Genomic DNA, 54,068 nt, shown 5'->3' on the forward strand with positions numbered 1-54,068 from the left:
AGGGGCTGGTGGTGGCCTGCCCTGAGGAGATCGGGTTCAACCAGGGCTGGCTGAACGCCGAGCAACTCGCCCAGCAGGGAAGGGCTCTCGGAAAGACAGCCTATGGGCAGTATATGATCGAAGTGGCTAAGTCCGCCTGATACCGGTGAAGGTGGAGATCCCGGTCGGGATGTCCACCAGTCCGCGCCGGTGGGCCATCAGCCGGTAGTATTCGCCGAGCGGCAGATAGGGCAGGTCCTGCCAGAACTGCGTCTGGATGCGCTGCGCCACCTGGCGCTGGGCCGCTTCATCGGGCGCATCCATCCATTCGCGGCGCATGGCTTCCAGCGCGGGGCTGTTCGGCCAGCCGAACCATGCCCTCTCCCCATGCGCGCGCAGGCCCAGATGGGCCACGGGGTCCAGCGTGCCGGCGCCGCCCAGGCCCGAGACGAACACGCTCCAGCCGCCGCGCTCCACCGGGTTCTTGCTGTTGCGGCGCTGGACGATGGTGCCCCAGTCGCCGGCCACCACCTCCACATTCATGCCCGCGCGTTGCAGCATGTCGGCCGAGACCTCGCTCAATGCCTTCAGCAGCGGGAAGTCATTGGCCTGCAGCACCACCACCTTCTCGCCGCGATAGCCGGCGGCGGCCAGGTCGCGCTTCACCTTGTCGTAGTCGCGCGGGCCGGTCAGCGCCTCGAAGCCGATCTCGCTGGCCATGGGCGTGCCCGACAGGAAAGGGCCGACCGGCGCCTTCCAGGCCGCGCGGTCGTCGCCGAAGGCCGCCGTCATGAAATCCTCCTGCTTCAGCGCGCCCAGCAGCGCGCGCCGGATCGCCGGATTGTCGAAGGGCGGCTGCAGGTGGTTGAAGCGGAAGATGCTGCAGGAGCGGTCGTCGACCAGCTTCACCTCGATCTGGCGGTTCCGGCGCAGCATGGGGGCCAGGTCGTTGCCGGCATATTCCAGCCAGTCGACCTCGCCGTTCTGCAAGGCGGCCGCCGCCGTCGAGGGATCGGGCAGGATATGCCATTCGACGCGGTCGAAATGCGCGATCTTGGGGCCGGCGCTGCGGCTGGCCACGCCGTCCGGGCGGGGCACGTAGTCGGCATTGCGGGCATAGGCCACGCGCGCGCCGGACAGGCGCTCCGCCGGCAGGAAGCGGAAGGGGCCGCTGCCCACCATCTCCGTCACCTGGCGGTGCGGGTCGGTGGCGGCGATGCGTTCCGGCATCATCGCGGGCATGGCGGACGTCACCTTGCCCAGCGCGCGCGCCAGCAGCGGGAAGGGGCGCTTCAGCCGGAACACGATGCGCTTGTCGTCGGGGGCCGAGATCTCGTCGGTCACGGCCAGGATCTCGGCGCCGAACATGTCGCGCGCGGCCCAGCGGCGGATGCTGGCCACGCAATCCCGCGCCCGCACCGGCTCGCCGTCATGGAACTTCAGCCCGTCGCGGAGCGTGATGGTCCAGCGCCTGCCGTCATCCTCGATGACATGGCCGGCCGCCATCTGCGGGTGCACGTTGTAGTCGGCGTCGGTGCCGTACAGCGTGTCGAACACCATGAAGCCGTGCACCAGGCTGACGGTGGCCGTGGTCCAGACCGGGTCCAGCGAGGCGAGGTCCGCCTGGGGCACGAAGCGGAGCACCCGAGTGTTCTGTGCGGCGGCGGGTGCCGCCAGCAGCGCGCCCCCACCCAGCATGGCGCCACGGCGTGTGAAGGACATGCGATGTTCTCCGGCTGCACGGCGCCATCATCAGAGGCCTGAAAAACCTGTCAATGACAGCTTTGCGGCACAGGCAACTCGCGCAAGGATGACGCCGGACAAGGAGACGCCCCATGGCCCTGCGCTGCGACCTGATCATCCGCGATGCCACCATCATCGACGGCAGCGGGGCGCCCCGCTACGCGGGCGATGTGGGCGTGACGGGGGACCGCATCGTGGCGGTGGGCGACCTCGGCGCCTTCAGCGCCGACCGCGAGGTGCTGGCCAATGGCCGCGTCCTGGCCCCCGGCTTCATCGACGCCCACACCCATGACGACCAGATCGTGCTGCAGGGTGCCGAGTGCATGCTGTGCAAGCTCTCGCAGGGCGTCACCACCTCCGTCATCGGCAATTGCGGCATCAGCCTGGCGCCGGGGCGGCTGAAGAACGCGCCGGCGCCGCTGGGCCAGGTCTGCGCGCCGGAATGGTGGCAGTTCGAGACCTTCGGTGAGTTCCGCGAGCGGCTGGAAACCAATGTCCCGGCGGTGAACGCCTTCGCCCTGATCGGCCACATGACCCTGCGCTGGGACGTGATGGGCGGGGACATCGACCGGGTCGCGACCGACGCCGAGATCGCCCGCATGCGCGACCGGCTGGAGGCGAGCCTGGCCGAGGGTGCCTCGGGCTTCTCCACCGGCCTGTTCTACGCCCCCAGCAAGGCCGCGAGCACCGAGGAGGTGATCGCCATCGCCGAGCCGCTGCGCGCGCACCGGGGCCTGTACGTGACCCACATGCGCAATGAGGCCGAGGGCGTGCTGGACAGCATCGACGAGACGCTGCGCATCGCGGCGGCCGTGGGCGCGCCCGCCGTCATCAGCCACCACAAATGCGCGATGCCGGAAAACCACGGCCGGTCCCGCGAGACCCTGCCGCGCATCGAGGCCGGCGCCGCGCAGCAGAGTGTCGCCTTCGACGTCTACCCCTACACCGCCGCCTCCACCTCGCTCGGCGCGCGCAAGCCGCGCCATGACGTGCCGGTGCAGATCACCAACTCCGCACCCTTCCCGGAGATGGCCGGGCGCATGCTGGCCGATGTCGCCGCCGAATGGGGCGTGAGCCTGGATGAGGCGGTGGCCCGGCTGCTGCCCGCCAGCGCCATCTTCCACAACATGGCCGAGGAGGACGTGCAGCGCATCATGTCCCATCCGCTGGCCATGATCGGCAGCGATGGCGGGCCGCTGGCCAAGAAGCCGCACCCGCGGCTGTGGGGCACCTTCCCGCGCGTGCTGGGGCATTACAGCCGCGACCTCGGCCTGTTCGGGCTGGAGGCCGCCGTGCACAAGATGACCGGCCGGCCGGCCGCGGTGTTCGGCATCCCCGATCGCGGCGCCATCCGCGTCGGCGCCTATGCCGACCTGGTGCTGTTCGACGCCGCGACGGTCAGGGACTCGGCCAGTTTCGAGAACCCGACCCAGCCCGCCGAAGGCATCGTCGAGACCTGGGTGAACGGCATGTCCAGCTATGTCCATGGCCAGGGCGTGACCGGGGTGCGGGCAGGCAGGCTGGTGCAGCGCGCGGTGGGGTGACAGGATCGCCCGACAATCCGAAAGGGGTATGCGATGAGCGGTTTCGATTTCACCGGCAAGCGCGTGGTGGTGGCAGGCGGCAGCCGGGGCATCGGGCGCTCCACCGCCATCGCCTTCGCCCGCGCGGGGGCGCGCGTCTCCATCTGCGCCCGCAGCCAGGGCCCGCTGGACGCCACGCTGGCCGAGCTTGGCGCCGGCGCCCACGCCAAGGCCTGCGACCTGGGCGACAAGGCGCAGGTCACGGCCTATGTCGAGGAAGCGGCCCAGGTGCTGGGCGGCATCGACATCCTGGTGAACAACGCCTCCGGCTTCGGCTCCACCGATACCGAGGAAGGCTGGGAAGCCAGCCTGAACGTGGATGTCCTGGCCACCACGCGGGCCAGCCGCACCGCGGTGCCGCACATGAAGGCGGGCGGGGCGATCGTGAACATCAGCTCCATCAGCGGCTATCGCTCCAGCCTGCGCACCCCTGCCTATGCCGCCGTGAAGGCGCTGCTGATCAACTTCACCCAGAGCCAGGCGGCGGCGCTGGCGAAGCAGGGCATCCGCGTGAACGGCGTGGCCCCGGGCTCCATCGAGTTCCCGGGCGGCAGCTGGGAACAGCGCAAGACCAGCCAGCCTGAGCTGTATAACCGCGTCCTCGGCTCCATCCCCTTCGGCCGCCTCGGCACGCCTGAGGAAGTGGCCAATGTGGTGCTGTTCCTGTCCAGCGACCTGGCCGGCTGGGTGACTGGCCACACCGTGGTGGTGGATGGCGGCCAGCTTCTGGGCTGATTCACGCGACTGACGCATTCAGGTGATGCGATACGATCGCGTGATGACATAGCCTGCCCGGGGAACGATCACGTTCCCCGGGGAGAGCAAGATGGATCTCAAGGATTTCACCAGCTTCGAGAAGCTGATCGCGCCGTCCGTCGTGAAGGTCATGTACTGGATCGGCATCGTCGGCATCTGCCTGGCCGGGCTGGGCGCCATGGCCACCGCCTTCACCATGTTCGGCGGCGGGTTCCTGCAATTCATCATGGCCATCATCGGCACGGCCGTGGGCCTGCTGTTCTGGCGCGTGGTGTGCGAGCTCTACATCGTGGCCTTCGGCATGTTCGAACGGCTGGGCGCCATTCGGGATAGCCTGGCACGGGGGATTCCGCCGCGGTGATAGGGCGGGGGGGGCCTTGCCCCCGGACCCCCAAGCAGGGGCGCTGCCCCTGCACCCCGCCAGGACCGTAGCGGCCCTGGACCCCGGGGAGTCGGCACCTGCGCTTGAGAGCGTATATCTATTTGATTTTAATAATAAAAATGGCGCCAAACCTGATCCGGTGAGGCGCCAAACTGATATCAGGTCCAGGAGATATTATCTCCTGGCGGGTGTCCAGAGGGTAGGGCCCTCTGGTGGGGTCCGGGGCAAAGCCCCGGCCTGCCCCTTCAGGTCTCCAGCATCCGCCTGAGCAGCGTCACGTCTTCCGCCAGCACCCTGTCTTCCGCCATCAGCTGCTGGATGCGCGACACGGCGTGCATCACCGTCGTGTGGTCGCGGTTGCCGAAGCGCCGGCCGATCTCGGGCAGGGACCGGCTGGTCAGCTGCTTGGCCAGGTACATCGCCACCTGGCGGGGGCGCGCCACGGCGCGGGCGCGGCGGGCGCTGAACATGTCCGTCATCCGGATGGCGTAGTGCTCGGCCACCTTGCGCTGGATGTCGTCGATGGTGATGCGCTTCTCATGCGTGCGCAGCAGGTCCGACAGCACCTCGGGCACGTTTTCCAGCGTCAGCGGGCGGCTGAACAGCTTGGCATGGGCCACGAGGCGGTTCAGCGCCCCCTCCAGGTCGCGCACGTTGGAGGCGATCTTGTGGGCCAGCAGCTCCAGCACCTTCACCGGCACGTCCACGCCCGCCTGGGCCACCTTGGCCTGCAGGATGGACAGGCGCAGCTCATAGGTGGTGGCGTGCAGGTCGGCCACGATGCCGCCGCCCAGGCGCGTGCGCAGCCGGTCCTCGATGCCGGACAGGTCGTTGGGCGACTTGTCGGCCGACACCACGATCTGCTTGCCCGCATCCACCAGCGCATTGAAGGTGTGGAAGAACTCTTCCTGCGTGTTGTCCTTGCCGATCAGGAACTGCAGGTCGTCGATCATCAGGATGTCGACGGAGCGCAGCTGGGTCTTGAACTCCATCGTGTTGCCGCCGCGCAGCGCGCCGATGAAGCGGTACATGAACTTCTCGGCCGACATGTAGGCGACGGGCTTCTGCGGATGCGCCTCACGGATCGCCCAGGCGATGGAGTGCATCAGGTGCGTCTTGCCCAGCCCCACGCCGCCGTACAGGAACAGCGGGTTGAAGCCGGCCGAGGCCGGGCGTTCCGCCACGCGGCGGGCGCAGGCATGGGCGAATTCGTTGGGCTTGCCCACCACGAAGCTGTCGAAGGTCAGGCGCGGGTCGAGCGGGGCCATCCACTCGTTCTCGCGCGCGGCCTCGGTCACGCGGGCAGCGGAGGCGGCCACGGCGGGCGAACGCGGAGAGGGCGTGAGGGACTCGGCCAGGCCGCTCTCGGCCTGGGTGGAGGCATCGGTCCCGGCATCGGCCATCACGCGGAAATCCACGCGGCGCGTGCCCGGCCATTCGGGCAGGCACAGCGCCTTCAGCCGGTCGCCGTAATGGTCACGTACCCAGTCGCGCAGGAAGCGGGAGGGCAGGGAGATGGCGACCAACTCGCCCTCCACCCCGCGCAGCACCATCTGACGCAGCCAGTTCCGGTATTCGACCTCACCCACCTCTGCACGCAGCTTGGCCCTGACACGGGCCCAGGGCGCTGCGAGCTGACCGGCATCGAGGGGAACATTGCCGGGTTCCGTCTTCATCCAGGACACCTGCCTCGTTCAAGCCCCGACCTGCATACGGGGTAAGCTTTAACTCATTGATTATATTGGGGCATCGCCCATGGGTCACCCTTCGGCGCCCATAAGGGGGGAAGGCGCCTCAGCTTCCTTCCTGCATGCTAGGGTGCTGCGCCCAATGTCCGCAAACGGTAATTGCCACGTCGCATTCCCTCCTCATTCGGGTGTGGCAAATAGATCAATGCCACCGAAAGAAAAGACAAACTATAGACGCAAGTAATCGCTCGATGGCGCTACTGCGCCATCGAGTTCACAAAAACCGTCATCGGGCAGGCCTTCAGGCCTGGGCGGGAGCGCCCAGCGCCTTGATCCGCGAGGACAGGCGGGAAATCTTGCGGGAGATCGTGTTCAGGTGCAGCACGCCCTTGCCCACGGCGCGCTGCAGCTCGGGCTGCGCCGCCTGCAGGGCCACCTTGGCCTCGTCCTGCTGCCCGGCCGCGATCGCCAGCTCAACCTTGCGCAGGAAGGTGCGCACGCGGGAGTTACGGGCGCGGTTGCGCTCGGTCCGCTTGGCGGTCTGACGGATGCGCTTACGAGCGGAGGGATTATTGGCCATGTGATTGCGTACCGATGAAGGAGGTGAGCGACCCCGGGAAAAGGATCAGCCGACCCTTCGGGGGTAAACCCTGGGGACCGGCGGGGTGTGGGTATCTATCGCCAGGGCCCGGCAGCGTCAAGGCGCGGCGTGCGGCCCGGCGGCGTGAATCCGCACTAGCCATGGGTGAACTGCGCGGGGCGCTTTTCGGCGAAGGCGGACATGCCTTCCTTCTGGTCGGCGGTGGCGAACAGGCCCTGGAACAGGCGCCGTTCGAAGCGGATGCCCTCGGCCAGCGTGCTCTCGAAGGCGCGGTTCACCGCCTCCTTCGCCATGGCGGTGGCCGGGCGGGACAGGCTCGCGAGCTTCTCCCCCACCTTCAGCGCCTCCTCCAGCAGGGTTTCCGTCGGCACGATGCGGGAAACAAGGCCCGCGCGCTCGGCCTCCGCCGCATCCATGAAGCGGCCGGTCAGCACCAGCTCCATGGCCTTGGCCTTGCCCACCGCCCGGGTCAGGCGCTGGGTGCCGCCGGCCCCCGGGATCACGCCCAGATTGATCTCGGGCTGGCCGAACTTGGCGTTCTCCGCGGCCAGGATGAAATCGCACATCATCGCGAGTTCGCACCCGCCCCCCAGCGCGAAGCCCGCGACCGCCGCGATCACGGGCTTGCGGATGGTCGTCACGACCTCCCACTTCGCGATGAAGTCGTTCAGGTACACATCCGGAAAGACACGGTCCTTCATCTCCTTGATGTCGGCGCCGGCCGCGAAGGCCTTCTCGCTGCCGGTCAGGATGATGGAGAAGATCGCGTCGTCGGCATCATAGCCGCGCAGGGCCTCGCCCAGCTCGGCCATCAGCTGGTCGCACAGCGCATTCAGCGCCTTGGGGCGGTTGAGGCGGATGACGGCGGTCGGGCCATGCGTCTCCGCCAGGATCATCTCATACGCCATGCGCTGGTCCTCCGTGCTTGCGGGCATAGTGGGGCGCGCCGCCGCCCCCGGGCAAGAGGCCCCCTATTTCTGATGCGTCGGGCAATAGAAGGTGGAGCGGCCGGACTGCACCATGCGCAGCACGCCCGGGCAGGCGGGCGGGCCGGGGCAGCGGGCGCAGGGCGTGCCCTCCCGGTCATAGACGTCGAAGCGTTCCTGAAAGACGCCGATCTCGCCATCCGCGCGCACATAGTCGCGCAGGGAGGAACCGCCGGCCGCGATGCTGTCCGCCAGCACGGCCTTGATGACGGGCACGAGCTTCCGCGCCCGCGCGCCCGCCACCGTGGCCGCCAGGCGGGTGGGGGAGATGCCGGCCCGGTACAGCGCCTCGCACACATATATATTGCCGAGCCCCGCCACCACGGACTGGTCCAGCAGCGCCGCCTTGATGGGCGTGCGCCGCCCTTCCAGCGCCGCGGACAGGATGGCGGGGGTGAAGGCGTCCTCCAGCGGTTCCGGCCCCAGCCCGGCCAGCAGCTTGTGGGTGTCCTCGGCGGCACTCGGCACCAGGTCCATGGCGCCGAAGCGGCGGGGGTCCACGAAGCCCACGCGCCAGGCGTCGGTCTCGATCACCACATGCTCATGCGCCTCGGGCGGGGCGTTGTGCCCGCGCGAGTCGGAGAAGATGCCCTGCGGGCCGAGGCTGGGCACCGGGGCCGCGCCGTGCGGCCGGGCCACCATGCGCCCCGACATGCCCAGATGGATCAGCAGGCTCTCCCCGGTGTCGAGGCGCATCAGCATGTATTTGCCGCGCCTGCGGAATCCCAGCACCGTGGCCCCGGTCAGCCGCGCGCCCAGCCCCGGCGGCAGCGGCCAGCGGATGTCGGGGCGGCGGGCCTCCGCATGGCGGATCCGCTGCCCGGTCAGGACTGACGACAGCCCGCGCATCACGGTTTCGACCTCGGGCAGTTCGGGCATGGAAAGACCTGTGCTAGAAAGCGGCCATGATGTCCGACGCTCCCTTTTCCGAGAAGCCGCCCGCCGGGGGCACGGTGGATTTCGGCTACACCCAGGTGGCCACGACGGAGAAGGCGGGCATGGTCCGCGCCGTCTTCGACAGTGTCGCGCCCAAATACGACGTGATGAACGACCTCATGTCGCTGGGCCTGCACCGGGTGTGGAAGAAGGCCTTCCTGAACGCCATCGCGCCCCGCCCGAGCGAGACGCTGCTCGACCTCGCGGCCGGCACGGGCGACATCTCGATGGCGGCGAAGAAGATGGGTGCGAAGCGCGTCATCAGCACCGACATCAACGAGGCGATGCTGACCGTCGGCCGCGACCGCGCGCTGAACGCGGGCATGGTGCTGGACTACATGGTGGTGGATGCCGAGCGCATTCCGCTGCCGGACCGCAGCGTGGAGAAGGTCTCCATCGCCTTCGGCCTGCGCAACTGCACCGACAAGGATGCGGTGCTGGCCGAGGCGCGGCGCGTGCTGCGCCCGGGCGGGCGGTTCTTCTGCCTGGAATTCTCCAAGCTGGCCGTGACCGCGCTGGAGAAGCCCTATGAGCTCTGGAGCTTCGAGGTGCTGCCGCGCCTGGGCCAGCGCGTGGCGGGCGATGCCGACAGCTACCAGTATCTGGCCGAGAGCATCCGCATGATGCCCGACCAGGAAACGCTGGCCGGCATGATGCGCGGCGCGGGGCTGGAGCAGGTGAGCTACCGCAACCTGTCGGGCGGGATCGTGGCGATCCATTCGGGCTGGCGGCTGTAATTCATCGCGCTGGCGGAACTTGCCGCCCGCGCGCGGTGCCGTGTAGTCGATTGCACCTATTGCCTGTCGCGCGGATGAATGATGCCGCGCTGCACAGAATGACTGAAATGGACTATTTCGCTATTACTTCTGTGTGAGAGTGGGCGATTCCGGTTTTTCTTCGGGCGGGGCGGCGCGATCCTGCGGCGGCACGCCCCACCGGAGAACCCGCCATGACGCCGCCGGAAAAGAGTTTCGTCTTCGCTCCCATGTACAACCAGACGCCGCAGCCCGGGGAGCCGCAGACCAATGACGCCACCGGCGCCTTCCACCCCGGCATGGCGATCTACAAGAAGATGTATGAGGGGATGGGCAAGCAGGTCGTCACGCTCAAGTTCGACAACCACGCCCCCGCCGCCAACCGCCGCCGCCAGATCCTGGACGCGATGCAGAACAATTGCGGCGGGCAGTGGTATGACGCGATCGTCTATTTCGGCCATGGCTGGAAGGGCGGGCTCGCCTCGGCCGGGTTCAACGATGCCAGCCGCGAATCCCTGACGGATGCGATTTGGGACTACGGCACGCCGGGGGTGAAGGTCATCCTCTATGCGTGCTCCTGCGCGACGCCGGGCGGCTATGCCTACAAGATGGCGCAGGACCTCAGCTGCTGGGCCAATTACGGGCTGGAGGTGTTCGGCCACCCCTCGGTCGGGCACAGCTTCACCAACCCGCAGGTCCGACGCTACCCGTCCAACCTGGGTGAGACGGGGGAGACGGTCTGCCCCGACGGCAAGCTGCAGGGCTGGCTGAAGAACATGCGCAATGAGCGGGCCGGCTTCTGGGCGCAGATGCCCTTCATGACCAGGGATGAGATCGCGGCGGCCTGCTGAGTGCGGCCGCGGCGGGTTCCCCCTCGCGGCGCATGGTGGCATACGCCGGGGGATGCGGATCCTGTATCATCTCCCTCTCTCGGCCGAATGCCGGAAGGTCCGGCTGGCGCTCATGGAAAAGCGCATTCCCTTCGAGCCCAAGCTCGAACGGGTGTGGGACCGGCGCGAGGAGTTCCTGGAGCTGAACCCCGCCGGCACCGTGCCGGTGTTCCAGGACGAGAACGGCCTGTCGATCGCCGAAAGCAGCGCGATCTGCGAATACCTCGATGAGGCCTACCCCGACCCGTCCCTGTTCGGCCGCACCCTGGCCGAGCGCGCGGAGGTGCGCCGCCTGGTCGCGTGGTTCGACCTGAAATTCGGCGCCGAGGTCACGAAGAACCTGATCTATGAGCGCCACTTCAAGCGGCAGCTGGGCCACGGCAACCCGGATGCGGCCAATATCCGCGCGGGCTATGCCAATCTGAAGCCGCATCTGGATTACATCGGCTGGCTGGCCGAGACGCGCGCCTGGCTGGGCGGCACCCATATCAGCCTGGCTGATTTCGCGGCGGCCGCGCATCTGTCCGTGCTGGACTACGCCAATGACGTGGACTGGAAATACAACCCGGCCGCGACCGAATGGTACCAGCGCATCAAGTCGCGCCCGGCCTTCCGGCCGCTGCTGGCCGAGCGTGTCTCCGGCCTGAACCCACCCGCCCATTACGACGACCTGGATTTCTGATGCAGCAGGATATTTTCGCGGCCCTTCGGGCGCGCACCGTGGACGCGCTGCAGGGGCTGCTGCCCGAGCTGCCCGCCGAGGCTTTTTCCCGGGTGGTGGTCGAGCCGCCGCGCGACGCAAGCCATGGCGACATGGCGACCAATGCCGCGATGGTGGTGGCCAAGCTGGCGAAGCTGCCTCCGCCGAAGCTGGCGGCCGACCTCTCGGCGAAGCTGGCGGAACTGCCGGAAGTGGCCGAGGTGGCCCCCGCCGGCCCCGGCTTCATCAACATCCGCCTGCAGCCCGAATACCTGCGCGCCCAGCTGCCGGTGGTGCTGGCGGCGGGTGAGGCCTATGGCCAGGGGGCGGCCACCGGCCACAAGGTGAATGTGGAATATGTCTCGGCCAACCCGACGGGGCCGATGCATGTGGGCCATTGCCGGGGTGCCGTGGTGGGCGACGCGCTGGCCAACCTGCTGGCCAAGGCGGGCGATGCCGTCACCAAGGAATACTACATCAACGATGCAGGTGCGCAGGTGCAGGCTTTGGCCTGGGCTGCGTTCTGGCGCTACCTCGAAGTCGCGGCCCGCGCCGGCGCCCCGGGCGCCGTGCTGGACAAGCTGCGGGCCGAGCCCGAGAACGGCCGTGCCATCGTGGAGGCCGAGTTCGGCACCACCCTGCAATATGGCGGTGAATACCTGATCCCGGTGGGAGAGGCGCTGTGGGCCGAGCACGGTCCGGCCCTGATGGACCCCACCCCCGACACCCTGCTGGCCATCCGCCACGCCACCGTCGCCGCCATGATGGTCGAGATCCGCGCCGATCTCGCGGCCCTCGGCGTCACGCATGACGTGTTCATCTCCGAGGCCGAGGTCGTCGCCGCCGGCAAGCTGGAACAGGCCGAGCAGGTGCTGGACGCCAAGGGCCTGATGTATCGCGGCATCCTGGAGCCGCCCAAGGGCAAGACCCCCGACGACTGGGAGCCCCGCGAGCAGACCCTGTTCCGCGCCACCCAGTTCGGCGACGACACCGACCGCCCGCTGCGCAAGTCTGACGGCTCGGGCACCTATTTCGCCAATGACATCGCCAACCACCTGCACAAGATCGAGCGCGGCTTCGATGAGCTGGTGCATGTGTGGGGTGCCGACCACGGCGGCTATGTGAAGCGGATGAAGGCGGCGGTCTCCGCGCTGTCGGACAGCCGCGTCAGCCTGGATGTGGTGCTGACCCAGATCGTGCATGTGCTGAAGGACGGCCAGCCCGTGCGCATGTCCAAGCGCGCCGGCAGCTACATCACGCTGGCGGACCTGATCGACGAGGTCGGGCGCGACGCGGTGCGCTTCACGATGCTGACGCGCAAGGCCGATGCGCAGATGGAGTTCGACCTGAACAAGGTGGTCGAGCAGTCGCGCGACAACCCGGTCTTCTACGTGCAATACGCCCATGCGCGCATCCGCTCCGTGCTGCGCGCGGCGGGTGACCCGGCGGATTTCGCGGGGGCTGACCTGTCGCCCCTGACCGACGCCGCCGAGATGGCGCTGATTCGCCGCATCACCACCTGGCCCCGCGTGGTCGAGGGTGCGGCGGCGGCGCGCGAGCCGCATCGTATTGCCTTCTATCTCAACGACTTGGCCGGCGACTTTCATATGCTGTGGAATCGCGGGCGAGAAGATGCCACATTGCGCTTCATCAGGCCGGAGGAACCGGTGGCCACCAAGGCGCGTCTCGCGCTGCTGGCGGCCACGGGGGCGGTACTCCGTTCCGGCCTTCAGGTGATGGGGGTGACCCCTGTCGAGGAGTTGCGCGATGAGCGGAAGGGGGATTCCGCGGAGCCCGGCTGAGGGGAGCCGGCGCACCGCAGGAACGGTGAATGCGATGGGGGGCCACCATGAGTGACGCCCCCCGCAACTGGGCCGACGACATGGCCCGCAGGCAGCCCATGAGGGCGAGCAGCAACATGGCGCCCAAGCCGATGCAACTGCCGAACCTGCCCCGGCGCCTGATCCTGATCGGCGCGGGCCTGACGGGTTCCATCCTGCTCGCCTCCGGCATCATCTGGGGCATTTCCCGCATGGGGCCCAGCGCGCCGCCGGTGATCGAATCCGATGGCAGGCCCTTCCGCGTGCGCCCCGACGGCGCGCCCGTGGCCCCGCCCGCCGTGACCACGGCAGCCCCCGTCCGCCCTGGTGAGGCCCGCGTGGCCCAGGGGCCCGAGGCGCCGCGCCTGGACAGCCTGCGCCAGCAGATGGCGGCCCCGCACACCCCGGCCCCCGCGCCGGAGGCACCCGCCGCGGCCCCGCGCGCGGCAGCCCCGGAGCAGCCGGCGGCACCCGCCGGCCGCCATGCCCAGCACCCGGCGCCGGCGCAGCATGCCCGCCAGGCGCCCGCTGCCGCGCCCGCCCGGCCGCCGCCCGTGCCGAGTGGGACCGTATCAAGCGCCGCGTGCCTGAGCTCGCGGGCCATTCGCCCAGCATCGTGAAGTTCGAGCGCCAGGGCCATCCGACCCTGTGGCGGCTGCGCGTGCAGGGAGTGGATGCCCGCGCCCTGTGCGGCCGCCTGCGTGAGAAGGGCGTGGCCTGCAACGCGGTCTGACAGCCCGCTGCGGGGCGGGCCGGCGCGGTCTTTTCCACGCCGGCCGCCTCAGCCGTCGCCTTCCGAGGCAGGCTCTGTTAGGCCGGACGCACCACTGAACAGGGCGATTCGCATGCGCGCCGCCATCATCGGGCTCTCGGGCCCCATCCTGACGGCGGAGGAAGCCGGGCTGCTGCGGGAACACCCGCCGCTCGGCATCATCCTTTTCGCGCGGAACATCGAAAACCCCGCACAGCTCTCGGCGCTGAACGCCGCCATCCGCGACATCCTCGGCGCCGGCACGCCCATCCTGGTGGACCAGGAGGGCGGGCGCGTGGCCCGGCTGAAGCCGCCGCACTGGCCGGCATTCCCGCCCGCCGCCAACTTCGAGAACGGCCCCGATCAGGCCTGCTTCGACCATTTCGCCGCCATCGGCGCGGTCTGCGCCGGCGCGGGCTTCGATGTCGATTGCGCGCCCGTGCTGGACCTGCGCCTGCCCGAGCAGCACGGCATCATCGGCGACCGTGCCTATTCGGCCGACCCTGCCGAGGTCGCGCGGCTGGGGGCGGCCACCATCCGGGGCCTGCAATCGGCGGGCGTGATCCCGGTCATCAAGCATATTCCCGGCCATGGCCGGGCCCTTGCGGACAGCCATCTGGAACTGCCGCGCGTGACCGCCCCGGCCGCAACGCTCGCCGCCGACATCGCGCCCTTCCGCGCGCTGGCGGGGCTCGGCGCCTGGGCCATGACCGCGCATATCCTCTATCAGGCCTGGGATGCGGAACTGCCCGCCACGCTGTCGCCCACCATCATCCGCGACGTGATCCGGGGCGAGATCGGCTTCGACGGCTTTCTGATCTCGGACGATCTGGCCATGAAGGCGCTGTCCGGCACGCCGTCCGAGCTGGCGCTGCGCGCCATCGCCGCCGGCTGCGACGCGGTGCTGCATTGCACGGGCGATTTCGAGGAGAACGCGGCCCTGCTGCCGGTCTGCCCGCCGCTGGCGCCTGCGGCACTGGCCCGCCTCGCGGCTTCGCGCGCCGCTGCCGGGTTGAGCTGATGCCCGATTGGTTGCCCGAGGTCCTGGCGGCGGTCTTCGCCACCATCATCGCCATCACCTTCCATGAGGCCGCGCACGGCTATGCCGCCGAGGCGCTGGGCGACCCGACGGCGCGTGAGCGCGGCCGCGTCACGCTCAACCCCATCAAGCATGTGGACCCGATCGGGACCGTGGTGCTGCCCGGCATCCTGCTGATCGGGCAGTTGCTGACCATCGGCCGGGTGGAGGCGATGATCGGCTGGGCCAAGCCCGTGCCGGTGGATTTCATGCGCCTGCGCAACCCGCGCTGGGGCATGCTGTGGGTGGCGGCCGCAGGGCCTGCCATGAATGTGCTGCTGGCCTATGTGGCGGCGCTCTCCGCGCATCTGGCGGGCTTCGCGGACCCGCCGACGGCCACCATCATCTACCGCGCCGTGGCCCTGTTCATGATCGTGAACCTGGTGCTGGCCGCCTTCAACATGCTGCCCATTCCGCCGCTGGATGGCGGGCGCATCGTGACCGCGCTGCTGCCCTGGCGGCTGGCGCTGCCCTTCGCGCGGACGGAACGCTACGGGCTGCTGATCGTCATCGGCCTGATCGTGGTGGCGCCGCGCGTGTTCCCGGGCTTCGACCCGATGGACTGGCTGCTGGCCAACATGGTCTCGCCCATCTTCAACCTGGTGCTGCGCGCGGCGGGGCAGGGATGAGCGACAGCGCCCCGGCCATCACGGCGCTGACCATCAGGCTGGACGGGTTCGAGGGTCCGCTCGACCTGCTGCTGGACCTGGCGCGCAGCCAGAAGGTCGATATCCGGCAGATCTCCATCATCAAGCTGGTGGACCAGTATGTGGCGGTGCTGGAAGGCGCGCGCAAAATCCGGCTGGAGCTGGCCGCCGAATGGCTGGTGATGGCCGCCTGGCTGACCTGGCTGAAATCCCGCCTGCTGCTGCCCGAGGAGCTGGAGCCCGAGGAGGACCCGGAGCTGCTGGCGGAGCGCCTGACGGAGCGCCTGGCCGAGCTGGACCGCATGCGCAACGCGGCCTTCTGGCTGTCGGGCCAGTTGCAGCTGGGCCGCGACACCTTCGCGCGCGGTGAGCCCGAGAACCTGCGCCAGGAGGACCGCTCCGGCCTGGTGGCCGACCTGCCGGCGCTGCTGCGCGCCTATGCCGCCGCCCGCCGCCGTGCCATCGCCGCCAAGCCCTATCGGCCCAAGACGCGCCGCCTGTTCTCGGTGGCCGAGGCGCTGGAGCGGCTGCGCGCGCTGCTGGGCGCCACCCCCGGCTGGACCGTGCTGCAATCCTATCTGCCCGAGAGCCTGGCCACGCCCCTGGAACGCAAGGCGGCGCTCGCCTCCGGCCTGATCGCGGCGCTGGAGGAAGCCAAGGGCGGGCGCGTCGAGCTGCGCCAGGATGCGCTGTTCGGCCCCCTGATGATCCGCCTGGCGGAGACCCCGGCATGAGCGACACCGATGCCACTTTCGCCCTCGCCCTGCGCATCGCGGAGGCACTGATCTTCGCCTCCGACCGCCCGGTGAAGCCTGACCGGCTGGCCGCCGCCATACCCGCCGGCGTGGACCCGCTGGCGGTGCTGACGGCGCTGCAGGCGCAATGCACCGGCCGCCCGGTGGAACTGGTGGAAGTCGGCGGCGGCTTCGCCTTCCGCACCGCGCTGGATCTGGCACCGGCCATCACCCGCGTGGTGGAGGTGCCGCGCCGCCTGCCGCGCGTGGCGATGGAGACGCTGGCCATCATCGCCTATCACCAGCCGGTCACCCGGCCGGAGATCGAGGAGATCCGCGGCGCCACCCTCAGCCAGTCCACCCTGGACGCGCTGCTGGAAATGGGCCTCGTCACGTCGCGCGGGAAAAAGGAAGTGCCGGGCCGCCCCACGCTGTGGGGTACCACGCCGCGCTTCCTGGAGCAGTTCGGCCTGAAGTCGCTGAACGAATTGCCGCGCCGGGAGGAACTGGTCTCGGCCGATGCGGCGGCGCTGCCGTTGGAGCAGAAGCCGGCGCCGGAAGGGGAGTTGCCGCTGCACTGAGGCGGCGTAAATACTTCTTCTTTTTCTGAAGAAAAAGAAGCAAAAAGACTTTTCGATTTTAAGCAATAAAAAGTTTTTTGGTTCTTTTTTACAAAAAAGAACGTTTATTTTTATTGTCTGCGCTCACTTCTCCATAAGACGCGGCATCAGCTCCACCAGATTGCACGGCTTGTGCCGGCTATCGAGCTGGAACTTCAGAATGTCGTCCCAGCCATCCTTGCAGGCGCCCGTGCTGCCGGGCAGGGCGAAGATGTAGGTGCCGCCCGCGACGCCCCCCATGGCGCGGCTCTGCATCGTGCTGGTGCCGATCTTCTGGTAGCTCAGCATGCGGAACAGCTCACCGAAGCCCTCGATCTTCTTGTCCACCACGCGCTCGAAGGCCTCGGGCGTCACGTCGCGGCCGGTGATGCCGGTGCCGCCGGTGGTGATCACGCAATCGACCTCCGGGTTCGCGATCCAGCCGCGCAGGATCGCCTCGATGGCATCCGCGTCGTCCTTCACGATGCGGCGGTGCGAGAGGTGGTGACCGGCCTCCGTGATACGCGCGGCCAGCGTGGCGCCGGAGGTGTCGGTGGACAGGTCGCGCGTGTCACTGACCGTCAGCACGGCGATGTTCACGGGCAGGAAGGGCAGGGTGTCGACGATGGGCATGGGCGGAATGTAGGGGCGCGCCCCTTGTCCGCCAATCGCCGGCGGCGGCTAACCTTTCCGCGGGCGGCGGCGAAACCGGCCTGAAGGCGGTGCCCATCCCGGCCCGCCCGGAGGGACATCGATGCACCGTCGCCACATCCTCGCCGCCCCCGCGCTGCTGCTGCCCGCCCTGGCCCGGGCCGAGGCCGCCGCCCAGCCCCTGGTGCTGGAGCTGTTCACCTCGCAGGCCTGTTCCTCCTGCCCACCGGCCGATGCGCTGCTGGATGAGCTGACGCAGGGGCATCCGGGCATCCTGTCGCTGTCCTTTCACGTCACTTATTGGGACAGCCGCAGCTGGCGGGACCCGTTCTCCCTGCCGGCCGCGACCCAGCGCCAGCGCCGCTACGCCGCCACCCTGCCGCAGGGCGCGCTCGGGCATGGGCAGATCTACACGCCGCAGCTGGTCATCCAGGGGCGGCGCGATGCGGTGGGGTCGGACCGCCGCGCCTCGCTGGCCGCGATCGCGGCCGAGACGTCGCGGCGCGCCCCCGCCGTGCCCATGGTGCTGCGCACCGCCGCCACCGAGGCCGGGCTGGAAGTGGCTGCCGGCCCCGGCCGGGGCGAGGCCTGGCTGGTGGGTTTCGACGAGCGCCATGTCACCCCGGTGCGCGGGGGTGAGAATGGCGGCCGCACCCTGGTGCATCGCCATGTGGTGCGCGGCATGGCCATGCTGGGCGCCTGGCAGGGCCAGCCCATGAGGCTGGAGGGCGCCCGCCCGCCAGGCGAACGCCTCGCCGCGCTGCTGCAGGGCGCGGATGGCAGCATCCTGGCGGCGGGGCTGGCGTGAACGCGCCGCGCATCGCCCGCCGGCTGCTGCCGGGGCTGGCCGCCGTGCCGCTGCTGCCCGGGCCCGCGCGGGCGGAGGCGCTTTCCCTGCGCGCAGCCGATGGCGTGGCGCTGACGGCGGAATACCGCCCGCCCGAGACCAGCCACCCGCGCGGCTGCATCCTGCTGTTCCACATGGCGGGCTCCAATCTCGGCGAATACGCCCCCATCGCGCCGGAGCTGAACCGGATGGGCTTCGCGACGCTGGCGGTGGACCAGCGATCGGGCGGCGATGGCTGGGGGCGGAGGAACGAGACGGCGGCGCGGTTGGGCCGCGATCCCGGCTATCGCGCCGCCATGCCGGATCTGCAGGCCGCGCTGGCCTGGGCGCGGGCGCGCGATCCGGGGGGCCGTGTCCTGGCCTGGGGCAGCAGCTATTCGGCGGCGCTGGCGTTTCCGCTGGCGGCCATGGGCGGGGTCAGCGCGCTGCTGGCCTTCTCGCCGGGGGAATATCTGCAGGGATTCTCGGTGCGCGGGGCGGCGGCCCGGGTGGAATGCCCGGCCTTCGTCACCTCCGACCGGGGCGAGGAAGCCGAGGCGGCGCGCCTGCTGGAGGCGGTGCGCGGCGCGCCCAGGCGGCAGTTCCGCCCGGTGGCGGGCGCCCATGGCAGTTCCATCCTGCGCAGCGACCGCAACCCGCGCGGCGCCGCCCAGGCCTGGGCCGCCGTCCGGTCCTTTCTGGACGAGGTGGCGGGCTGACTACTCGCCCACGCTCATGGCCAGGATACGGCTGAGCGCGGTCAGGTCATGCCCCGATTCCGCCGACCACCGATTGAAGGCCGCCTGCACGGCCGCGAAGTCCTTGCGGTTCGAGGGCGCCTTCCCGACCACGCCTTCGCGGATCAGGGCGGCGATGACGTCCTTCGAGGTGATGTAGGCGGGCTTGCCGATGGCCCGCAGGAACCGCATGCCGCTGTCCCCGCCCAGATGGCTGCCGCGCTTCTTCAGCAGTTCCAGCAGCCCGGCATAATCCTCGTCCGGCCATTCGGCCAGGAAGCGGGCGGCGGAGCCGTGTTCGGCCGCGAGCTCCAGCAACAGCCGCGCATTGGCCAGCACCGCCTGGATCTTGGCGCCGTTGCGCACGATGCCGGGGTCGCTCATCAGCGCGTCGGAGGCCGCCTCGGACAGATGCGCGCAGGCGTTGGGGTCGAAGCCGTGGAAGGCGGCCTCGAAGCCCGGCCATTTCGCGGCGATGACCTTGGAGGAGAAGCCGGCATTGAAGATGCGGCGCGCCATCTCGGCCAGGATGCGGTGGTCGGGCAGGGCCGCGATCCCGGCCGGGCTGCGGCTGGGCGTTTCGGCCAGCAGGGCGCGCAGCGCCTCGGGCCCACCCTTGCGGGCGGCGGCGATGGCCTCGATCTCGGCGAAGGGTTTCATCGGCGGGACTTCCTTGGTCGGAAGGTCATGCGGGCGGTCGGACTCGAACCGACAAGGGGTTGCCCCCGGCAAATTTTGAGTCTGCTGCGGTTACCATTTCGCCACGCCCGCGCGCCGCGTTGGAATGCCACAACCGGGGCCGTGGCGTCCAGACTAGGGCCGGCGCTTCAATGTCAGCCGCCGCGCCGGCAGGCCCAGCGAATATTGCCGGAACTGCGCCAGCACTTCCTCGGGCCAGGTCGTGACCCGGCGCGCCGCGACATCGGCGCAGACATAGAGAACCTCGTTGGTGCTGGTCACCTGGCCGGTCTTTTCCTCGAACATCCGGTGTTCCAGCAGCAGGCGCTTCTCGTCGAAATCCAGCACCCGGCTTTCGCCGCCCATCGTCTCGCCCTCCAGCATCTCGCGCTGGTAGTCGAGCCAGGTCTCCACCGCGAAGGTGGTCTTGCCCTGGGCACGCAGGGCGCGCCCAAGGCCGAGGAAAGGCCACAGCCGGTCGGTCTGGTGATCGAAGATCACCAGGTAATACCCCATGTTCAGGTGCTTGTTGCTGTCCATCCACTCGGGCTTCACGGTCGCGAGCGTCATGTCCCAGCGCAGCCACCCGTCCACGGTGCGCGGTGGCGGCAGCCCTTCCAGCACCGCCATCAGTGGATCTCGTCAGAGGCGGAGAGGGCGGCCTTCAGCTTCTCGATGTTGAAGCCCGGGGCGCGCGCCATGTCGAGGATGACGGCTTCCTTGCGGGTCAGCAGGTCCACCGCGGCCGGGATCTTGGTCACGACATCGGCCGGGATGACCACCGCGCCATGCAGGTCGGCATGGATCACGTCGTCATGGTTCACCGCCATGCCGTGCACCGTCACGGGGCGGTTCCAGTCCACGATATGCACATAGGCATGGGACGGGTTGACCACGCCCAGGATCTGGAAGCCCGGGGCCAGCGCGTCGATGTCGCGGAAGCTGCCATTGGTCACGCAGCCCTCGGCGCCCAGGCCCAGATGCACGGCGCTGTTCACCTCGCCCCAGAAGGCGCCGGTGCCCGGCACGTCGTCCAGGTCCTGCAGCACCACGATGGAGGGCAGGGCGGCGTCCGCCACATAGGAATACCAGCCGATGCGGGCGGCGCGGTCCGCCTCCTTGCTGCGGCCGGAGGGGAAGGCGGCGCGGATGGTGCCCACGCGGGCCAGCCCCACGATGGGCTTGGCGCTGGGGCGGGCGACCTGGAACGGGCGCACCGAGAAACCATGGCCGCGCTTGTGCGGCGCCACCACTTCCAGCGCGTTGCAGATGGTGGGGGTATCCCAGGCCTTGAGCGCCTCCAGATCGGCGGCGGTGAACGGGTATTGGGGCATGCTTTTCCTCCTCTGGACGCGCGGAGTGTGTTGCGGCGCAGCCCCGCGGTCAAACCCGTGACGTGACAATTTGGCGAAGTCGTCACCCGATGGTGGACGCGCCCCCGGGCCTCGCGTAACCGGCCGGGCATGCGTCGCCTCCTGCTGGCCCTGATCTGCCTGATTTCCCTGCCTGCGCATGCGCAGACCGGCCGCTACGGCAATGCCGGCATGCCCAATGCCGGCCCGGCCGAGGAAGCGATCATCCCCTCTCTGGCCGAGCTGCAGGACCGGCTGGAGCAGCAGGGCTGGCTGCTGCGCGGCCAGGCCACCTTCGTGCTGCAGGGGCATACCGGCTTCCATTCGCCCTATCGCGCCGAATCCAGCATGACGCCGCGCGCCGGCGCCCGGAACACGCTCTCGACCGACCTCATCATCGGGCGGCGCCTGTGGGAGGGCGCGGAAGTGGTCTTCAACCCCTCGGTCGCGCGGGGGTTCGGCCTGTCGAACTCGGTGGGGCTCGCTGCCTTTCCGAACAACGAGGCATTCCGCCTGGGCAGCACGGAGCCCACCTTCTATGTGCCGCGCCTGTTCTTCCGCCAGACCATCGGCCTGTCGGCCGATACGGTGGAATCCGACAACGACCCGCTGCGCTTCACCGAGCCCATGGCGCGGGAACGCATCACCATCACGGTGGGCAAGTTCAGCGTGTGGGACATCTTCGACGACAACCGCTACTCGCATGATGCGCGCACGCAGTTCCTGAACTGGGCGCTGGTGGGGGCGGCGGGCTTCGACTACGCGGCCGATGCGCGCGGCTATACCATCGGCGCCGCGCTGGAGTGGGAGAACGGGAGCTGGGCCGTGCGCGGTGGCGCCTTCCAGGTGGCGCGCCGCGCCAACGGGCTGTTCCTGGACCCCGGCGTGACGCGCGCCTGGCAGCTGATCGGCAGCGTGGAGCGCTTCTGGCGCATCGGTGAGCGCGAGGGCGCGATCCGGCTGATCTACGGTGCCTCCCGCACGCGGCAATCCTACTGGTCGGACCTGATCGCGGGCGACCCCTTCGACCGCAGCCCCACCGGCTATCGGCTGAAGCACAATGTGGCGATCAGCTTCGACCAGCAGATCGGCCCCGACTGGGGCGTGTTCGCGCGGCTGTCCTGGAACGATGGCCGCACCCAGAACTGGATGTTCACCGAGCAGGACCGCGCCATCTCCTTCGGTGCCTCTCTGCAGGGGCGGCGCTGGAACCGGCCCAACGACACGGTGGGGCTGGCGACCAATATCGGCTTCGCCTCGGCCGGGCGGCGGCGCTTCCTGGAGAATGGCGGCATCGGCTTCATCGTGGGCGACGGCGCGCTGAACTACCGGCCGGAATGGGTGACGGAGGCCTATTACGACCTGCGCGTAACCCAGGGTGTCAATGTCGCGCTGAACTATCAGCTGGCGGTGAACCCGGGCTACAATGCCGATCGTGGGCCCATCCATTTCCTCGCTCTCCGCCTTCGCACCGCTTTCTGAACCCGGCTGGACCGCCGAGGGCAGGCTGGGGCTCGCCGCGCTTGAACCCCGCTTCAGCGGGATCGAGGCACGGGCGGGGGCGCTGGTCTGGCGCCGGCGCCCGCGCGGCTTCGCCGGGCTGCTGCGCTGCATCTGCGGCCAGATGATCAGCAATGCCGCCGCCGAGGCGATCTGGGCCAGGCTTCGGGCGCTGCCGGGCGCGCTGGAACCCGAGAGCTTCCTCGCGCTCGACGACGCCGCGCTGTGCGGCGTGGCCGGGCTGTCCCGGCCGAAGGCCGCGCATGCGCGCTCCCTCGCGCGGGCCTGCCTGGACGGCACGCTGGATTTCGCGGCCATCGCTGCATTGCCGGATGCCGAGGCCGTGGCGCGCATCGCCTCGGTGAAGGGGCTGGGCCCCTGGACCGCCGGCATCTACCTGCTGTTCGCCGAGGACCGGACTGATGTGTTCCCGCCCGGCGACGTGGCGCTGGCCGCCGGTGCGCATCACCTGCTGGGGCTGGAGGCACGCCCCGCCAGCCCCGCCCTGGTCGAGATCGCGCGCGCCTGGAGCCCCTGGCGCGGCCTGGCCGCGCGGCTGCTGTGGCATCACTGGCGCTGGGCGACGGGAAGGGCGGCCGGAGAGGCTTGACCGCCGGCCGCGTAACGGCTCAGCCTCCGGCCCCATGCCCCCGCTTTCCGCCACCATCCAGGCCACCCCGGTGCCGCCCATCCCCGCCGTGCGCGGCTGGGCGGCCCGTTACCAGGGCAATGCGCCTGTCCTCGACCTGACGCAGGCGGTGCCGGGCTATGCCGCGCATCCCGATCTGCTGGCGCGACTCGGTGAAGCCGCGGCTGATCCCGCAACCACAGGTTATGGCCCCATCGACGGCGACCTGCCGCTGCGCGAGGCCTTGGCCGCCGATACGGCCAGCTTCTACCGCGCGCCCATCGAGGCACGGCACATCGCCATCACCGCCGGCTGCAATCTGGCCTTCGCCATGGTGATGGCCACCATCGCGGGGCCGGGCGCCAGGATCGGCCTGCCCACCCCTTGGTACTTCAACCACCAGATGACGCTGCTGATGCAGGGGGCGGTGCCCGTGCCCATTCCCTGCCGCGCGGATGACGGGTTCATCCCCTTCCCGAAGCGGCTGGAGAAGCTGCTGGACGGGCTGACGGCGCTGGTCCTCGTCTCGCCCAACAATCCCACCGGGGCGATCTACCCGCCGCACGTCCTGCATGAGATCGCGGCGATGTGCCGGCGCAAGAATGTGTGGCTGGTGCTGGACGAGACCTATCGCGACTTCCTGCCCGACAGCGCCAGCCCGCCGCATTCCCTGTTCAGCGAGCCTGGCTGGGAGGAGTACCTGATCGGCCTCTACAGCTTCTCCAAGGCCTATTGCGTGCCGGGGCACCGGGTGGGTGCCGTGGTGGGCGGCGGGGCGCTCCGGCAGGCGCTGATGACCGCGCTGGACAGCTATCAGATCTGCCCCGCCCGCCCGGCGCAGCGGGCGCTGGCCTGGGCGGTGCCTGCGCTGGGCGCCTGGCGCGCCGGCAACCGCGCCATCATGGCCGAGCGCGCGGATGCCTGCCGGGCCGCCCTCGCGCAGTTGCCCGGCTGGCGGCTGGACGCGATCGGCACCTATTTCGCCTATGTGCGGCTGCCGGAACGCTATCCGGTGGCGATGGAAGCGGCCGAGCAACTGGCGACGGAGCACGGCTTCCTGTGCCTGCCGGGACCGTTCTTCGGGCCGGGGCAGGAGAGGCACCTGCGTCTGGCCTTCGCGAATATGGAGCCGGCGAGGATCGCGGAGATACCGGGGCGGGTCGGGTAAGGCTGGGGCGTTGCCCCAATCCTGGCCCCTTTGGCCCCACCAAGGGCTCTGCCCTTGGAACCCGCCAGGACCGTAGCGGCCCTGGACCCCGGGGACTTGGCACCACATCCTGGCAGCGTTGATTATTATAATGAAAACGGCGCCCCACCTGAGGAGGTAGGGCGCCAAGCTCTTATCAGGTCCAGGAGATATTATCTCCTGGCGGGGTTCCAGGGGGCAGCGCCCCTTGGTGGGGTTCGGGGCAAAGCCCCGTCGCCCTAACCGGCCAGACGCGGATAGTCGTTGTACCCCGTCTCACCGGCCGCATAGATCGTCTCGGCCACCAGCGGGTTCAGCGGCGCGCCGGTCCTGAAGCGCTCCACCAGATCGGGGTTCGCGATGAACAGCCGCCCGAAGGACACCGCATCGGCCTCGCCGTCCGCGATCAGCTTCTCGGCCACTTCCCGCGTCAGGCCCTCATTGGCGATATAGGCGCCCTTGAATACGCGGCGCACGTCGGTGCCGATGCGGCCCTTGCCTGCCGACACATCCTCACGCGCGAAGATGAAGCCGATGCCGCGGGCGTTCAGCTGCTCCGCCACATAGATGAACAGCGCGCGCGGGTCGCTGTCCGCCACGTCGTGGGAGCTGGACATCAGGTTCAGGTGCACGCCGATGCGGTCGGCGGGCCACACGGCGGTCAGCGCGTCCACGGTTTCCAGCAGGAAGCGCGCGCGGTTCTCGATGCTGCCGCCATACTGGTCGGTGCGGTGGTTGCTGCCCTCATGCAGGAACTGGTCGAACAGATAGCCGTTGGCGGCGTGCAGTTCGACGCAGTCGAAGCCGGCCTTCTTCGCGTTCTCCGCGCCCTTCACGAAATCCTGCACGATCAGCGGGATCTCATCGGTCTCCAGCGCGCGGGGCACCTCATAGTCGGTCTTGGGGCGCAGCACCGACACCTGGCCGCGGATGGCGATGGCGCTGGGGGCCACCGGCGGCTTGCCGTCCAGATAGGTGGAGTGCGACACGCGGCCCACATGCCACAGCTGGGCGCAGATCAGCCCGCCCGCGTCATGCACGGCCTTGTTGACGACCTTCCAGCCCTCGACCTGCGCGTCGGACCACAGGCCCGGCGTGTTCGGATAGCCCACGCCCATGGGCGTGACGGAGGTCGCCTCGGTCAGGATCAGGCCGGCGGTGGCGCGGGCCGAGTAATGCTCGGCCTGCAGCGCGCCGGGCACCCGGCCCTCATAGGCGCGCATGCGGGTCAGGGGCGCCATGACGAAGCGGTTGGCGAGCGTCAGCGCGCCGATCTTCACGGGGTCGAACAGGGTGGCCATACGAACTCTCTCCGGAACGATGATGCGGTGCACATGGGGAGGGCAGGGCGGTTGAAAAGACACCCGGTGCACGCGCGTTGGGCAGATCATGGCGCGGCACCCGCGATCGGGCCACCCCGCCCGGCTTGTCCGCACAGGCGCCCGCGCCCACCCTGCCGCGCCTTGAGTGAGGGAATTCCATGATGGCCAGGCAGATGCATCTCGGCGTGTTCGTGCTGGGCACGGGCAACCACATCGCCGGTTGGCGCATGCCCGGCGCCTATGACAGTTTCCAGTCATTGTCCGTGGTGCAGCACATCGCCCGCATCGCGGAGCGCGGCTGCTTCGACCTGCTGTTCCTGGGCGACGGGCTCTCGGCCGGGGTCAACGACCACCCCTCCTTCACCGCGCGGCTGGAGCCGATCACGATGCTGGCGGCGCTGGCCGCCACCACCACGCATCTGGGCCTCGGCGCCACGTCGTCCACCACCTACAACGAGCCCTTCAACGTGGCGCGCCAGTTCGCCTCGCTGGACCATCTGTGCGGGGGGCGCGCGGCGTGGAATGCCGTCACTTCCTCCTCCCCCAAGGCCGCGCCGAATTTCGGCCGCAACCATCCGCCGCATGAGGCGCGGTACCGTGTCGCCGAGGAATTCGTCGATGTGGTGCTGGGCCTGTGGGATTGCTGGGAGGACGGGGCCATCGTCGCCGAGCGCGACACCGGCCGCTATATCGACGGCAGCAAGGTCCATACGCTGGACCATGAGGGCGAGTTCTTCCGCGTGAAGGGGCCGCTGAATGTCAGCCGCTCACCGCAGGGCCGCCCGATCGTGCTGCAGGCCGGCTCCTCGGAGCCCGGGCAGAACCTGGCGGCCCGTACCGCCGATGTCGTGTTCTCCGTCGTGCAGGATTTCGAGGAAGCCCGGGCGGCCTATGCCTCGCTGAAGGGGCGCATGCCGGGCTATGGCCGCCGGCCGGAGGAAATCGCGGTGCTGCCCGGCGTCATGCCCATCCTCGGCCGCACGAGGCAGGAGGCGCGGGACGTGCTGGAGCAGCTGCAGTCCTTCGTCACCTCCACCAACGCCGCCAGCATGCTGGGCAATCGCCTCGGCATGGATGTCTCGGGCTTCCCGATGGATGAGCTGGTGCCGGACCTGCCCCTGCCCGACACCTCGCACGGCTTCGCCAAGGCCATGCTGTCCAAGGCGCGGCGCGAGATAATGACCTGGCGCGACCTGCACAACCTGACCGGTGCCGCGCGCGGGCACTGGGTGATCGCGGGCACCGCCAGCGACATCGCGGATACCTTGCAGGAATGGTTCGAGGGGGGCGCGGCGGATGGCTTCAACATCCTGCCCGCCTGGTTCCCCGGCGCCTTCGACGGCTTCGTGGATGAGGTGGTGCCGGAGTTGCAGCGGCGTGGACTGTTCCGGACGAAGTATACCGCGACGACGCTGCGGGGGCATCTGGGGCTGGAAGTGCCTGTGAACAGGTTTGGTTAATGTTCTTTTTTGTAAAAAAGAACCAAAAAACTTTTGATGAGTTAAACTCACAAAAGTCTTTTTGCTTCTTTTCTACAGAAAAAGAAGAATATGCCGGGGAGCCGAAGCTCCCCGGTCCCATCCTTACCTGGCCGCGTGCGCTTCCTCGCCCCGCGTCTTCCACAGCGAGTAGAGAATGCCGCCCGTGATCATCGCCAGCGTGACACCCAGCGAGATCGCGGGATTCACCTTACCCACCGCGCTGTTCCAGAAGATCTTGGCGCCGATGAACACCAGCACCATCGCCAGCGCGTATTTCAGATAGGCGAAGCGGTGCACCAGCGCCGCCAGCGCGAAGTACAGCGCGCGCAGGCCCAGGATGGCCATGATGTTCGCCGTGAACACCACGAACATGTCCGTCGTCAGCGCGAAGATGGCCGGCACGCTGTCCACCGCGAAGATCAGGTCCGCCACGTTGATCACCACCAGCGCCAGGAACAGCGGCGTGGCCCAGAGGCGGATCTTGCCGGCGCCGTCGGGCAGGCGGACGAACATCTTCTCGCCGTGCAGCTCATCCGTCACGCGCATGCGGCGGCGCAGGAACTTCACCAGCGGGTTCTTCGAGACGTCGGTCTCGCCCTCGGGCATCACCAGCATCTTGATGCCGGTCAGCACCAGGAAGGCGCCGAAGATATACAGCAGCCAGTCATACTCACGCACCAGCGCCGCACCCACGCCGATCATCAGGCCACGCAGCACGATCACCGCCAGGATGCCATAGACCAGGGCGCGGTACTGATAGCGGCCGGGAATGGCGAAGAAGCCGAAGATCAGGCTGATGACGAAGACGTTGTCGATCGACAGCGCCTTCTCGATGAAGAAGCCGGTGAACCAGGTGATGCCGGCATGGGTGCCGTCCTCGGTGGGCAGGTGCCCCGCCTCATGCGCCCACCAGACGCCGGCGCCGAAGATCATGCTGAAGCCGATATAGAAGGCGGAAAGCACCAGGCTTTCCTTCACGCCCAGTTCCTTGCCCTTGCGGTTCAGGATGCCCAGGTCGAAGGCCAGCAGCAGGGCGACGATGCTCAGGAAGCCGGCCCACATCCAGATGGGCTTGCCGAGCCATTCCAACACGAAAAAATCCAATAGTCGGGTCCTCTCCACAATCGCCGCCGTACAGAACATCTGCCGGGAGGGAGTGCTCCACGGCGGCAGGTTGTTCTGTCCGACATCACGATCGCCCTCGCTGAAGGAGGGGTCGCCAGAGGGGCCCGGACGGGGGGTGAATGCCGAAAACATGAACTCGTTGCAATGAAAAACGCACGTGGCATGCGTATTTCATCCGCGTGTCGCCGCGCGGGGCTGGTGTTGCGGGGGGCGGCACACTAGGTTCCTGTCAGTCTCCCGGGCGTCTTGCCGCGGGTCTCATCCTATCTTTTGGGGTAACGCCATGGGTTCCTTTAGCATCTGGCATTGGCTGATTGTCCTGGTCGTCGTGCTGCTGCTGTTCGGCAGCAACAAGATCAGCGGCCTGATGGGCGACCTGGCGAAGGGCATCAAATCCTTCAAGCAGAACATCAAGGAGGAGGAGGGCGACGCCTCCGCCGTGGCGACCTCCGCGCCGCCCGCGCAGCCTGCCGGCAGCATTCCTGCCCCGCAGCCTGCCGCCGCGCAGCCGGCCACGGCGCAGCCCGCCGCCAACCCCAGCCGCCCCGCCTGAACCGTGGCGGGCGGAGAAATCCCGCCCGCCATCGCTACCGCGATCATCGAAGCCGGGCATCGCATGGATGCACGCGGTTGGGTGCCGGCCACGGCGGGGAATTTCTCCGTCAGGCTGGGGCCCGGCCGCGTTGCCGTCACGCGTTCCGGTTTCCATAAGGGGATGCTGACCCCCGCGGCGCTGATGGTGGTCGACGAACAGGGCAGGCCCGAGGACGCATCGCTGCGCCCCTCGGCCGAGACCGGGCTGCATTGCGGCATCTACCGGCGCTACCCCGAGGCCGGGGCCGCGCTGCACGGCCACTCGATTCCCGTGACCGTGCTGTCGCGCCGCGCGGGCGATGCCATCACCCTGTCGGGCTATGAGCTGCTGAAGGCCTTTCCGGGCCTGGCCACGCATGAGGCCAGCATCAGCCTGCCGGTGGTGGACAACGACCAGGACATCGCCCGCCTGCAGGCGGTGGTCGAGGCGCGCTGGGATGCCGGTGCGGCGAAGATCCCCGGTTATCTCATCCGTGGCCACGGCGTATATGTCTGGGGCCGCGACATGCCCGAGGCGCTGCTGCGTCTTGAGGCGCTTGAATTCATGCTCGCCTGCGAGCTGGAAGCGAGGAAGCTATGAGCCTTCTGACCGTGCGTGACGCCGCCACCGGCGCCCTGGAACTGCGTGCCGAGGACGGCGCGGCGATCGCCGAGGCCCTGCGGCCGCTCGGCGTGCGCTTCGAGCGCTGGCCCGCCAAGGACATCCCCGAGGAAGCCAGTGCCGAGCAGGTGCTGGAGGCCTATCGCCCCGAGCTGGACACCCTGCTGGGCGAGACCGGCGCCGGCAGCGCCGACGTGATCAAGCTGGACCCCAGCCATCCGCAGGCCGCCGCCATGCGCGCGAAGTTCCTGAACGAGCACATCCACACCGAGGACGAAGTGCGCTTCTTCCACGCGGGTGCCGGCAACTTCATCCTGCATGTCGACGGCAAGATCTACGACGCCTATTGCACGGCGGGCGACCTGATCAGCGTGCCGGCGAACATCAAGCATTGGTTCGACGCCGGGGCGGCGCCGCGCTTCACGGCCGTGCGGATCTTCACCGACACCTCCGGCTGGGTGCCGCACTTCACCGAGAGCGGGATTTCCGAGCGCTTCCCGGCCATCACGGGCTGAGGCGGGTGACCACCCCGCCCAGGCTGGTGCTGACGGATATCGAGGGCACCACCACCGCCATCTCCTTCGTGCACCAGGTGCTGTTCCCCTTCGCCGCCGAGGCGCTGGACGGCTACCTGGCCGCGAACCCCGCAGAGGCAGCCCCCATCCTGGCCGAGGTCTCGGCCATGGAGCCCGGGCGCCCGCCCGCCGAGACGCTGCGCGCCTGGATGGCCGCCGACGCCAAGGTCACGCCGCTCAAGACCCTGCAGGGGCTGATCTGGCGCCAGGGCTACCAGGATCGCCGGCTGAAGGGTCATCTGTGGCCCGACGTCGCGGATGCGCTGCGCGGCTGGCATGCCGGCGGGCTCGAACTGGCGGTGTATTCCTCGGGTTCCGAGGAGGCGCAGCGCCTGATCTTCGGCCATTCCGTGGCCGGTGACCTGGTGCCGCTGTTCCGCGGCTTCTTCGACACCCGCATGGGCGGCAAGCGCGAGGCACCCAGCTACACGGCCATCGCCGAGGCGCTGGGCCTGTTCCCGGGTGACATCCTGTTCCTGTCCGATGTGGGGCTGGAACTGGACGCGGCCCAGTCGGCCGGCATGCGCACCTGCCAGCTGGTCCGGCCCGAGGACAAGACCGTCGCCGTGGCGGGGCATCCGGAAGCCCGTGATTTCGTTCAGGTGACAACCCTGTTCGGATTGCCATCCGGCGGGTGACAGCCACCCCCGCCCCGGTCTAGAAACCCGCACCCGCCATCCGGGAGCAGCCGACATGATCAACGCATATACCGTCGAAAACGGGCAGATGCTGCTGCGCGAGGGCGTGACGGACGACGTGGCGCTGCGCCGCGCCGTCTGGATCGACCTTCTGAATCCCAGCCAGGCCGAGGAACGCGCGGTGCAGGACGCCCTGCGCATCGAGGTGCCGACGCGTGAGGAGATGCAGGAGATCGAGAGCTCCTCGCGCCTCTACAAGGAAGGCGAGGACCTCTTTCTCACCGCCAACTTCCTCTATGGCATGGAGGCGGGCGAGTTCGGCTCGACCGCCATCACCTATGTGCTGACCGGCACCACGCTGGTGACGGTGCGCTATGCCACGCCCAAGGCCTTTCCGATGTTCGCCGCGCGCTGCCAGAAGGTGCCGGCGCTGCTGTCCAGCGCCGATGGCGTGATGCTGCACCTGTTCGAGCAGATCGTGGACCGGCTGGCCGACATACTGGAGCGGCTGGGCCTGGACATGGACCGTGCCTCCAGCGAGGCGTTCCGCGCCGCGCGCAAGGGGCTGAAGGCCAACCAGCGCGACGATTCGCTGAAGTCCGCGCTGGTCACGCTCGGCCAGGTCGGTGAAATCACCACCCGCGGGTCCGAGACGCTGCTGGGCCTGTCGCGCATCCTGACCTTCATCGGGGCGGAGAAGGGCACGGCCATCCGCAAGGAAAACCAGCCCACCATCAAGACCCTGGTGCGGGACGTGCGCTCCCTGGTGGAGCACGCGAACTTCCTGAACAACCGGGCGAACTTCCTGCTGGATGCCGTTCTGGGCATCATCAACGTCGAGCAGAACAGCATCATCAAGACCTTCACCGTGGTGTCGGTCGCGCTGATGCCGCCCACGCTGATCGCCAGCATCTACGGCATGAACTTCCAGCACATGCCGGAACTGGAATGGAGCTTCGGCTATCCGCTGGCGATCATGCTGATGATCGCGACGGCGGTGCTGCCGGTGCTGTACTTCAAACGGAAGGGATGGCTGTAAGGGTAATTTTCTTTTTCTGTAGAAAAAGAAGCAAAAAGACTTTTGTGAGTTTGCGGGTGCTTCAAACTGCCAAAAGTTTTTTGGTTCTTTTTTCCAAAAAAGAACATGGACCTAAACAGCTTCCGGCAGCACCGTCACCCCAATTAGGTCGGTTTCCCTTACCAGCCCGGCCAGCTTCTCCTCGCTCCAGCCTTCGGTGCCTTTCGGCCTGCGCGGCAGCACCATCCAGCGATAGTCGGCGGTCGAATCCAGCACGCGCACCTTGGTCTCGGCGGGGATGATGGTGCCCCATTCCTCGCGCAGCAGGCCGCGCGGATCGCGCACCGCGCGGGAGCGGTAGCCGGCCGATTTGTACCACAGCGGCGGATAGCCCAGCAGCATGCGCGGATAGCAGCTGCACAGGGTGCACACGATGATGTTGTGCACGTCGGGCGTGTTCTCCAGCACACCCAGCGGCGGGGCGCCGGTCAGGTAGATGCCCATTTCCTCGATGGCCGGCGTGGCGTTGTCCAGCAGGCGGGCGCGGTAGTCGGCATCCACCCAGGCCTTCGCCACCACGGCCGCGCCGCGCGCGGGGGATGCCGCGTCCATGGCCGCGCTGCTGCGGGAAAGCTCCTCCTCCGCCAGCACGCCCTTGCTCAGCAGCAGGCCGCGAAAGGCCGCCAGCAGCTTGTCGCTGTCCAGTTCCGCGAGGTTCATGCCGCCTCCAGCCAATGCTCGTAGATCTCGATCAGGAATTCGTCGCCGGGCGCGTTCTCGGGCCAGATCTCGGCCTGCTCGAAGGCGACGTGATACAGCGGGATGGTCGCGGCAGGCCGCGCGAAGGCCAGGTCCTCCGGATTGCGGAAGGCGCCCAGGCGCTTCAGCACCGTGCCGGTGCGGCCGCGCACGTAATGCGGCGTGCGGATATGGGCGGGGCCTTCCAGCTCCGGCCAAGCGTCGCGGACGCGCACGCGGGTTCCGGGGGCGAAACTCATGCCAGCGCGCTCCGCAACTCGTCCTCGGTGACGACGCCCTTTTCCAGCATCACCTTCACCATCGAGAACAGCCAGCGCTGATAATAGCTGGAGGCGTCATAGACCTCGGCGGGCAGGGATTCGATGCCGCGCCGCATCTCGTCGGTGCTGAACAGGCCATGGATGGCCAGCACCTGGCGCAGCGCATCCACCTGCCGGTCGAAACGCGTCAGCTCATGGTGTTCCTTGTCGATCGGCGCGCAGAGGAACTGCGTGACGCCGCCCATGTCGTGATGGGATCGGCCCGGCGCGGTCTCTGGCAGTGCTGTCTCGGGCGGCATGTCCATCTCCTTTACCCGGCAGGTTAGGGGGCGGAGGCATGCGCGGGCAAGTTCCCGGCGACGAGGCGCGCGCGCATGCCGTCCTCGGCGAAGGCGATGGCGCCGGAAGCCCGGATCGCGGCGCGGCCGCCGCGTTCGGGCACCGCCGCGCCCGGCGGCACGGTGGCTTCCAGCGTGTGGCCGTCCAGTTCCAGCACCACGCGTGTCGCCGCCCCCAGCGAGGGATGGATCATCCGCACCAGCGCCGGCCCGTCACCCGCCTCGGCCAGCAGCTCATGCGGGCGCAGGAACAGCCGCACGGCGCCGTCATGCCAGCCGGCCGGGGTGGAGAGGCCCGGGATGGGACTGTCCAGCCGCCCATGCAGGATACGCGCCGGAATGGCACAGGCCTCGCCGATGAAGCCCGCGACGAAGGCGGTGGCGGGTTCCGCCAGCAGGGTGGCGGGGGCGGCGAACTGCGCCAGGCGCCCGCGTTCCAGCACCGCCACGCGGTCGGCCAGCTCCAGCGCTTCCTCCTGGTCATGCGTGACCAGGATGGTGGTGATGCCCAGCCTGTCATGCAGGCCGCGCACCCAGCGCCGCACCTCCTTACGCACCACGGCGTCCAGCGCGGCGAAGGGTTCGTCCAGCAGCAGCAGGCGCGGCTCGATGGCCAGCGCGCGGGCCAGCGCGATGCGCTGCCGCTGCCCGCCGGAGCACTGGTCCGGGAAGCGCGCGGCCAGTTCCGGGATCTGCACCAGCTCCAGCAACTCCCGCACGCGGCGGTTGATCTCGGCGCTGTCGGGGCGGCGCGCGCGCGGGCGCACCTTCAGGCCGAAGGCCACGTTCTCGGCCACGCTCATGTGGCGGAACAGGGCGTAGTGCTGGAACACGACGCCCACCTGGCGCTCCCGTGCCGGCACGCGCGCCATGTCGGTGCCCGCGATCTCGATGCGCCCGTCATCGGGGAAGTCGAGCCCCGCCAGCACGCGCAGCAGCGTGGTCTTGCCGGAGCCGGAAGGGCCGAGCAGCGCCGCGAACTCGCCCGTGGCGACCTCCAGCGACACGTCATCCAGCGCGGCCTGGCCGCTGAAGCGGCGGCTGACGCCCGCAATCCGCACACTCATGCGTGGCCCCCCATCCGCTGGCGGGAAAGCAGTTCGAGCGCCGTCTTGGCGCCGAGCGTGACCAGGCCCAGCAGCGCCAGCAAGGCGGCCACCGCGAAGGCGCCGACGAACTGGTATTCATTGTACAGGATCTCGACATGCAGCGGCATGGTGTTGGTCTCCCCGCGGATATGGCCGGAGACGACGGCGACCGCGCCGAACTCCCCCATCGCCCGGGCATTGCACAGAAGGATGCCCGCCAGCAGCGCCCAGCGGATTTTCGGGAGTGTGACGTGCCACAGGATCTGCGCCGTGTTGGCGCCCAGGGTCAGGGCGGCTTCCTCCTCCGCCTGGCCCTGTTCCTGCATCAGCGGGATCAGCGTGCGGGCGACGAAGGGGAAGGTGACGAAGATGGTGGCCAGCACCAGCCCCGGCAGGGCGAACAGGATCTGGATGTCATGCGCCTGCAGCCAGGGGCCGAAATAGCCCTGGGCGCCGAAGAGCAGCACGTAGACCAGCCCCGAGATGACGGGCGAAACGGAAAACGGCAGCTCGATCAGCGTGACCAGCAGGCGGCGGCCGGGGAAGTCGCAGCGCGCGACGGCCCAGGCGCCGGCGATGCCGCCGATGGTGTTCACCGGCACGGCAATGGCCGCCACCAGCAGCGTCAGGTACATGGCCGAGATGGCGTCGGGGTCGGTGATCGCCTCCCAGGCCGGTTCCCAGCCGCGGCGCAGCGCCTCGGTGAAGACGGCGGCCAGCGGCAGCACCAGCACCACCAGCGCGATCAGCACCGCCAGGCCGATCAGCCCGGCGGAAAGCCATGTGGGGTCACGCGTGGCCTCCCTCATGGCCGCCCCCGGCGCAGCCCGTGCTGCAGCAGGTTCAGCGCCAGCAGGATCAGGAAGGCCGCCAGCAGCATGGCCAGCCCGATGGCGGCCGCGCCCGCATAGTCGAACTGCTCCAGCTTCACCACGATCAGCAGGGGCAGGATCTCACTGACCATGGGCATGTTGCCGGCGATGAAGATGACGCTGCCGTATTCGCCGACGGCCCGCGCGAAGCCCAGGCCGAAGCCCGTGATCAGCGCCGGCAGCAGGGCGGGCAGCACCACGCGGCGGATGGTCTGCAGCCGGGTGGCGCCGAGTGTTGCGGCCGCTTCCTCGGCTTCCCGCGGCAGGTCGCGCAGCACGGGCTCGACGGTGCGGGCGATGAAGGGCAGGGAGACGAAGACCAGCGCCACCACCACCCCCGCCGGCGTGAAGGCGATCTTCCAGCCGAACCAGCCCTCCAGCAGGCTGCCCACCCAGCCGTTGTTGGCGAAGATGGCGGTCATGGCCAGGCCCGCCACGGCGGTGGGCAGGGCGAAGGGCAGGTCGATCAGCGCATCCAGGCTGCGCCTGCCGGGAAAGCGATAGCGCGTGATGACCCAGGCCAGCAGCAGGCCGAGCGGCGCCGCGATCAGCGCCGCCAGCGCCGAGGCCCCGAAGGAAAGCCGGAACCCCGCCAGCACGCGGGGCTCGGTCAGCACCTCCCAGATGGCGGGCAGCCCTTTCTCCCAGGGGCGCAGCGCCAGGGCCGCCAGCGGGATCAGGATGAACCCGCCCAGCCACATCAGCGTGACGCCCAGCGCCAGCCCCCGCCCCGGCAGGGCTTGCCGCCTCAGGAAGGGGCGCCGCAGGAGGGGGGCGGTGCTCATCGGCCTCCGGGTCGGTAGATGCGGTCGAACACGCCGCCATCGTTGAAATGCGTGGCCTGGGCGCGGCCCCAGCCACCGAAGACGGTGTCGACGGTGGCCAGCTCGATGGCCGGGAACTGGCCGCCGGCCGCGGCCTGCTGGCGCGGGCGATAGAAATGCTTCGCCGCCAGGCGCTGCGCCTCGTCGCTGTAGAGGTGCTGCAGATAGGCCTCGGCCAGGGCGCGGGTGCCGCGCCGTTCCACATTCTGGTCCACCACCGCCACGGGCGGTTCCGCCAGGATGGAGAAGGGCGGGTAGACGATCTCCAGCCCCGCCTGCGGGAACTCCTTTAGCGCCAGATGGGCCTCATTCTCCCACGCCAGCAGCACGTCGCCCTGGCCGCGCTGCACGAAGGTGGTGGTGGAGCCGCGCGCGCCGGTATCCAGCACCGGCACCTGGCGGAACAGCTGGGCCACCGCCTGCTCGGCCGTGGCTTCCGTGCCGCCCGGCTGGCGCAGCGCCCAGGCCCAGAGCGCCAGGTAGTTCCACCGCGCCCCGCCTGACGTCTTCGGGTTGGGCGTGATGACGGAGACGCCCTGCTTCAGCAGGTCCGGCCAGTCGCGCAGGGCCTTGGGGTTTCCGCGCCGCACCAGGAACACGATGGTGCTGGTGTAGGGGGAGGAATTGTCCGGCAGGCGCCGCTGCCATTCCTTCGAGAGCAGGCCGCGCTCCGCGATCTCATCGATGTCGTAGGCGAGGGCGAGGGTGACGACATCGGCCGCCAGCCCGTCGATCACGGCCCGCGCCTGCCTGCCTGACCCGCCATGAGAGGCGCTGAGCCGGGGGCGCGGATGGCCCTGCGCGGCCCAGAAGGCGGTGAAGGCCGTGTGGTACTCGCGATAGAACTCACGCGTCGGGTCATAGCTGACATTCAGCAGCTGCTGCGGCGCGCTCTGCGCGCTTGCCGCGCCCGCACCGGTCAGTGCGGCAAGGCCGGCCAGGCCGGCGCGGCGGGAGAAGGCCGTGGTGTTCATGGTGTTTCTCCTCGGGAGGCATGGTGGGCGCTCCGGGCGCCCCTGGTCAAATCGTGATGTTGCGACGCGTGATGAAAGATCATGCGTCGCCCGTTCGGATGCCCACGGCGCCCGCCACATCGGCGAAGCGCGCCACCGTGTCGCGCAGCAGTGCGCCGAAGGGTTCAGGGCCGATGGCGGGAATGGCGAAGCCCAGAGAATCCAGGCGCCTGACCACCCCGGCCTCGCGGATCGCCGCCACGGCGGCGGCATGCAGCGCGGCCAGGATGGGCGCCGGGGTGCCGGCCGGGGCCAGGATGCCCATCCAGGTCTCGATGGCGAAGCCGGGGGCCGCGGCCTCGGCGAAGGCGGGGGTGTCGGGGGCGGCCGGGCTGCGGGCGGCGCCGGTGACGCCCAGCGCCACCAGGCGTCCCTCCCGCACCTGGTCGATGCCGGCGCCCAGCGTGACCATCCCGGCATCGATGGTGCCCGCGATCAGGTCCAGCATCAGCGGGCCGCCGCCGCGATAGGGCACATGCTCCGGCCGGCCGCCGAGCGCCTGGCCCAGCAGCTCACTCGCGAAATGCTGGGAGGATCCGAGCCCGGGCACCCCCACATGCACGGCGCCCCGGCCCTTGATGCGGGCCGTGTAGTCGGCGGCGCTGCGGATGCCCGAACGCGGGTGGGTGATGAGCATCTGCGGCGCGGTGGCGCCCAGCAGCACCGGGGCCAGCCCCGGCACCAGCGCGGGCGTGCCCGCCACCGGCAGGGCATCCACCGCCGCCAGCGTGTCGTTGGTGATCAGGATGGTCAGGCCGTCCGGTGCCGCGCGCGTCACCACCTGGGTGCCGATGCGCGAGGACGCGCCGCCGATGTTCTCCACCACCACGGGCTGGCCGAGCGCGGCGGTGAGCGCGGGGGCGATGGCGCGGGCGAAGGTGTCCACCCCGCCGCCGGCCGGGAAGGGCACGACGGCGCGGATGGGGCGGCTGGGGTAGTTCTGGCCCAGGGCCGGTGTCGCCAGGAAGGGCAGCGCCAGAGAGGCGCGGCGGGTGATGCGCATCCCCTCAGCTCCTCGGCCCGGCATTGCCCAGCGCGCGCACCACCGGGCCGAAGGTCTCGATGGAGGCGGCAGCACGCGCCGCGAACTGGTCCGGCGGCAGCGCCGTGACCGCGAAGCCGAGCCCGGTCAGGCGCTCGGACACCGCCGCATCGCGCAGGGCCTCGGTGAAGATGGTGTTCAGCGCGGCCAGCGTCGCGGGCGGGGTGCGGGCGGGGGCCAGCACGCCCTGCCAGGAATCGATGTCGAAGCCGGGGGCGACGGTCTCGGCGAGTGTCGGGACCTCCGGCAGGGCCGGGTCGCGCTCCCCGGTGGTGACGGCCAGCGGGATGATGGCGCCGTTGCGCACCTGGTCGGTGATGGCGGGCAGGGTGATGACCAGCGCATCGGTGTTGCGTGCCAGCAGGTCCAGCGTGGCCGGCCCGCCGCCGCGGTAGGAGACGTATTCGACCGGCAGGCCGCCCACGCGGTTCGCCAGAACCTCATGCACGACCTGGGCGATGCCGCCGAGCGCCGGGATGCCGACATTCAGCTTGCCGGGCTGCGCCTTCACCGCGGCGATATAGCCCTGCACGTCCCTGAAGCCGCTGCCGGGGTGGGTGACGAGGATCTGGGCGGCCTTCACCGCCTGCACCACCGGGGCGAAGGCCTCCCGGAAGCCCAGGCCGGGCTGCGGGTTGGCGATTTCCGACAGCACGATGGCGTCGCCCGTCACCAGCAGGGTGGTGCCGTCCGGCTCGGACCGGGCGACCTGCTGGGTGGCGATCAGGCCGTTCGCGCCGCCCTGGTTCTCCACCACCACCGGCTGGCCGATGCGGGCGGAGACGGCGGGGGCCAGGACGCGGGCCAGCGTGTCCAGGCTGGCGCCGGCGGCGGAGGAGACGATGACCCTCACGGGCCGGCGGAATGGGGTGGGCTGGGCCTGGGCGAGAGCGGGTGCCGCGAGCAGCGCTGGCAGGAGGCGACGGGTCAGCATGGAATTTTCCTTGGTGAGAGGTGGTCAGGCGTGGGTCTGGCGGCGGGAACATCGCTGCATGCCAAGGGCTCCGGTTGCTGGCCGGCATATTCAACGTGAAAATGACGCATGAAAATATGATTCTCGGAAAAATTCCGTGTGTTTGTGCAGGAAAAAGCCGGGATATCGGCCAATTTGTCATTAAATCAGTGGCTTATATATACGATACAGAAAAGCATTATGGATTGACTCACGATGAATGATCGTGTGATCTGCCGCCATGCCGAAGCGCACCACCCTCCCGACCCCCGGTTTCCGGCAAGGCGGCCCCCCGCGATGTCCCGCCGCGGCCTGACGCGCCGCTCCTCTCCGCTCGTCGCCGGCGGAGCAGCCCCAGGGCTGTTCAAGGCGACACCGTGACTGGCGTTACCTCCCAACACTTGGCCGGGGCCTCGGCCCCGGCGCTTTTCCGGAGCATCTCGATGGCCCTCGAACTGAGGCGCTTCGCCGCCATGGCCTGTCGTCGCTGAGCCCCGCCTCAGCCCCGAACAGCCACCTCATTGCCGGACCGATGCCATGCGCCGTTCCATTCCCATCACCGACCATTCCAACCTGGTCGCCGTCGCCGCTTTGGGCCGCGCCGGCTGGTACCTGATCGCGCTCGACCCGCGCCTGCGCCCGCTGCACCGCGCGGGCTTCTCCGGCCCCGCCGAGACCGAGCGCGCCGCCCTTCATCTGCTGCGCCGCGCGCGCCGCCAGGAAAGCCACGCCCATGCCTGACACCCTGACCCGCCCGGCGCTGCCGGGCTCCGCGCTGCTGGCCGCCATCGCCGCCGAGGCGCCCGCCCGGGACCGCGATGCCGGCTTCCCCTTCGCGGCCCTCGCGCGGCTGCATGAGGCTGGGCTGCTGGCCCTGACCGTGCCGCGCGCCCTGGGCGGCGCGGGCGCGGGGCTCGCCCAGGCCGCCGAGACCATCCAGGCGCTCGGCGCCGCCTGCCCGGCCACGGCGCTGGTCGTGGCGATGCAGCTGTCCAAGCATGCGGCCCTGGCGCGCGGGCAGGGCTTTACGCCCGCCCTGCGTGAGAGCCTGGGCCGCCTGGCCGTGACCGAGGGCGCGCTGCTGAACTCCGCCCGGGCGGAGCCCGAGCTGGGTTCGCCGACCCGGGGCGGGCTGCCCGCCACCACCGCGCGCCGCGGGCCCAAGGGTTGGCTCATCACCGGGCGCAAGCGCTATGTCACCGGCGCGCCCGGGCTGCGCTTCATGGAGGTGGTGGCCGCCACCGCCGAGGATGAGCCGCGCATCGGCAGCTTCCTGGTGCCGGCCAACGCCCCGGGCGTGCAGATCGTGGAGGCCTGGAACCATTTGGGCCTGCGGGCCTCCGGCAGCCATGACGTGGTCTTCCGCGACGTGCCGGTGCCCTATGAGCATGTGGCCGGGCTGGCCCCCGCCGCCGCCTGGGGCGCGCGCGACGACGTGCAGGCCGCCTGGAACGCCGTGATCGTCTCGGCCGTCTATCTGGGCGTGGCGGAGGCCGCGCGCGACTGGGTGCTGGCCTTCCTCAACAGCCGCCAGCCCTCGGGCCTGCCGCAGCCTCTCTCGGCGCTCGCGACCGTGCAGCAGGCGGTGGGCGAGATCGAGTTGAAGCGCATCACCGCGCGGCGGCTGATCCGGTCGCTCGCGCAGGATGCCGATGCGGGGCTCGCGCCCGTCGCGGCCGAAAGCGGGGCGGTGAAGGCGGAGCTCGCGAAGCTCGCGATCGCCATCGTGGACCGGGCGGCCTCGCTGGCCGGCAACCACGCGCTGGACCGCGCGAACCCGCTGGAGCGCCATTGGCGCGACGTGCAGTGCGCGCGCGTGCATGTGCCGACGGAGGACGCGGCCGCCCAGGCCGCCGGCCGCTTCGCCCTGGCGGGGGCCGCCGCATGATCTCCCTCACGCTTCGGGGCGCGCTGGCGCTGGCCGCCGTCCTTTCCCTGATCTCGATCCTCGGACTGACCGCATGATCTTCCCGCGACGCGCGCTGCTGGGCGCGCCCCTGCTGGCCTTCCCCGCCCTGGCGCAGGAGGGCTATCCGAACCGTCCCATCCGCTACATCAGCCCCTATCCGCCGGGGGCCACGAACGACAACACCTCCCGCCTCATGTCCCGCGCGCTGACGCAGCGCCTGGGCGTGCCGGTGGTGGTGGAGAACAGGGCAGGGGCGGGCGGCTCCGTCGGCTCCCGCCTCGTGGCCGGGGCGGCCCCTGACGGCTACACGCTGCTGAACGTCTCGGCCGGCAACCTGACGGTGGTGCCGCATCTGGGCCATGCCGGCTATGACCCGCTGCGGGACTTCACGCCCGTGGCGCTGACCGGCGACAGCTTCTCCCTGTTCGCAGTCCACCCGAGCCTGCCGGTGCGCAACATCGCGGAGCTTGTGGCCTATGCGAAGGCGAACCCGGGCAAGCTGAACTACAGCTCGGCCGGCATCGGCACGGCGGGGCATTTCCGCGGCGCGCTGCTGGCCGAGGAAGCGGGCATCGACATCGTGCATGTGCCCTTCCCGGGCAGCGCGCCGGCCGCCAACGCCCTGGTGGCGGGGGACGTGCACATGATGTTCGACCCCATCGCCGCGCCCCATGTGCGCGGCGGCCGGGCGCGCGCCATCGCCGTGTTCGGCGACGGGCGCTGGGACGAGTTCGGCGACGTGCCCAACGCGGTGGAGCAGGGGGTGGGGCTCGAATGGCCCTCCGTCGGCTGGTTCGGCCTGTTCGCCCCGGCCCGCACCCCGGCCCATGTCGTCGAGACGCTGAACGCGCATTTCAACGCGGCGCTGGAGGAGCCCGAGGTGGTCGCCGCCCTGCTGCGCTTCGGCCTGCGCCCCCGTACCGCCAACCCCGCCGAGCTGGGCGAGCGCGTGCGGCGCGAACACGCCGCCGTGGGCGATGCCCTGCGCCGCCTCCACATCGCCTGAGGAAACAAGCCATGACCCATCCCCTGCAGTTCATCGGCATGATCTCCCACCGCCGCAGCTCGGAGATCCATCCGGCCAGCGGCCCGGTGCTGGACCTGGACTATGTGGCGCGCTTCGCCCGCGCGCATGAGGAAGGCGGCTTCGACCGCATCCTGGTGGCCTGGCATTCCAGCCACCCGGACACGCTGCTGACGGCCACCCACGCGGCCTACAGCACCAGCCGCATCGGCTTCATGATCGCGCACCGGCCGGGCTTCATCGCGCCCACCCTGGCGGCGCGGCAGTTCGCCACCTTCGACCACATCAGCGGCGGGCGTGCCGCCGTGCACATCATCAGCGGCGGCAACCCGGCCGAGCAGAAGGCGGACGGCGACTTCCTGGACCATGCCGGCCGCTATGCCCGCACCGATGAATATGTCGGACTGCTGCGCCGGGTCTGGACGGCGGAAAAGCCGTTCAACCATCACGGCGAGCACTACCGCCTCGAGAACGCCTTCTCCGAGATCAAGCCCCTGAGCGGGATTCCGGTTTTCCTCGGGGGCGCCTCCGACGCCGCGATCGAGGCCGCCGGCCGCCATGCCGATGTCTATGCCTTCTGGGGCGAGACGCTGGAGCAGTCGCGGGAACTGATCGGCCGGGTGCGCGCCGCCGCCGCCCGGGCGGGGCGGGACCCCGCCGGCATCGGCTTCAGCCTGTCTGTGCGCCCGGTGCTGGGCAGCACGGAGGAACAGGCCTGGCGCCGCGCCGACGCCATCCTGGAGCGCATCCGCGAGCTGCGCGGGGAGAGTTTCGGCAAGGGCAACCCCAAGCCCGAGAGCATCGGCAGCAAGCGCCTGCTGGAGGCAGCCGCCGGCGGCCGGGTGCGCGACAAGCGCCTCTGGACCGAGGTGGCGGCCGCGGTGGGGGCAGGGGCCAACACCACCGCCCTGGTCGGCACGCCGGAGCAGGTGGCCGATGCCCTGGCCGACTACGCGGAGCTGGGCGTATCGACCTTCCTGATCCGCGGCTTCGACCCGCTGGAGGATGCGCTGGAGTTCGGCCACTCGCTGCTGCCCGCGACACGCGCGGCGGTGCGGGCACGGCAGCTGCAGGCGGCCCTGGCCCATGGTTAGCGCCCGCCTGATCTGCCCCGGCCATATCCGCCCCGATGAGGGGGCGGCCGGCCATGCGCTGAACCAGGCGCTGGCCGAGGCCGATGCCCGGGTCGCCGCCGCGATCGCGCATGAGCCGGCCCCGCCGCGCCAGCCCGGCCAGGGCTGGTGGCAACGGCTGATGGCGGATGCGCTGTTCGTCATCATCGGCGCGGCGACACTGCTGCAGGAAGACCCGCTCGACCTGCCGAGGGAGGACAAACCATGAGCTACACGGCCCTGAAGCCCCGCCCCGTCTCGCCGCATCTGGGTGCCGAGATCGAGGACATCGACATCACCCGCCCGCTGACGAACCGGCAGGTTGAGGAGCTGCGCACGGCACTCGGCCAGTTCGGCGTGCTGTTCTTCCGCGACCAGCCCTTCGACCATGACAGCCAGAAGCGGTTCGGGCGCTATTTCGGTGAGCTGGACATCCACCCGAATACGCCGGGCCCGGACGGCCACCCCGAGATCCTGCCCATCCATGCCGATGCGAACAGCAAGGTGATCGCGGGCGAGCGCTGGCACAGCGACGTGTCCTGCCACCAGGAGCCGCCGCTGGGCTCCGTCCTGCATCTGCACACCATCCCGCCCCAGGGCGGGGACACGCTGTTCGCCGGCAGCTACGCGGCCTATGAGGCGCTGTCGCCCCGGCTCAAGGCCTATCTGGAAGGCCTGACCGCGCTGCATTCCGGCGAGCGCAACTATCGCCGCCGCAACGCGCTGAACGGCATCGACGACCGCGGCCGGGTGTTTCCGCAGGCCGTGCATCCCGTGGTGGTGAGGCACCCGATCTCGGGCCGCCCAGCGCTGTATGTGAACCGGCTGTTCACCTACCGCATCAACGAGGTGCCGGAGGAGGAGAGCGAGGCGATCCTCGAATTCCTCTACCGCCACATCGAAAAGCCCGACTGGCAGATCCGCTTCCGGTGGAATGCGCAGTCCGTGGCCTTCTGGGACAACCGCGCGGTGCAGCACCTGGCGATCTGGGACTATTTCCCGAACGTCCGCAGCGGCAGCCGCGTCACCATCAAGGGCGAGGCGCTGAGCCCCGCCTGACCGAGGCACCGCCGGGAGGGCTCTCCCCGGTGGAGCAGGAAGCGCGCCGGTTTATGCGGCACATGCCGGCGCGCTTTCTTTTTTTGGGGAGGGAAGCAGTCAGGGGCGCTGCCCCCGACACCCCCGCCAGGAGATAATATCTCCTGGACCTGATAGGAGTTTGGCGCCCGACCTGGGCAGGCAAGGCGCTAGTTTCATTATAATAATCAAGTTTCTGCGCCGACTCCCCGGGGTCCAGGGCCGCTACGGTCCTGGCGGGGATGCAAGGGGCAGCGCCCCTTGCTGGGGCCCGGGGCAAAGCCCCGACTACAGCGCCGCCTTCACCGCCGCCGCCACCCGCTGCACCTGCTCCTGCGTCAGGTAGGGGTGCATCGGCAGGCTCATCACCTGGTGGCACAGCTGCTCGGCCACGGTCAGCGCGGGCGCTGCCGTCAGGCCGGCTGTATGCGCGCCCTGATAGGCCGGCTGGTGGTGCAGGGGCTTCGGGTAATACACGCCGAAGGGAATGCCGGCGGCCTTCAGCCCTTCCTGCACGCGGGTGCGGGTTTCCAGATCGGGCAGGCGGATGGTGTAGAGGCCCCAGGCATGGCCCGGCACGAGTTCCGGCACCTGCACGCTGTTGCCCAGCGCCTCATTGTACCAGGCGGCGGCCTTGGCGCGGTCCTTCAGCTCCTGGTCGAACAGCTCCAGCTTGCACAGCAGGATGGCGGCCTGGATGGTGTCCAGGCGGCCGTTCATGCCGGTGCGCAGCACCTCATAGCGGCCGCCGCCCTCGCCATGCGTGCGCAGCGACTTGTAGAGCGCGGCCTTCTCCTCGCTGGGGGTCAGCAGCGCGCCGCCGTCGCCGTAGCAGCCGAGGGTCTTGGTCGGGTAGAAGGAAAGCGCCGTGGCATGCGCCCAGCGGCCCAGCCGCTTGCCCTGGATGTCGCCGCCGAAGGCCTGGGCCGCGTCGTCGAGCAGGAACAGGCCATGCTTGTCGGCCAGCGCGTGCAGGGCGGGCCAGTCGGCCGGGCGGCCGAACAGGTCGACGCCCACGATCGCGCGCGGCTTCAGCTTGCCCTCGGCCTGCACCAGGGCGATGCGCTTTTCGAGGTCGGCAAGGTCGATGTTGAAGGTGTGAGGGTCAACGTCCACGAAGACCGGCGTGGCGCCGAGCACCAGCGGCACCTCGGCGGTGGCGGTGTAGGTGAAGGCGGGCAGGAACACCGCGTCGCCGCGGCCGATGCCCTCGGCCATCATCGCGATCTGCAGCGCGTCGGTGCCCGAGGACACGCCGACCGCGTAGCCGCCGCCGGCGAAAGCCGCCAGCTTCTCCTCCAGCTCGGTCACTTCCGGGCCGTTGATGAAGCGGCCGGAGGCCAGCACCGCGTCGATGCGCGTGCGCAGCTTCTCGCGGATCAGGGCCTGCTGGCCGTGCATGTCGAAAAGGGCGATCGGGGTCGATGTCATGGCCGATGGCGTCCCATGTTGCGGTGCGGGTGTCCACCCGCACTCGATTCAAGACTGGTTTCAGATTGAAACGCGGCGCCCGCTTTCATCCAGCGTGAACTCAGGCACCAGCCGGCCCAGCTGCGCGAGTGCCAGGGTGGTCTGGCCGGTGGTGGCCAGTGCTGCAAGCTCATCCATCGCGCGGCCGACCACCGCCACATCCCCGGTGCGGGGGGTGGCCATCAGCAGGCCCTGATAGGGGGTGGCGCGCGGCGGTTCCTGGCCGTGGAACAGCTCCTCATAGAGCTTTTCGCCGGGGCGCAGGCCGGTGAAGCGGATCTCCACATCCTCATCCGGGCGCAGGCCGGCGAGGCGGATCATCCGGCGCGCCATGTCCACGATCTTCACCGGGCTGCCCATGTCGAGCACGAAGATGCCGCCCTCACGCAGGGCCGGCAGCTCATGCACCGCCGCCGTGCCGACCACGGCCGCCTGCAGCACCAGCCCCACGGCCTCACGCACCGTCATGAAATAGCGGCGCATGTCGGGGTGGGTGACGGTCAGCGGGCCGCCGCGTTCCAGCTGGCGGCGGAACAGCGGCACGACGCTGCCGGTGCTGCCCAGCACATTGCCGAAGCGCACGGTGATGCAGCGCATGCCGCCCTCGCGCTGGCCCGCCAGGTCCAGCGCCTGGCAGTACATCTCGGCCAGGCGCTTGCTGGCGCCCATCACGCTGGTGGGGTTCACCGCCTTGTCGGTCGAGATGAACACCATGGCCATGCAGCCGGCCGCGCGCGCGGCATCGGCCACGATGCGCGTGCCCTGGGCATTGGTCAGCATGCCCTCCAGCGGGTCGGATTCGACCATGGGCACATGCTTCAGGGCCGCGGCGTGGAAGACGAGTTCCGGCTTCAGCGTCTCCATCAGCCGCTTGATGCGGGCGGCGTCCCGCACATCGGCGATGACGGCGCGGCGGGGCAGCTCGGGGTGGCGCTCCCGCAGTTCCAGGTCGATCTCATAGAGGGCGAATTCGCCATGGTCGAGCAAGGTCAGGCTGGCGGGGCCGAGGGCCGCGACCTGGCGCGACAGCTCCCCGCCGATGGTCCCGCCGGCACCCGTGACCAGCACGCGGCGGCCCTGGATGAGGCGGGCCATGCCCTCGCGGTCCAGCGGCACCTGCGGGCGGTCCAGCAGCTCCTCGATCGAGACCGGGCGCAGTTCAAGGCGCGGAGCCTCATCCGGGCGGGCGGCGTTGCCCAGCAGGGTGGGCTGGGGCGCGCGCTTCACCGCCACGCCGTGGTGGTCGGCGGCGTCCAGCATCGCCTCCAGCTCCGGCCCCTGCAGGTCGGAGCCGGCCAGCACGATCAGGGCCGGCAGGCGGTCCTCGGCGCGCAGGCGCTCCAGCACCGCGTCGGCTTCCTCGACCACGCCCAGGATCGGCAGGCCCTGGATGCGCCGGCCCGCCTGGCGGGAGCGGCGGGTCAGGATGCCGGTGATGCGGTAGCGGCTGGTGGGGTCGGCCTGGGCCGCGCGGATGAACAGGTCCGCGGCATCGGGCCCCGCGGCCAGCAGCACCTCGGTGGCCGGGTCGGCGTCGTCGCGGCTGGCGCGGCGCTGGGCGGCCAGCCGGGTGGCCACCCGCGCGCCCGACAGCACGAAGGTCAGCACCATGGCATGCAGCACGGAGAAGCGCGGGGTCGCCGGGTGCCAGGCATCGGTCAGCGTGACCAGCGCCCAGAAGGCGGGGGCCGCCAGCGCCGAGGCACCTGCGACGGCCAGCGCGTCGCTGAGGCTGGAGAAGCGCCAGTACTGCCGCGCGAGGCCGAGCGGCCAGCCGATGGCCAGCAGAAGGCCCGCGCAGGTCAGCAGGGCGATGGGCCACCACAGGCCGGGCGGGGCCACGCCGGGCGCCCCCACCCACAGGGCGATGGGCAGCGCCAGCATGGCCAGCGCGGCATCCACCAGGCAGTTCAGGACAATGCGACGCGGGGCGCTCTGGGCCATGCCCGGGCTATAGGCCCCGGGGCGGGGGCTTGCCAAGCAGCGCCGCATGTTGCGGAAGATCTCGCCCGGCCGACAGCCCGGCATAGAGGTTGCGCAGCGCCTCCGCCTGGGCACGCCAGCCGAAGCGGCCCAGGGCCGCCGCCCGCCCCTGGCTGCCGAGCCGCGCGCGCAGGGAAGGGACCGTCAGGCGGCGCACGGCGTCCGCGATGGCGAAGGGGTCCGCCACATCCACCAGCAGGCCGCATTCGGCCTGCCGCACCATGGTCGCGACCTCCGTCGCGAAATCGGGCGCGATGACGGGCAGCCCGGCCAGCATGCCGTCCGAGAGCTTGTGCGGCAGGGCCAGGCGGTGATTCTCATGGCCCGGCTGGAACAGCACCAGGTTGATGTCGCACCGCCCGGCCAGCGCCGCCATCTCGGCCTGCGGCAGCCAGCCATGCAGGGTGATGCGCCCGCTCAGGCCGCGCCGCGCGGCCTCTGCCTCGAATTCGGCCTGGGTGCCGTCGGTGAAGCGGCCGGCGACGGCCAGCCGCGCGTCCGCCGGGCCCAGCGACAGCGCCGCCAGCAGCTGCGGCCACCCCCGCGCGCGCGAGATCGCGCCCAGATGCAGCAGCGTGACAGGCCCCGGCGCATGGCGGCGCGGGGCCGTGCCGGGGTCACCGGCATAGTTGCGCACGGCCACGCAGTCGCGGCCGTAATCCTCGGCCAGCCCGTCCTTGGCCACGACCACCGCATCCGCCAGCCGGCCCATCAGGCGGCAGAACAGGCGCAGCGAGGCACGGCCCAGCGGGCGCGCCCAGCGGGGCAGGCGGTCGTCCAGCCGGCTGGGGTAATGCTCATGCACGTCGATCACCAGCCTGGCGGGCCGGGCCAGCCAGCCGGCCAGCCAGGAATCGGGTTCATGCGCGTGGATCACCCGCGCGCCGCGGGCCCGCGCCAGCCTGGAAAGCCGCCAGATGTGGCGGATACGCCCCCAGCGCCCCCGCGGCCGGGGGAAGCCCAGCAGCCGCACCCCTGCCGCCTGGGCGGGCATGCCGGGCGCCTCCGGGCTCAGATGCTCCACGGCCAGCCCCGCCTCGGCCAGGGCGGCGCCTTCCTTCAGCACGATCCGCACATCGGCGGGCGGATGGGCGGCGGACAGCATCAGCACATCAGGCAAGGGCGGCCTCCAGCGCGTCGCAGAAATGGGTGGCGTGCAGGCGGCGGTCCCAGCGGCGCAGCGCCTGGCCGCGGGCGGCGGCGCCCATCGACTGGCGGCGGCCCGGCGATGTCGCCAGATCGCGCAGCGCCCCGGCCAGGGCATGGACATCACCCGGCGGCACGGCGATGCCGCTCGGCCCCGCCTCGGCGCAGCGCGCGGCATGGCCCGGCGCGTTGGTCACCAGCGGCAGGCCGGCCGCCAATATGTCCATGATCTTGTTGGGGGCGGTGAGCTCCGCGAAGGCCGGGACATCGGCCAGCAGGTGCAGCCCGATCTGGCTTCCGGCGAACAGGCCGGCCAGCCGGCGCTTGGGCATGGGCGGCAGCAGGGTGACGTTGGAAAGCCCCTCCGCCGCGATGCGCGCGGCCAGATGCGCGGCCTGGCCGCCTTCGCCCACCAGCAGCAGGCGCAGCGGCACCCCGCGCAGCAGGGCCATGGCGTCCAGCGCCAGGTCCAGCCCGTTGGCGCGGCCCAGCGCGCCGGCATAGATCGCCAGCACCTCATGCGAGCCGGCCGCGTCCGGGCGCCACGGCGCGACATGCGGGCCGAACAGGTCGAGGTCCGCACCGTTCGGGATGGTATGGACCACCCGCGCCCCGCGCGCCCCGGCGATGCCGGCCATGCCCTCGCTCAGCGCCACCACGGCGGCGGCGCGGCGGCAGGCCAGGTCGGCCAGCTTCTCCATGCCCCACAGCAGCGGGCGGGGCACCCCGCCCATGGCGCGCGGCAATTCGGGCCAGGGGTCCCGCATCTCGAACACGAAGGGCGCGCGGGCGGCCAGCGCCGGCAGCACCACGGTCAGCGGGGTGGAGGAAGCCAGCACCAGGTCGAACTTCTCCCGCCGGGCCAGCCAGGCGGCGCGGGCGGCGAAGCGCAGGAAGGCCGGCAGCCGCGCCGCCATGCCCTGGGCATTGCCGCAGGGAATGGCGAATTCCACCACGCGGAAGCCCTGCACCTGCCCCTCGCGCCGGCCCAGCCGGAAGGGGCCGGAGAGCCCGGTCGCCGCACCGGCATACTGCCCGCAGGCGACCGTGACGCGGTGCCCGCGCTGCGCCAGGGCCCGGACCATGGCGAAGGAGCGGGTGGCGGTGCTGCCCTGGGGCGTCGAGAAATGCTGATGCAGATAGAGGAGCTTCAACGGCCGCAGGCGCGCCTGATCACCGTGATCACCCGGCCCTGGTCCTGCGCCGTCATCTGGCTGCCGGAAGGCAGGCAGAGGCCGTTCTCGAACAGCGCCGCCGCTACCTCGCCGCCCGCGCGCGGGGCGTCGCGGAAGGCGGGCTGCAGATGCAGCGGCTTGAACACGGGGCGGCTCTCGATGCCCTCGGCCGCCAGCGCCTCGCGCAGGGCCTCACGCGTCGTGCCGCTGGCGGCGGGGTCGACCGACAGCACCGTCAGCCAGCGATTGCCGCGCGCCCAGCCGGGTTCGGCGGTAAAGGACAGGCCCGCGACGCCGGACAGCGCCTCGCGGTAGCGTTCATGGACGGCGCGGCGGGCGGCCACCCGTTCCGGCAGGCGGCGCAGCTGCGCGAGCCCCACGGAGGCCAGCACGGAGGACATGCCGTAGGAGAAGCCCGTCGTCTCGTGCTGGTACAGCACGCTGTCCTCACGCGATTGCGCGGCCAGGCGGCGGGCCTGGGCGATCAGCCACGGGTCCTCGGAGGCCAGCGCGCCGCCGCCGCCGCAGGTGACGATCTTGTTGCCGTTGAAGCTGAAGGCCGCGAGCCGCGCCCCCAGCCCGGCATGCCCGCCGCGCTGCACGGAACCGAGGCTCTCGGCGCTGTCGGAAAGGACCGGCACGCCCCATTCGGCGCAGGCGGCCGTGATCGCCTGCATGTCCGCCGGCTGGCCATAGAGGTCGACCGTGACCACCGCGCGCGGCAGGCGCCCGCGCCGGGCGGCGGCCGAGAGCTCGGCACGGAGCAGAGCGGGGTCCAGCGTCCAGGTCGCGGGGTCCACATCCAGGAAGCGGGGCGTGGCGCCCATCTGCACCGCGGGGGCGACCGTGGCGATGAAGGTCAGGCTCGGGGCCCAGACCTCGTCGCCGGGCTGGATGCCCAGCAGGTGGAAGCCCAGGTGCAGCGCCGCCGTGCCGGAGGCGAGTGCGACCACATGCGGCATGCCGAGAACGGCGGACAGCTGGCCCTCGAAGGCCGCCAGCGCGGGGCCTGCGGGCGCCAGCCAGCCGCTGTCGATGGTGGCGCGCAGTTCCTCCAGCTCATCGCCCGCCAGATGCGGGGGGGAAAGCAGCAGCCGGGGCCGCTTTTCCTCCGCCGGGCGCGGCGTGGGAAACGGAATGACGGATGCCTGGCTGATGGCTTGGCCGGTGAGGGGGGTCATGTCCGCGACTTTGATGATGACATGACAATCACACGGTCGCGATTGTGGCGGCAAGGAAAATGCGCGCTACGCGTGCATATCTTTACAACCTCACTACCAATCCATCAGCCGTTCATCCCCATGCCATGGAAAGCACGGGGCAGACCCGTTCAGTTGGAGTGTCCCGGCCAGTTCAGGCGGGGTTCCTGCCTGCCGGAGGGGGCCGATTCGGCCGGGGCGCGGCTGGCGGAAAGCCGGACCTCGCCAGCGCGCGGCGGCGGGCCGGAGGTCAGGCGGGCGGAAATGGCGCGCAGTTCGGCCTGCATCTCGTCCAGCTGTGCCTCCATCCCCTCCAGCCGCGAGCGCAGCCCGTAGATGGAGAAGGGCATCAGCACGAAGCACAGCGCGACCAGCGCGATCGCGCCCAGGGCCACGGCGCCGGTCCAGGCGGGCAGGCCGGGCAGGGTCAGCGCGGCAACGACAGTTTCCAGGTTCATCCGCCGGTGACACTCATATGGCGCGACACCGCCGCCGGGCGCGCGCGTTCGATGACGAAATCATGCCCGCGCGGCTTGCGGGTGATGGCTTCCAGGATGGCCTGGCGCAGTTCCTCGTCCGAGGCGCCGTCGCGCAGGGGCGCGCGCAGGTCCGCGGCGTCGTCCTGGCCCAGGCACATGTACAGGGTGCCGGTGCAGGTCAGCCGCACGCGGTTGCAGGCCTCGCAGAAGTTGTGGGACATGGGGGTGATGAAACCCACGCGCGTGCCCGTCTCGGCCACGTCGTAGTAACGGGCGGGGCCGCCGGTCTGATAGCCGGTGGCGTTCAGCGTCCAGTTCAGCTTCAGCCGGGCACGCACCACATCCAGCGAGAGGAAGCGGTCGGTCCGGTCCTCCTCGATCTCTCCCATCGGCATGGTCTCGATCAGGCAGAGGTCGAATCCGTGGCGGCCGCACCATTCCAGCAGGCGATCGATCTCGTGCTCGTTCACGCCGCGCATCGCCACCGCGTTGATCTTGATGGCAAGCCCGGCGGCCTTGGCGGCCATGATGCCGTCCACCACCTGGTCCAGCTTGCCCCAGCGGGTGGCCTCGTGGAACTTGCCGGGGTCCAGCGTGTCGAGGCTGACATTGATGCGCCGGACGCCCGCCGCCACCAGCCCCTCGGCATGCTTGGCCAGCTGGGTGCCGTTGGTGGTGAGCGTCAGCTCCTCCAGCTCCCCATCCCGCCCCGTTGGGCCGATGCGCGTGCCCAGCCCCTCGATCAGGCTCATGACGTTGCGCCGGACCAGGGGTTCGCCCCCCGTGAGGCGGATCTTCTTCACGCCCAGGCCGATGAAGGCGCCGCACAGGCGCTCCAGCTCCTCAAGCGTCAGGACCTCCCGCTTCGGCAGGAAGGTCATGTCCTCGGCCATGCAATAGACGCAGCGCAGGTCGCAGCGGTCCGTCACGGAGACGCGCAGATAGGAGACCATGCGGCCAAAGGGATCGATCATCGCCCTGATTTGGGGCGCGGGGGCCGGTATAGGCAAGCCCCAGTTTGTGCCGATTTTTTCCGGCCCGCCTCAGCTGAACAGCGCGACGCTGCCCGAGGCGACCAGAACCGCCATGGCGAAGGGGCGGTACAGGCGCTCCGGCACCACATGGAACAGCCGCGCCCCGATCCGCACGGACAGCAGCATGACCGGCAGGGTGACGATCAGCCGGGCGATGGTGGTGGCATCCACCAGCCCGCCGACGATGGGCCCCACGACGGAAATGATGGCGATCAGCGCGAAGAACAGGATGAGGTTGGCGCGGTGGCGCTTCGCTTCCTCCTTGCCGGCCAGCAGGTACAGGATGACGGGCGGGCCCGACATGCCGGTGGCCCCCTTCAGCAGCCCCGCCGCCCCACCGACCGTCATGTTGAGCCATAGCGGGCGGGAGCCGTGATAGCGCCAGCCGCTCATGAGCAGGCAGCCGAAGACCAGCACCAGCGCGCCGATCGCGCGCCTGAGGTCGGTGGGGTCGGCCGCGAACAGCACCCAGGTGCCCAGCGGCATGGTCAGGAAGGCGGTGCCGCCGATGGGCAGGACCACGCGCCGGTCGGCATCGCGGAAGGCATGGGGCAGCATCTGGATGGAGATCAGCAACTCCATCAGCAGCATGACGGGCACGCCCTGCCAGGTGCCCCAGATGGTGGAATAGATCGGCGCCAGGATCACGGCCGTGCCGAAGCCGGCATAGCCGCGCATCAGCCCCGCCACGATGGTGCCCAGCACCGCACCCAGCATCGCCAGGCCGAAGATCTCGGCCCGCAGCGCGTCGAGGACCTCGCTCAATCCAGGATCTCCAGGTCCACCAGTGCCGCGTTGATCAGCACCTTGCCGATATTCTCGAAATTCACGGTCACGCGGTGCCCGATCACGGACTGCACCTGGCCTACCCCCCATTCCGGATGCGCGGGGTTGGTCACGCGCATGCCCGGTTCGATCAATGTCACGGCCCGATCCCCTGTAACAGGCGCCAGCATCGCCGAAGGCAAGGCTTCGTCAATCTGTGGGATGATACTGAAAGTGCTTCATGTCTTGCTGTGTCATGTAACAGGCCTCTCATGTCGTTGATCCGGCTGACGGAGTTCAACTGAACATGACGAGCCTTTTGACCTGTGGCCTGACAGATTGGCCGAAGCCGGAAGACCGCCCGGAGCGGTTTGTTCCGGCCAAGGAATTTAAGGAGTGCCGGATGTCAGAGCCGGAAGCGGAATACCCCCTGCGCCTCGCCAGCCTGGTTGCGGCGCGCCTGACGCATGACCTGTCCGGCCCGCTCGGCACCATCATGGCCACCGCCGGCATCGGCGGGGGCATGCGGTCCGACGAATTGCTGGCCGAGACGGTGACGGAGCTGCGCCTGCGCATGCACCTCTACGCCGCCGTGTTCGGCCGGGCGGAGGCATTGAGCTGGCAGGAAATGGCCGATCTGCTGCAGGGCGCGCCCGGCGCGCACCGGCTGCAGTTCCGCTTCCAGGTCCCCGACCTGGCGGCCGCCCAGCCCGAGGGCCTGACGCGGCTGGTGCTGGCCGCGGCCATGCTGGCCGGCGAGGCCCTGCCGCGCGGCGGCCAAGTCACGGTGATGGCCGAGCCGGGGCAGCCGATCATCCTGATGCCCGAGGGCCGCACCCCGGCCTGGCCGCACGGCTTCGTCACGCTGCTGGCCGGCGAGACCCCGCCCGAGGGGCTGAGCTCGCGCGGGGTGCTGGCACCCTGGCTCGTCGCGCAGGCGCGGGCAGGGGGCTTCCGCCTGTCGATGGGCTTCGGCGGGCCCGGCGCGGCGCCGCTGATGATGCTGC

At 70.0% G+C, this 54,068-nt stretch carries 60 protein-coding genes and 1 tRNA gene (1 of these 61 running past the window's edge); 31 read left to right on the plus strand and 30 right to left on the minus strand.

Going from position 1 to position 54,068, the window contains the following annotated elements; genetic code table 11:
* Positions 1-126 precede the first annotated feature (126 nt).
* Complete coding sequence (locus EOD42_RS05950) at positions 127-1,701, minus strand: ABC transporter substrate-binding protein (RefSeq protein WP_127786605.1); 1,575 nt, start codon at positions 1,699-1,701, stop codon at positions 127-129.
* Positions 1,702-1,814: 113 nt separating this feature from the next.
* Between EOD42_RS05950 and EOD42_RS05955 the strand changes: the two genes are divergently transcribed.
* The 3 genes from EOD42_RS05955 (at position 1,815) to EOD42_RS05965 (ending at position 4,422) form a co-directional block, all read left to right on the plus strand.
* Positions 1,815-3,266 carry an N-acyl-D-amino-acid deacylase family protein gene (locus EOD42_RS05955; protein WP_127786606.1) on the plus strand — a complete coding sequence of 484 codons (1,452 nt, stop codon included), beginning with the start codon at positions 1,815-1,817 and terminating at the stop codon, positions 3,264-3,266.
* A 33-nt stretch (positions 3,267-3,299) separates the two neighbouring features.
* Entirely contained in the window at positions 3,300-4,040 is a 741-nt protein-coding gene (locus tag EOD42_RS05960; protein ID WP_127786607.1) for an SDR family NAD(P)-dependent oxidoreductase, read from the plus strand.
* A gap of 91 nt (positions 4,041-4,131) precedes the next feature.
* Positions 4,132-4,422 (plus strand): DUF4282 domain-containing protein, encoded by a 291-nt coding sequence (locus EOD42_RS05965; protein ID WP_127786608.1) that lies wholly within the window; start codon positions 4,132-4,134, stop codon positions 4,420-4,422.
* Positions 4,423-4,688: 266 nt separating this feature from the next.
* On the opposite strand, the gene dnaA is transcribed toward EOD42_RS05965, so the two are convergent.
* From dnaA to mutM, 4 genes are all read right to left on the minus strand, one after another.
* Positions 4,689-6,119: a chromosomal replication initiator protein DnaA gene (gene dnaA, locus EOD42_RS05970; protein ID WP_127786609.1), complete on the minus strand. Its 1,431-nt coding sequence runs from the start codon at positions 6,117-6,119 to the stop codon at positions 4,689-4,691.
* A gap of 313 nt (positions 6,120-6,432) precedes the next feature.
* Positions 6,433-6,711 (minus strand): 30S ribosomal protein S20, encoded by a 279-nt coding sequence (gene rpsT / locus EOD42_RS05975; RefSeq protein ID WP_127786610.1) that lies wholly within the window; start codon positions 6,709-6,711, stop codon positions 6,433-6,435.
* A 155-nt stretch (positions 6,712-6,866) separates the two neighbouring features.
* Positions 6,867-7,640 carry an enoyl-CoA hydratase gene (locus EOD42_RS05980; protein WP_127786611.1) on the minus strand — a complete coding sequence of 258 codons (774 nt, stop codon included), beginning with the start codon at positions 7,638-7,640 and terminating at the stop codon, positions 6,867-6,869.
* A gap of 63 nt (positions 7,641-7,703) precedes the next feature.
* The gene (gene mutM, locus EOD42_RS05985; protein WP_127786612.1) at positions 7,704-8,597 is read right to left on the minus strand and encodes a bifunctional DNA-formamidopyrimidine glycosylase/DNA-(apurinic or apyrimidinic site) lyase; all 894 of its coding nucleotides are present in this window, start codon (positions 8,595-8,597) and stop codon (positions 7,704-7,706) included.
* A gap of 26 nt (positions 8,598-8,623) precedes the next feature.
* Here mutM and EOD42_RS05990 point away from each other — a divergent pair, with 26 nt between their 5' ends.
* The 10 genes from EOD42_RS05990 (at position 8,624) to scpB (ending at position 16,610) form a co-directional block, all read left to right on the plus strand.
* The gene (locus EOD42_RS05990) at positions 8,624-9,391 is read left to right on the plus strand and encodes a class I SAM-dependent methyltransferase (RefSeq protein ID WP_408902137.1); all 768 of its coding nucleotides are present in this window, start codon (positions 8,624-8,626) and stop codon (positions 9,389-9,391) included.
* 212 nt (positions 9,392-9,603) lie between these two features.
* Positions 9,604-10,260, plus strand: coding sequence for a hypothetical protein (locus tag EOD42_RS05995; protein WP_127786613.1), 657 nt, complete (start codon positions 9,604-9,606; stop codon positions 10,258-10,260).
* A gap of 52 nt (positions 10,261-10,312) precedes the next feature.
* Positions 10,313-10,981 carry a glutathione S-transferase family protein gene (locus EOD42_RS06000; protein ID WP_127786614.1) on the plus strand — a complete coding sequence of 223 codons (669 nt, stop codon included), beginning with the start codon at positions 10,313-10,315 and terminating at the stop codon, positions 10,979-10,981.
* Positions 10,981-12,801, plus strand: a complete 1,821-nt coding sequence (locus tag EOD42_RS06005) for an arginine--tRNA ligase (protein WP_127786615.1) — start codon at positions 10,981-10,983, stop codon at positions 12,799-12,801. The genes EOD42_RS06000 and EOD42_RS06005 overlap by 1 nt, the downstream gene beginning before the upstream one ends.
* Before the next feature lie 47 nt (positions 12,802-12,848).
* Positions 12,849-13,439, plus strand: coding sequence for a hypothetical protein (locus EOD42_RS06010; protein ID WP_127786616.1), 591 nt, complete (start codon positions 12,849-12,851; stop codon positions 13,437-13,439).
* The gene (locus EOD42_RS06015; RefSeq protein ID WP_240654978.1) at positions 13,403-13,552 is read left to right on the plus strand and encodes a hypothetical protein; all 150 of its coding nucleotides are present in this window, start codon (positions 13,403-13,405) and stop codon (positions 13,550-13,552) included. Before EOD42_RS06010 ends, EOD42_RS06015 begins: the two co-directional genes overlap by 37 nt.
* A 112-nt stretch (positions 13,553-13,664) precedes the next feature.
* Complete coding sequence (gene nagZ / locus EOD42_RS06020; protein WP_127786618.1) at positions 13,665-14,591, plus strand: beta-N-acetylhexosaminidase; 927 nt, start codon at positions 13,665-13,667, stop codon at positions 14,589-14,591.
* The gene (locus EOD42_RS06025) at positions 14,591-15,277 is read left to right on the plus strand and encodes a site-2 protease family protein (RefSeq protein ID WP_127786619.1); all 687 of its coding nucleotides are present in this window, start codon (positions 14,591-14,593) and stop codon (positions 15,275-15,277) included. The genes nagZ and EOD42_RS06025 overlap by 1 nt, the downstream gene beginning before the upstream one ends.
* A complete protein-coding gene (locus tag EOD42_RS06030) occupies positions 15,274-16,029 on the plus strand; it encodes a segregation and condensation protein A (protein WP_127786620.1) in 756 nt (251 codons plus the stop codon). Before EOD42_RS06025 ends, EOD42_RS06030 begins: the two co-directional genes overlap by 4 nt.
* On the plus strand, positions 16,026-16,610 hold the full coding sequence (gene scpB, locus EOD42_RS06035; protein WP_127786621.1) for an SMC-Scp complex subunit ScpB: 585 nt from the start codon (positions 16,026-16,028) through the stop codon (positions 16,608-16,610). The genes EOD42_RS06030 and scpB overlap by 4 nt, the downstream gene beginning before the upstream one ends.
* Before the next feature lie 123 nt (positions 16,611-16,733).
* Here the strand turns inward: scpB and moaB are convergent, their stop codons facing one another.
* Complete coding sequence (gene moaB / locus EOD42_RS06040) at positions 16,734-17,261, minus strand: molybdenum cofactor biosynthesis protein B (RefSeq protein ID WP_127786622.1); 528 nt, start codon at positions 17,259-17,261, stop codon at positions 16,734-16,736.
* Between the two features lie 121 nt (positions 17,262-17,382).
* Here moaB and EOD42_RS06045 point away from each other — a divergent pair, with 121 nt between their 5' ends.
* A complete protein-coding gene (locus EOD42_RS06045; RefSeq protein WP_127786623.1) occupies positions 17,383-18,087 on the plus strand; it encodes a DUF1223 domain-containing protein in 705 nt (234 codons plus the stop codon).
* Positions 18,084-18,824 carry an alpha/beta hydrolase gene (locus EOD42_RS06050; protein WP_206020271.1) on the plus strand — a complete coding sequence of 247 codons (741 nt, stop codon included), beginning with the start codon at positions 18,084-18,086 and terminating at the stop codon, positions 18,822-18,824. The genes EOD42_RS06045 and EOD42_RS06050 overlap by 4 nt, the downstream gene beginning before the upstream one ends.
* Here the strand turns inward: EOD42_RS06050 and EOD42_RS06055 are convergent, their stop codons facing one another.
* From EOD42_RS06055 to EOD42_RS06070, 4 genes are all read right to left on the minus strand, one after another.
* Positions 18,825-19,502: a DNA-3-methyladenine glycosylase I gene (locus tag EOD42_RS06055; protein ID WP_127786624.1), complete on the minus strand. Its 678-nt coding sequence runs from the start codon at positions 19,500-19,502 to the stop codon at positions 18,825-18,827.
* Between the two features lie 28 nt (positions 19,503-19,530).
* Positions 19,531-19,613, minus strand: a tRNA-Leu gene (locus EOD42_RS06060).
* A gap of 42 nt (positions 19,614-19,655) precedes the next feature.
* Positions 19,656-20,150, minus strand: coding sequence for a thioesterase family protein (locus tag EOD42_RS06065; RefSeq protein WP_127786625.1), 495 nt, complete (start codon positions 20,148-20,150; stop codon positions 19,656-19,658).
* On the minus strand, positions 20,150-20,854 hold the full coding sequence (locus tag EOD42_RS06070; RefSeq protein WP_127786626.1) for an RraA family protein: 705 nt from the start codon (positions 20,852-20,854) through the stop codon (positions 20,150-20,152). The genes EOD42_RS06065 and EOD42_RS06070 overlap by 1 nt, the downstream gene beginning before the upstream one ends.
* A gap of 129 nt (positions 20,855-20,983) precedes the next feature.
* Here EOD42_RS06070 and EOD42_RS06075 point away from each other — a divergent pair, with 129 nt between their 5' ends.
* The 3 genes from EOD42_RS06075 to EOD42_RS06085 are packed head-to-tail and all read left to right on the plus strand — an operon-like array spanning position 20,984 to position 24,168.
* Entirely contained in the window at positions 20,984-22,354 is a 1,371-nt protein-coding gene (locus EOD42_RS06075) for a carbohydrate porin (protein WP_127786627.1), read from the plus strand.
* Entirely contained in the window at positions 22,308-22,982 is a 675-nt protein-coding gene (locus EOD42_RS06080) for a DNA-3-methyladenine glycosylase family protein (protein WP_164867808.1), read from the plus strand. Before EOD42_RS06075 ends, EOD42_RS06080 begins: the two co-directional genes overlap by 47 nt.
* A gap of 34 nt (positions 22,983-23,016) precedes the next feature.
* Entirely contained in the window at positions 23,017-24,168 is a 1,152-nt protein-coding gene (locus EOD42_RS06085) for an aminotransferase (RefSeq protein ID WP_127786629.1), read from the plus strand.
* 257 nt (positions 24,169-24,425) lie between these two features.
* Here the strand turns inward: EOD42_RS06085 and EOD42_RS06090 are convergent, their stop codons facing one another.
* The gene (locus EOD42_RS06090; RefSeq protein WP_127786630.1) at positions 24,426-25,487 is read right to left on the minus strand and encodes an alkene reductase; all 1,062 of its coding nucleotides are present in this window, start codon (positions 25,485-25,487) and stop codon (positions 24,426-24,428) included.
* Between the two features lie 179 nt (positions 25,488-25,666).
* Here EOD42_RS06090 and EOD42_RS06095 point away from each other — a divergent pair, with 179 nt between their 5' ends.
* Entirely contained in the window at positions 25,667-26,968 is a 1,302-nt protein-coding gene (locus EOD42_RS06095; RefSeq protein ID WP_206020272.1) for an LLM class flavin-dependent oxidoreductase, read from the plus strand.
* A 123-nt stretch (positions 26,969-27,091) separates the two neighbouring features.
* On the opposite strand, the gene EOD42_RS06100 is transcribed toward EOD42_RS06095, so the two are convergent.
* Positions 27,092-28,081, minus strand: a complete 990-nt coding sequence (locus tag EOD42_RS06100; protein WP_240654981.1) for a TerC family protein — start codon at positions 28,079-28,081, stop codon at positions 27,092-27,094.
* Positions 28,082-28,397: 316 nt separating this feature from the next.
* Here EOD42_RS06100 and EOD42_RS06105 point away from each other — a divergent pair, with 316 nt between their 5' ends.
* The 5 genes from EOD42_RS06105 (at position 28,398) to corA (ending at position 31,561) form a co-directional block, all read left to right on the plus strand.
* Complete coding sequence (locus tag EOD42_RS06105; RefSeq protein WP_127786632.1) at positions 28,398-28,667, plus strand: twin-arginine translocase TatA/TatE family subunit; 270 nt, start codon at positions 28,398-28,400, stop codon at positions 28,665-28,667.
* A 63-nt stretch (positions 28,668-28,730) separates the two neighbouring features.
* Positions 28,731-29,288 (plus strand): methylthioribulose 1-phosphate dehydratase, encoded by a 558-nt coding sequence (locus tag EOD42_RS06110; protein WP_127786633.1) that lies wholly within the window; start codon positions 28,731-28,733, stop codon positions 29,286-29,288.
* Positions 29,285-29,824, plus strand: coding sequence for a 1,2-dihydroxy-3-keto-5-methylthiopentene dioxygenase (locus EOD42_RS06115; protein ID WP_127786634.1), 540 nt, complete (start codon positions 29,285-29,287; stop codon positions 29,822-29,824). The genes EOD42_RS06110 and EOD42_RS06115 overlap by 4 nt, the downstream gene beginning before the upstream one ends.
* On the plus strand, positions 29,821-30,522 hold the full coding sequence (gene mtnC, locus EOD42_RS06120) for an acireductone synthase (RefSeq protein WP_408902152.1): 702 nt from the start codon (positions 29,821-29,823) through the stop codon (positions 30,520-30,522). The genes EOD42_RS06115 and mtnC overlap by 4 nt, the downstream gene beginning before the upstream one ends.
* Before the next feature lie 55 nt (positions 30,523-30,577).
* The gene (corA, locus tag EOD42_RS06125) at positions 30,578-31,561 is read left to right on the plus strand and encodes a magnesium/cobalt transporter CorA (RefSeq protein WP_127786636.1); all 984 of its coding nucleotides are present in this window, start codon (positions 30,578-30,580) and stop codon (positions 31,559-31,561) included.
* A gap of 111 nt (positions 31,562-31,672) precedes the next feature.
* Here the strand turns inward: corA and EOD42_RS06130 are convergent, their stop codons facing one another.
* From EOD42_RS06130 to EOD42_RS06170, 9 genes are all read right to left on the minus strand, one after another.
* The gene (locus EOD42_RS06130) at positions 31,673-32,260 is read right to left on the minus strand and encodes a nitrile hydratase subunit alpha (RefSeq protein WP_127786637.1); all 588 of its coding nucleotides are present in this window, start codon (positions 32,258-32,260) and stop codon (positions 31,673-31,675) included.
* Complete coding sequence (locus EOD42_RS26585) at positions 32,257-32,538, minus strand: SH3-like domain-containing protein (RefSeq protein ID WP_127786638.1); 282 nt, start codon at positions 32,536-32,538, stop codon at positions 32,257-32,259. The genes EOD42_RS06130 and EOD42_RS26585 overlap by 4 nt, the downstream gene beginning before the upstream one ends.
* On the minus strand, positions 32,535-32,858 hold the full coding sequence (locus EOD42_RS26590; protein ID WP_127786639.1) for an SH3-like domain-containing protein: 324 nt from the start codon (positions 32,856-32,858) through the stop codon (positions 32,535-32,537). The genes EOD42_RS26585 and EOD42_RS26590 overlap by 4 nt, the downstream gene beginning before the upstream one ends.
* A gap of 23 nt (positions 32,859-32,881) precedes the next feature.
* Positions 32,882-33,964, minus strand: coding sequence for a sulfate/molybdate ABC transporter ATP-binding protein (locus EOD42_RS06145; protein WP_127786640.1), 1,083 nt, complete (start codon positions 33,962-33,964; stop codon positions 32,882-32,884).
* Complete coding sequence (gene cysW, locus EOD42_RS06150) at positions 33,961-34,794, minus strand: sulfate ABC transporter permease subunit CysW (protein ID WP_127786641.1); 834 nt, start codon at positions 34,792-34,794, stop codon at positions 33,961-33,963. The genes EOD42_RS06145 and cysW overlap by 4 nt, the downstream gene beginning before the upstream one ends.
* Positions 34,791-35,642 (minus strand): sulfate ABC transporter permease subunit CysT, encoded by an 852-nt coding sequence (cysT, locus tag EOD42_RS06155; RefSeq protein ID WP_127786642.1) that lies wholly within the window; start codon positions 35,640-35,642, stop codon positions 34,791-34,793. The genes cysW and cysT overlap by 4 nt, the downstream gene beginning before the upstream one ends.
* Positions 35,639-36,655: a sulfate ABC transporter substrate-binding protein gene (locus tag EOD42_RS06160; protein ID WP_127786643.1), complete on the minus strand. Its 1,017-nt coding sequence runs from the start codon at positions 36,653-36,655 to the stop codon at positions 35,639-35,641. Before EOD42_RS06160 ends, cysT begins: the two co-directional genes overlap by 4 nt.
* A gap of 79 nt (positions 36,656-36,734) precedes the next feature.
* On the minus strand, positions 36,735-37,697 hold the full coding sequence (locus tag EOD42_RS06165) for a Bug family tripartite tricarboxylate transporter substrate binding protein (RefSeq protein ID WP_164867809.1): 963 nt from the start codon (positions 37,695-37,697) through the stop codon (positions 36,735-36,737).
* 4 nt (positions 37,698-37,701) lie between these two features.
* Entirely contained in the window at positions 37,702-38,670 is a 969-nt protein-coding gene (locus EOD42_RS06170) for a Bug family tripartite tricarboxylate transporter substrate binding protein (RefSeq protein ID WP_127786645.1), read from the minus strand.
* A 555-nt stretch (positions 38,671-39,225) separates the two neighbouring features.
* Between EOD42_RS06170 and EOD42_RS06175 the strand changes: the two genes are divergently transcribed.
* The 6 genes from EOD42_RS06175 (at position 39,226) to EOD42_RS06200 (ending at position 43,792) form a co-directional block, all read left to right on the plus strand.
* Positions 39,226-39,429 (plus strand): hypothetical protein, encoded by a 204-nt coding sequence (locus EOD42_RS06175; RefSeq protein ID WP_127786646.1) that lies wholly within the window; start codon positions 39,226-39,228, stop codon positions 39,427-39,429.
* On the plus strand, positions 39,422-40,576 hold the full coding sequence (locus EOD42_RS06180) for an acyl-CoA dehydrogenase family protein (protein ID WP_127786647.1): 1,155 nt from the start codon (positions 39,422-39,424) through the stop codon (positions 40,574-40,576). Before EOD42_RS06175 ends, EOD42_RS06180 begins: the two co-directional genes overlap by 8 nt.
* 73 nt (positions 40,577-40,649) lie before the next feature.
* Positions 40,650-41,603 carry a Bug family tripartite tricarboxylate transporter substrate binding protein gene (locus EOD42_RS06185; RefSeq protein WP_164867810.1) on the plus strand — a complete coding sequence of 318 codons (954 nt, stop codon included), beginning with the start codon at positions 40,650-40,652 and terminating at the stop codon, positions 41,601-41,603.
* Between the two features lie 11 nt (positions 41,604-41,614).
* Positions 41,615-42,715 (plus strand): LLM class flavin-dependent oxidoreductase, encoded by a 1,101-nt coding sequence (locus EOD42_RS06190; RefSeq protein WP_127786649.1) that lies wholly within the window; start codon positions 41,615-41,617, stop codon positions 42,713-42,715.
* A complete protein-coding gene (locus tag EOD42_RS06195; RefSeq protein ID WP_127786650.1) occupies positions 42,708-42,962 on the plus strand; it encodes a hypothetical protein in 255 nt (84 codons plus the stop codon). The genes EOD42_RS06190 and EOD42_RS06195 overlap by 8 nt, the downstream gene beginning before the upstream one ends.
* The gene (locus EOD42_RS06200; RefSeq protein ID WP_127786651.1) at positions 42,959-43,792 is read left to right on the plus strand and encodes a TauD/TfdA dioxygenase family protein; all 834 of its coding nucleotides are present in this window, start codon (positions 42,959-42,961) and stop codon (positions 43,790-43,792) included. Before EOD42_RS06195 ends, EOD42_RS06200 begins: the two co-directional genes overlap by 4 nt.
* 306 nt (positions 43,793-44,098) lie before the next feature.
* Here EOD42_RS06200 and EOD42_RS06205 read toward each other — a convergent pair whose 3' ends face one another.
* The 9 genes from EOD42_RS06205 to EOD42_RS06245 all read right to left on the minus strand — a co-directional run bounded on the left by EOD42_RS06205 (position 44,099) and on the right by EOD42_RS06245 (position 53,222).
* Entirely contained in the window at positions 44,099-45,241 is a 1,143-nt protein-coding gene (locus tag EOD42_RS06205; RefSeq protein ID WP_127786652.1) for a DegT/DnrJ/EryC1/StrS family aminotransferase, read from the minus strand.
* Positions 45,242-45,301: 60 nt separating this feature from the next.
* A complete protein-coding gene (locus tag EOD42_RS06210) occupies positions 45,302-47,224 on the minus strand; it encodes a polysaccharide biosynthesis protein (RefSeq protein WP_127786653.1) in 1,923 nt (640 codons plus the stop codon).
* 7 nt (positions 47,225-47,231) lie between these two features.
* Positions 47,232-48,374, minus strand: a complete 1,143-nt coding sequence (locus tag EOD42_RS06215; protein ID WP_240655083.1) for a glycosyltransferase — start codon at positions 48,372-48,374, stop codon at positions 47,232-47,234.
* Between the two features lies 1 nt (position 48,375).
* Positions 48,376-49,563: a glycosyltransferase family 4 protein gene (locus EOD42_RS06220; RefSeq protein WP_240654985.1), complete on the minus strand. Its 1,188-nt coding sequence runs from the start codon at positions 49,561-49,563 to the stop codon at positions 48,376-48,378.
* A complete protein-coding gene (locus EOD42_RS06225) occupies positions 49,560-50,765 on the minus strand; it encodes a DegT/DnrJ/EryC1/StrS family aminotransferase (protein WP_127786655.1) in 1,206 nt (401 codons plus the stop codon). Before EOD42_RS06225 ends, EOD42_RS06220 begins: the two co-directional genes overlap by 4 nt.
* Positions 50,766-50,914: 149 nt before the next feature.
* Entirely contained in the window at positions 50,915-51,241 is a 327-nt protein-coding gene (locus EOD42_RS06230; protein WP_127786656.1) for a hypothetical protein, read from the minus strand.
* Entirely contained in the window at positions 51,238-52,236 is a 999-nt protein-coding gene (moaA, locus tag EOD42_RS06235; RefSeq protein ID WP_127786657.1) for a GTP 3',8-cyclase MoaA, read from the minus strand. Before moaA ends, EOD42_RS06230 begins: the two co-directional genes overlap by 4 nt.
* Positions 52,237-52,305: 69 nt before the next feature.
* A complete protein-coding gene (locus EOD42_RS06240) occupies positions 52,306-53,061 on the minus strand; it encodes a sulfite exporter TauE/SafE family protein (RefSeq protein ID WP_127786658.1) in 756 nt (251 codons plus the stop codon).
* A complete protein-coding gene (locus EOD42_RS06245) occupies positions 53,058-53,222 on the minus strand; it encodes a DUF3553 domain-containing protein (protein ID WP_408902139.1) in 165 nt (54 codons plus the stop codon). The genes EOD42_RS06240 and EOD42_RS06245 overlap by 4 nt, the downstream gene beginning before the upstream one ends.
* 242 nt (positions 53,223-53,464) lie before the next feature.
* On the opposite strand from EOD42_RS06245, the gene EOD42_RS06250 reads away from it, so the two are divergent.
* Positions 53,465-54,068, plus strand: the 5' portion of a protein-coding gene (locus tag EOD42_RS06250) for a histidine phosphotransferase family protein (RefSeq protein ID WP_164867811.1). 14 nt of this gene lie beyond the right edge of the window; 604 of the gene's 618 nt are visible here — the first part of the coding sequence; its start codon is at positions 53,465-53,467; its stop codon lies off the right edge, out of view.

The sequence above is a fragment of the Rhodovarius crocodyli genome (genome assembly GCF_004005855.1).
In the GTDB taxonomy this organism is placed as follows: Bacteria; Pseudomonadota; Alphaproteobacteria; order Acetobacterales; family Acetobacteraceae; genus Rhodovarius; species Rhodovarius crocodyli.

Coding starts and splice junctions, on each gene's coding strand:
- EOD42_RS05950 (WP_127786605.1), bottom strand. CDS start 1,701: ATGTCCTTCACACGCCGTGGCGCCATGCTGGGTGGGGGCGCGCTGCTG.
- EOD42_RS05955 (WP_127786606.1), top strand. CDS start 1,815: ATGGCCCTGCGCTGCGACCTGATCATCCGCGATGCCACCATCATCGAC.
- EOD42_RS05960 (WP_127786607.1), top strand. CDS start 3,300: ATGAGCGGTTTCGATTTCACCGGCAAGCGCGTGGTGGTGGCAGGCGGC.
- EOD42_RS05965 (WP_127786608.1), top strand. CDS start 4,132: ATGGATCTCAAGGATTTCACCAGCTTCGAGAAGCTGATCGCGCCGTCC.
- dnaA (WP_127786609.1), bottom strand. CDS start 6,119: ATGAAGACGGAACCCGGCAATGTTCCCCTCGATGCCGGTCAGCTCGCA.
- rpsT (WP_127786610.1), bottom strand. CDS start 6,711: ATGGCCAATAATCCCTCCGCTCGTAAGCGCATCCGTCAGACCGCCAAG.
- EOD42_RS05980 (WP_127786611.1), bottom strand. CDS start 7,640: ATGGCGTATGAGATGATCCTGGCGGAGACGCATGGCCCGACCGCCGTC.
- mutM (WP_127786612.1), bottom strand. CDS start 8,597: ATGCCCGAACTGCCCGAGGTCGAAACCGTGATGCGCGGGCTGTCGTCA.
- EOD42_RS05990 (WP_408902137.1), top strand. CDS start 8,624: ATGATGTCCGACGCTCCCTTTTCCGAGAAGCCGCCCGCCGGGGGCACG.
- EOD42_RS05995 (WP_127786613.1), top strand. CDS start 9,604: ATGACGCCGCCGGAAAAGAGTTTCGTCTTCGCTCCCATGTACAACCAG.
- EOD42_RS06000 (WP_127786614.1), top strand. CDS start 10,313: ATGCGGATCCTGTATCATCTCCCTCTCTCGGCCGAATGCCGGAAGGTC.
- EOD42_RS06005 (WP_127786615.1), top strand. CDS start 10,981: ATGCAGCAGGATATTTTCGCGGCCCTTCGGGCGCGCACCGTGGACGCG.
- EOD42_RS06010 (WP_127786616.1), top strand. CDS start 12,849: ATGAGTGACGCCCCCCGCAACTGGGCCGACGACATGGCCCGCAGGCAG.
- nagZ (WP_127786618.1), top strand. CDS start 13,665: ATGCGCGCCGCCATCATCGGGCTCTCGGGCCCCATCCTGACGGCGGAG.
- EOD42_RS06025 (WP_127786619.1), top strand. CDS start 14,591: ATGCCCGATTGGTTGCCCGAGGTCCTGGCGGCGGTCTTCGCCACCATC.
- EOD42_RS06030 (WP_127786620.1), top strand. CDS start 15,274: ATGAGCGACAGCGCCCCGGCCATCACGGCGCTGACCATCAGGCTGGAC.
- scpB (WP_127786621.1), top strand. CDS start 16,026: ATGAGCGACACCGATGCCACTTTCGCCCTCGCCCTGCGCATCGCGGAG.
- moaB (WP_127786622.1), bottom strand. CDS start 17,261: ATGCCCATCGTCGACACCCTGCCCTTCCTGCCCGTGAACATCGCCGTG.
- EOD42_RS06045 (WP_127786623.1), top strand. CDS start 17,383: ATGCACCGTCGCCACATCCTCGCCGCCCCCGCGCTGCTGCTGCCCGCC.
- EOD42_RS06055 (WP_127786624.1), bottom strand. CDS start 19,502: ATGAAACCCTTCGCCGAGATCGAGGCCATCGCCGCCGCCCGCAAGGGT.
- EOD42_RS06065 (WP_127786625.1), bottom strand. CDS start 20,150: ATGGCGGTGCTGGAAGGGCTGCCGCCACCGCGCACCGTGGACGGGTGG.
- EOD42_RS06070 (WP_127786626.1), bottom strand. CDS start 20,854: ATGCCCCAATACCCGTTCACCGCCGCCGATCTGGAGGCGCTCAAGGCC.
- EOD42_RS06075 (WP_127786627.1), top strand. CDS start 20,984: ATGCGTCGCCTCCTGCTGGCCCTGATCTGCCTGATTTCCCTGCCTGCG.
- EOD42_RS06085 (WP_127786629.1), top strand. CDS start 23,017: ATGCCCCCGCTTTCCGCCACCATCCAGGCCACCCCGGTGCCGCCCATC.
- EOD42_RS06090 (WP_127786630.1), bottom strand. CDS start 25,487: ATGGCCACCCTGTTCGACCCCGTGAAGATCGGCGCGCTGACGCTCGCC.
- EOD42_RS06095 (WP_206020272.1), top strand. CDS start 25,667: ATGATGGCCAGGCAGATGCATCTCGGCGTGTTCGTGCTGGGCACGGGC.
- EOD42_RS06105 (WP_127786632.1), top strand. CDS start 28,398: ATGGGTTCCTTTAGCATCTGGCATTGGCTGATTGTCCTGGTCGTCGTG.
- EOD42_RS06110 (WP_127786633.1), top strand. CDS start 28,731: ATGGATGCACGCGGTTGGGTGCCGGCCACGGCGGGGAATTTCTCCGTC.
- EOD42_RS06115 (WP_127786634.1), top strand. CDS start 29,285: ATGAGCCTTCTGACCGTGCGTGACGCCGCCACCGGCGCCCTGGAACTG.
- corA (WP_127786636.1), top strand. CDS start 30,578: ATGATCAACGCATATACCGTCGAAAACGGGCAGATGCTGCTGCGCGAG.
- EOD42_RS06130 (WP_127786637.1), bottom strand. CDS start 32,260: ATGAACCTCGCGGAACTGGACAGCGACAAGCTGCTGGCGGCCTTTCGC.
- EOD42_RS26585 (WP_127786638.1), bottom strand. CDS start 32,538: ATGAGTTTCGCCCCCGGAACCCGCGTGCGCGTCCGCGACGCTTGGCCG.
- EOD42_RS26590 (WP_127786639.1), bottom strand. CDS start 32,858: ATGCCGCCCGAGACAGCACTGCCAGAGACCGCGCCGGGCCGATCCCAT.
- EOD42_RS06145 (WP_127786640.1), bottom strand. CDS start 33,964: ATGAGTGTGCGGATTGCGGGCGTCAGCCGCCGCTTCAGCGGCCAGGCC.
- cysW (WP_127786641.1), bottom strand. CDS start 34,794: ATGAGGGAGGCCACGCGTGACCCCACATGGCTTTCCGCCGGGCTGATC.
- cysT (WP_127786642.1), bottom strand. CDS start 35,642: ATGAGCACCGCCCCCCTCCTGCGGCGCCCCTTCCTGAGGCGGCAAGCC.
- EOD42_RS06160 (WP_127786643.1), bottom strand. CDS start 36,655: ATGAACACCACGGCCTTCTCCCGCCGCGCCGGCCTGGCCGGCCTTGCC.
- EOD42_RS06165 (WP_164867809.1), bottom strand. CDS start 37,697: ATGCGCATCACCCGCCGCGCCTCTCTGGCGCTGCCCTTCCTGGCGACA.
- EOD42_RS06170 (WP_127786645.1), bottom strand. CDS start 38,670: ATGCTGACCCGTCGCCTCCTGCCAGCGCTGCTCGCGGCACCCGCTCTC.
- EOD42_RS06175 (WP_127786646.1), top strand. CDS start 39,226: ATGCGCCGTTCCATTCCCATCACCGACCATTCCAACCTGGTCGCCGTC.
- EOD42_RS06180 (WP_127786647.1), top strand. CDS start 39,422: ATGCCTGACACCCTGACCCGCCCGGCGCTGCCGGGCTCCGCGCTGCTG.
- EOD42_RS06185 (WP_164867810.1), top strand. CDS start 40,650: ATGATCTTCCCGCGACGCGCGCTGCTGGGCGCGCCCCTGCTGGCCTTC.
- EOD42_RS06190 (WP_127786649.1), top strand. CDS start 41,615: ATGACCCATCCCCTGCAGTTCATCGGCATGATCTCCCACCGCCGCAGC.
- EOD42_RS06195 (WP_127786650.1), top strand. CDS start 42,708: ATGGTTAGCGCCCGCCTGATCTGCCCCGGCCATATCCGCCCCGATGAG.
- EOD42_RS06200 (WP_127786651.1), top strand. CDS start 42,959: ATGAGCTACACGGCCCTGAAGCCCCGCCCCGTCTCGCCGCATCTGGGT.
- EOD42_RS06205 (WP_127786652.1), bottom strand. CDS start 45,241: ATGACATCGACCCCGATCGCCCTTTTCGACATGCACGGCCAGCAGGCC.
- EOD42_RS06210 (WP_127786653.1), bottom strand. CDS start 47,224: ATGGCCCAGAGCGCCCCGCGTCGCATTGTCCTGAACTGCCTGGTGGAT.
- EOD42_RS06225 (WP_127786655.1), bottom strand. CDS start 50,765: ATGACCCCCCTCACCGGCCAAGCCATCAGCCAGGCATCCGTCATTCCG.
- EOD42_RS06230 (WP_127786656.1), bottom strand. CDS start 51,241: ATGAACCTGGAAACTGTCGTTGCCGCGCTGACCCTGCCCGGCCTGCCC.
- moaA (WP_127786657.1), bottom strand. CDS start 52,236: ATGATCGATCCCTTTGGCCGCATGGTCTCCTATCTGCGCGTCTCCGTG.